Origin of the sequence: Kribbella sp. NPDC051137, from assembly GCF_040682535.1 — a bacterium.
Taxonomy (GTDB): Bacteria; Actinomycetota; Actinomycetes; order Propionibacteriales; family Kribbellaceae; genus Kribbella; species Kribbella karoonensis.
The window spans coordinates 228027-282997 of record NZ_JBFBBI010000002.1 but is presented as its reverse complement, the minus strand read 5'-3'; the positions used below and the strand labels follow the sequence as shown (position 1 = coordinate 282997).

Annotated in this window: 61 protein-coding genes and 1 pseudogene (2 of these 62 cut by a window edge); 28 read left to right on the top strand and 34 right to left on the bottom strand. The window is 69.7% G+C overall.

What is annotated here, in order from left to right:
* On the top strand, positions 1–717 hold the 3' portion of the coding sequence (locus AB0M51_RS08755) for an AraC family transcriptional regulator (RefSeq protein WP_344188359.1). The gene continues 18 nt to the left of window position 1, outside the view; 717 of the gene's 735 nt are visible here — the last part of the coding sequence; its start codon lies off the left edge, out of view; it ends in the stop codon at positions 715–717.
* Here AB0M51_RS08755 and AB0M51_RS08750 read toward each other — a convergent pair.
* Entirely contained in the window at positions 698–1228 is a 531-nt protein-coding gene (locus tag AB0M51_RS08750) for a GNAT family N-acetyltransferase (protein ID WP_344188360.1), read from the bottom strand. The genes AB0M51_RS08755 and AB0M51_RS08750 overlap by 20 nt on opposite strands.
* A gap of 33 nt (positions 1229–1261) precedes the next feature.
* Here AB0M51_RS08750 and AB0M51_RS08745 point away from each other — a divergent pair, with 33 nt between their 5' ends.
* Complete coding sequence (locus tag AB0M51_RS08745) at positions 1262–2029, top strand: thioesterase family protein (RefSeq protein WP_344188361.1); 768 nt, start codon at positions 1262–1264, stop codon at positions 2027–2029.
* On the opposite strand, the gene AB0M51_RS08740 is transcribed toward AB0M51_RS08745, so the two are convergent.
* The 10 genes from AB0M51_RS08740 to AB0M51_RS08695 form a co-directional block, all read right to left on the bottom strand.
* Positions 2019–2768: a ChbG/HpnK family deacetylase gene (locus AB0M51_RS08740; protein WP_344188362.1), complete on the bottom strand. Its 750-nt coding sequence runs from the start codon at positions 2766–2768 to the stop codon at positions 2019–2021. The two genes, AB0M51_RS08745 and AB0M51_RS08740, sit on opposite strands and share 11 nt — an antisense overlap.
* On the bottom strand, positions 2765–3511 hold the full coding sequence (locus AB0M51_RS08735; RefSeq protein WP_344188363.1) for a PIG-L family deacetylase: 747 nt from the start codon (positions 3509–3511) through the stop codon (positions 2765–2767). Before AB0M51_RS08735 ends, AB0M51_RS08740 begins: the two co-directional genes overlap by 4 nt.
* Before the next feature lie 10 nt (positions 3512–3521).
* A complete protein-coding gene (locus AB0M51_RS08730; RefSeq protein WP_344188364.1) occupies positions 3522–4400 on the bottom strand; it encodes a carbohydrate ABC transporter permease in 879 nt (292 codons plus the stop codon).
* The gene (locus AB0M51_RS08725) at positions 4397–5335 is read right to left on the bottom strand and encodes a sugar ABC transporter permease (RefSeq protein ID WP_344188366.1); all 939 of its coding nucleotides are present in this window, start codon (positions 5333–5335) and stop codon (positions 4397–4399) included. The genes AB0M51_RS08730 and AB0M51_RS08725 overlap by 4 nt, the downstream gene beginning before the upstream one ends.
* Positions 5332–6612, bottom strand: a complete 1281-nt coding sequence (locus AB0M51_RS08720; protein WP_344188367.1) for an extracellular solute-binding protein — start codon at positions 6610–6612, stop codon at positions 5332–5334. The genes AB0M51_RS08725 and AB0M51_RS08720 overlap by 4 nt, the downstream gene beginning before the upstream one ends.
* Positions 6613–6614: 2 nt before the next feature.
* Positions 6615–7598, bottom strand: a complete 984-nt coding sequence (locus AB0M51_RS08715; protein WP_344188368.1) for a GNAT family N-acetyltransferase — start codon at positions 7596–7598, stop codon at positions 6615–6617.
* Positions 7595–8701, bottom strand: coding sequence for a DUF1343 domain-containing protein (locus tag AB0M51_RS08710; protein WP_363749470.1), 1107 nt, complete (start codon positions 8699–8701; stop codon positions 7595–7597). Before AB0M51_RS08710 ends, AB0M51_RS08715 begins: the two co-directional genes overlap by 4 nt.
* Positions 8702–8794: 93 nt before the next feature.
* Positions 8795–9559, bottom strand: a complete 765-nt coding sequence (locus AB0M51_RS08705) for an alpha/beta fold hydrolase (protein WP_344188369.1) — start codon at positions 9557–9559, stop codon at positions 8795–8797.
* A gap of 13 nt (positions 9560–9572) precedes the next feature.
* Entirely contained in the window at positions 9573–9866 is a 294-nt protein-coding gene (locus tag AB0M51_RS08700; RefSeq protein ID WP_344188370.1) for a hypothetical protein, read from the bottom strand.
* Between the two features lie 30 nt (positions 9867–9896).
* Positions 9897–10901 (bottom strand): acyl-CoA desaturase, encoded by a 1005-nt coding sequence (locus AB0M51_RS08695; RefSeq protein ID WP_363748676.1) that lies wholly within the window; start codon positions 10899–10901, stop codon positions 9897–9899.
* Between the two features lie 205 nt (positions 10902–11106).
* Here AB0M51_RS08695 and AB0M51_RS08690 point away from each other — a divergent pair, with 205 nt between their 5' ends.
* Together AB0M51_RS08690 and AB0M51_RS08685 are read left to right on the top strand one after the other, a co-directional pair.
* Positions 11107–12405, top strand: a complete 1299-nt coding sequence (locus tag AB0M51_RS08690) for a sensor histidine kinase (RefSeq protein ID WP_344188372.1) — start codon at positions 11107–11109, stop codon at positions 12403–12405.
* A complete protein-coding gene (locus AB0M51_RS08685; RefSeq protein ID WP_344188373.1) occupies positions 12357–13004 on the top strand; it encodes a response regulator transcription factor in 648 nt (215 codons plus the stop codon). Before AB0M51_RS08690 ends, AB0M51_RS08685 begins: the two co-directional genes overlap by 49 nt.
* Here the strand turns inward: AB0M51_RS08685 and AB0M51_RS08680 are convergent.
* The 4 genes from AB0M51_RS08680 to AB0M51_RS08665 are packed head-to-tail and all read right to left on the bottom strand — an operon-like array spanning position 12982 to position 16229.
* Positions 12982–13725 (bottom strand): amino acid ABC transporter ATP-binding protein, encoded by a 744-nt coding sequence (locus tag AB0M51_RS08680; protein WP_363748673.1) that lies wholly within the window; start codon positions 13723–13725, stop codon positions 12982–12984. The genes AB0M51_RS08685 and AB0M51_RS08680 overlap by 23 nt on opposite strands.
* On the bottom strand, positions 13722–14573 hold the full coding sequence (locus tag AB0M51_RS08675) for an amino acid ABC transporter permease (RefSeq protein WP_363748671.1): 852 nt from the start codon (positions 14571–14573) through the stop codon (positions 13722–13724). Before AB0M51_RS08675 ends, AB0M51_RS08680 begins: the two co-directional genes overlap by 4 nt.
* A complete protein-coding gene (locus tag AB0M51_RS08670; RefSeq protein ID WP_363748669.1) occupies positions 14570–15421 on the bottom strand; it encodes an ABC transporter substrate-binding protein in 852 nt (283 codons plus the stop codon). Before AB0M51_RS08670 ends, AB0M51_RS08675 begins: the two co-directional genes overlap by 4 nt.
* 10 nt (positions 15422–15431) lie before the next feature.
* Positions 15432–16229, bottom strand: a complete 798-nt coding sequence (locus AB0M51_RS08665) for a helix-turn-helix domain-containing protein (RefSeq protein WP_363748667.1) — start codon at positions 16227–16229, stop codon at positions 15432–15434.
* Between the two features lie 170 nt (positions 16230–16399).
* On the opposite strand from AB0M51_RS08665, the gene AB0M51_RS08660 reads away from it, so the two are divergent.
* Entirely contained in the window at positions 16400–17182 is a 783-nt protein-coding gene (locus AB0M51_RS08660) for a phytanoyl-CoA dioxygenase family protein (protein ID WP_344188379.1), read from the top strand.
* On the opposite strand, the gene AB0M51_RS08655 is transcribed toward AB0M51_RS08660, so the two are convergent.
* Together AB0M51_RS08655 and AB0M51_RS08650 are read right to left on the bottom strand one after the other, a co-directional pair.
* Positions 17161–17298: a hypothetical protein gene (locus AB0M51_RS08655; RefSeq protein WP_344188380.1), complete on the bottom strand. Its 138-nt coding sequence runs from the start codon at positions 17296–17298 to the stop codon at positions 17161–17163. The two genes, AB0M51_RS08660 and AB0M51_RS08655, sit on opposite strands and share 22 nt — an antisense overlap.
* A gap of 74 nt (positions 17299–17372) precedes the next feature.
* Positions 17373–17444, bottom strand: a pseudogene (locus AB0M51_RS08650) (hypothetical protein); the annotation flags it as partial.
* Between AB0M51_RS08650 and AB0M51_RS08645 the strand changes: the two are divergent.
* The gene (locus AB0M51_RS08645) at positions 17421–17597 is read left to right on the top strand and encodes a hypothetical protein (protein WP_344188381.1); all 177 of its coding nucleotides are present in this window, start codon (positions 17421–17423) and stop codon (positions 17595–17597) included. The pseudogene AB0M51_RS08650 and the gene AB0M51_RS08645 overlap by 24 nt on opposite strands.
* A gap of 173 nt (positions 17598–17770) precedes the next feature.
* On the opposite strand, the gene AB0M51_RS08640 is transcribed toward AB0M51_RS08645, so the two are convergent.
* The 5 genes from AB0M51_RS08640 to AB0M51_RS08620 form a co-directional block, all read right to left on the bottom strand.
* Positions 17771–18817, bottom strand: coding sequence for a zeta toxin family protein (locus AB0M51_RS08640; protein WP_344188382.1), 1047 nt, complete (start codon positions 18815–18817; stop codon positions 17771–17773).
* The gene (locus AB0M51_RS08635) at positions 18814–19119 is read right to left on the bottom strand and encodes a hypothetical protein (protein ID WP_344188383.1); all 306 of its coding nucleotides are present in this window, start codon (positions 19117–19119) and stop codon (positions 18814–18816) included. The genes AB0M51_RS08640 and AB0M51_RS08635 overlap by 4 nt, the downstream gene beginning before the upstream one ends.
* Positions 19120–19145: 26 nt before the next feature.
* Entirely contained in the window at positions 19146–20924 is a 1779-nt protein-coding gene (locus AB0M51_RS08630) for a 3-hydroxybutyryl-CoA dehydrogenase (protein WP_344188384.1), read from the bottom strand.
* Positions 20925–20988: 64 nt separating this feature from the next.
* On the bottom strand, positions 20989–21438 hold the full coding sequence (locus AB0M51_RS08625) for an NUDIX domain-containing protein (RefSeq protein WP_344188480.1): 450 nt from the start codon (positions 21436–21438) through the stop codon (positions 20989–20991).
* On the bottom strand, positions 21438–22319 hold the full coding sequence (locus tag AB0M51_RS08620; RefSeq protein WP_344188385.1) for a methyltransferase domain-containing protein: 882 nt from the start codon (positions 22317–22319) through the stop codon (positions 21438–21440). Before AB0M51_RS08620 ends, AB0M51_RS08625 begins: the two co-directional genes overlap by 1 nt.
* Before the next feature lie 81 nt (positions 22320–22400).
* Here AB0M51_RS08620 and nucS point away from each other — a divergent pair, with 81 nt between their 5' ends.
* The 3 genes from nucS (at position 22401) to glmS (ending at position 25283) form a co-directional block, all read left to right on the top strand.
* On the top strand, positions 22401–23060 hold the full coding sequence (gene nucS, locus AB0M51_RS08615; RefSeq protein WP_344188386.1) for an endonuclease NucS: 660 nt from the start codon (positions 22401–22403) through the stop codon (positions 23058–23060).
* 84 nt (positions 23061–23144) lie between these two features.
* Entirely contained in the window at positions 23145–23423 is a 279-nt protein-coding gene (locus tag AB0M51_RS08610) for a hypothetical protein (protein WP_344188481.1), read from the top strand.
* A 39-nt stretch (positions 23424–23462) separates the two neighbouring features.
* The gene (gene glmS, locus AB0M51_RS08605) at positions 23463–25283 is read left to right on the top strand and encodes a glutamine--fructose-6-phosphate transaminase (isomerizing) (RefSeq protein WP_344188387.1); all 1821 of its coding nucleotides are present in this window, start codon (positions 23463–23465) and stop codon (positions 25281–25283) included.
* 97 nt (positions 25284–25380) lie between these two features.
* Here the strand turns inward: glmS and glsA are convergent, their stop codons facing one another.
* The gene (glsA, locus tag AB0M51_RS08600) at positions 25381–26769 is read right to left on the bottom strand and encodes a glutaminase A (RefSeq protein WP_344188388.1); all 1389 of its coding nucleotides are present in this window, start codon (positions 26767–26769) and stop codon (positions 25381–25383) included.
* A 105-nt stretch (positions 26770–26874) separates the two neighbouring features.
* On the opposite strand from glsA, the gene AB0M51_RS08595 reads away from it, so the two are divergent.
* Both AB0M51_RS08595 and AB0M51_RS08590 read left to right on the top strand, forming a co-directional pair.
* On the top strand, positions 26875–27990 hold the full coding sequence (locus AB0M51_RS08595; protein WP_344188389.1) for a mandelate racemase/muconate lactonizing enzyme family protein: 1116 nt from the start codon (positions 26875–26877) through the stop codon (positions 27988–27990).
* The gene (locus AB0M51_RS08590; RefSeq protein WP_344188390.1) at positions 27987–28673 is read left to right on the top strand and encodes a FadR/GntR family transcriptional regulator; all 687 of its coding nucleotides are present in this window, start codon (positions 27987–27989) and stop codon (positions 28671–28673) included. The genes AB0M51_RS08595 and AB0M51_RS08590 overlap by 4 nt, the downstream gene beginning before the upstream one ends.
* On the opposite strand, the gene AB0M51_RS08585 is transcribed toward AB0M51_RS08590, so the two are convergent.
* Genes AB0M51_RS08585 through AB0M51_RS08570 form a run of 4 tightly spaced genes read right to left on the bottom strand, consistent with a single transcriptional unit; the run spans position 28648 to position 32865 of the window.
* Positions 28648–29895, bottom strand: coding sequence for a glucarate dehydratase family protein (locus AB0M51_RS08585; protein ID WP_344188391.1), 1248 nt, complete (start codon positions 29893–29895; stop codon positions 28648–28650). The genes AB0M51_RS08590 and AB0M51_RS08585 overlap by 26 nt on opposite strands.
* Positions 29892–31373: a tripartite tricarboxylate transporter permease gene (locus tag AB0M51_RS08580; RefSeq protein ID WP_344188392.1), complete on the bottom strand. Its 1482-nt coding sequence runs from the start codon at positions 31371–31373 to the stop codon at positions 29892–29894. The genes AB0M51_RS08585 and AB0M51_RS08580 overlap by 4 nt, the downstream gene beginning before the upstream one ends.
* Positions 31373–31855, bottom strand: a complete 483-nt coding sequence (locus AB0M51_RS08575) for a tripartite tricarboxylate transporter TctB family protein (protein ID WP_344188393.1) — start codon at positions 31853–31855, stop codon at positions 31373–31375. The genes AB0M51_RS08580 and AB0M51_RS08575 overlap by 1 nt, the downstream gene beginning before the upstream one ends.
* Complete coding sequence (locus tag AB0M51_RS08570; RefSeq protein WP_344188394.1) at positions 31852–32865, bottom strand: tripartite tricarboxylate transporter substrate binding protein; 1014 nt, start codon at positions 32863–32865, stop codon at positions 31852–31854. Before AB0M51_RS08570 ends, AB0M51_RS08575 begins: the two co-directional genes overlap by 4 nt.
* A gap of 114 nt (positions 32866–32979) precedes the next feature.
* Between AB0M51_RS08570 and AB0M51_RS08565 the strand changes: the two genes are divergently transcribed.
* Genes AB0M51_RS08565 through mmuM form a run of 7 tightly spaced genes read left to right on the top strand, consistent with a single transcriptional unit; the run spans position 32980 to position 39931 of the window.
* Complete coding sequence (locus AB0M51_RS08565; RefSeq protein ID WP_344188395.1) at positions 32980–33858, top strand: LysR substrate-binding domain-containing protein; 879 nt, start codon at positions 32980–32982, stop codon at positions 33856–33858.
* A 52-nt stretch (positions 33859–33910) separates the two neighbouring features.
* Entirely contained in the window at positions 33911–34825 is a 915-nt protein-coding gene (gene kdgD, locus AB0M51_RS08560) for a 5-dehydro-4-deoxyglucarate dehydratase (RefSeq protein WP_344188396.1), read from the top strand.
* Positions 34822–36135 (top strand): enolase C-terminal domain-like protein, encoded by a 1314-nt coding sequence (locus AB0M51_RS08555; RefSeq protein WP_344188397.1) that lies wholly within the window; start codon positions 34822–34824, stop codon positions 36133–36135. Before kdgD ends, AB0M51_RS08555 begins: the two co-directional genes overlap by 4 nt.
* Positions 36135–36959, top strand: coding sequence for a M55 family metallopeptidase (locus AB0M51_RS08550; RefSeq protein WP_344188398.1), 825 nt, complete (start codon positions 36135–36137; stop codon positions 36957–36959). The genes AB0M51_RS08555 and AB0M51_RS08550 overlap by 1 nt, the downstream gene beginning before the upstream one ends.
* A 34-nt stretch (positions 36960–36993) precedes the next feature.
* On the top strand, positions 36994–38076 hold the full coding sequence (locus AB0M51_RS08545; protein ID WP_344188399.1) for an esterase-like activity of phytase family protein: 1083 nt from the start codon (positions 36994–36996) through the stop codon (positions 38074–38076).
* A 42-nt stretch (positions 38077–38118) separates the two neighbouring features.
* Positions 38119–39045, top strand: a complete 927-nt coding sequence (locus AB0M51_RS08540; protein ID WP_344188400.1) for an FAD-dependent oxidoreductase — start codon at positions 38119–38121, stop codon at positions 39043–39045.
* Entirely contained in the window at positions 39029–39931 is a 903-nt protein-coding gene (gene mmuM / locus AB0M51_RS08535; protein WP_344188401.1) for a homocysteine S-methyltransferase, read from the top strand. Before AB0M51_RS08540 ends, mmuM begins: the two co-directional genes overlap by 17 nt.
* Positions 39932–39943: 12 nt before the next feature.
* Here the strand turns inward: mmuM and AB0M51_RS08530 are convergent, their stop codons facing one another.
* From AB0M51_RS08530 to AB0M51_RS08520, 3 genes are read right to left on the bottom strand one after another with little or no spacing between them, the layout of a single operon-like run.
* A complete protein-coding gene (locus AB0M51_RS08530; RefSeq protein ID WP_344188402.1) occupies positions 39944–41311 on the bottom strand; it encodes a PLP-dependent aminotransferase family protein in 1368 nt (455 codons plus the stop codon).
* A 20-nt stretch (positions 41312–41331) separates the two neighbouring features.
* A complete protein-coding gene (locus AB0M51_RS08525) occupies positions 41332–42648 on the bottom strand; it encodes an MFS transporter (protein WP_344188403.1) in 1317 nt (438 codons plus the stop codon).
* 2 nt (positions 42649–42650) lie between these two features.
* Positions 42651–43718, bottom strand: coding sequence for an alkene reductase (locus AB0M51_RS08520; RefSeq protein ID WP_344188405.1), 1068 nt, complete (start codon positions 43716–43718; stop codon positions 42651–42653).
* Positions 43719–43831: 113 nt separating this feature from the next.
* On the opposite strand from AB0M51_RS08520, the gene AB0M51_RS08515 reads away from it, so the two are divergent.
* Genes AB0M51_RS08515 through AB0M51_RS08505 form a run of 3 tightly spaced genes read left to right on the top strand, consistent with a single transcriptional unit; the run spans position 43832 to position 45478 of the window.
* Positions 43832–44269 carry a MarR family transcriptional regulator gene (locus AB0M51_RS08515; RefSeq protein WP_344188406.1) on the top strand — a complete coding sequence of 146 codons (438 nt, stop codon included), beginning with the start codon at positions 43832–43834 and terminating at the stop codon, positions 44267–44269.
* A gap of 43 nt (positions 44270–44312) precedes the next feature.
* A complete protein-coding gene (locus AB0M51_RS08510; protein ID WP_344188407.1) occupies positions 44313–44777 on the top strand; it encodes a carboxymuconolactone decarboxylase family protein in 465 nt (154 codons plus the stop codon).
* Positions 44774–45478 (top strand): isocitrate lyase/phosphoenolpyruvate mutase family protein, encoded by a 705-nt coding sequence (locus tag AB0M51_RS08505; RefSeq protein WP_344188408.1) that lies wholly within the window; start codon positions 44774–44776, stop codon positions 45476–45478. Before AB0M51_RS08510 ends, AB0M51_RS08505 begins: the two co-directional genes overlap by 4 nt.
* Here the strand turns inward: AB0M51_RS08505 and AB0M51_RS08500 are convergent.
* Positions 45461–46456 (bottom strand): sigma-70 family RNA polymerase sigma factor, encoded by a 996-nt coding sequence (locus AB0M51_RS08500; protein ID WP_344188409.1) that lies wholly within the window; start codon positions 46454–46456, stop codon positions 45461–45463. The genes AB0M51_RS08505 and AB0M51_RS08500 overlap by 18 nt on opposite strands.
* 145 nt (positions 46457–46601) lie before the next feature.
* Here AB0M51_RS08500 and AB0M51_RS08495 point away from each other — a divergent pair, with 145 nt between their 5' ends.
* On the top strand, positions 46602–47300 hold the full coding sequence (locus AB0M51_RS08495; protein WP_344188410.1) for an SDR family NAD(P)-dependent oxidoreductase: 699 nt from the start codon (positions 46602–46604) through the stop codon (positions 47298–47300).
* Here AB0M51_RS08495 and AB0M51_RS08490 read toward each other — a convergent pair.
* Positions 47273–49138 carry a hypothetical protein gene (locus AB0M51_RS08490; RefSeq protein WP_344188411.1) on the bottom strand — a complete coding sequence of 622 codons (1866 nt, stop codon included), beginning with the start codon at positions 49136–49138 and terminating at the stop codon, positions 47273–47275. The two genes, AB0M51_RS08495 and AB0M51_RS08490, sit on opposite strands and share 28 nt — an antisense overlap.
* 83 nt (positions 49139–49221) lie before the next feature.
* Between AB0M51_RS08490 and AB0M51_RS08485 the strand changes: the two genes are divergently transcribed.
* Positions 49222–49710, top strand: a complete 489-nt coding sequence (locus tag AB0M51_RS08485; protein WP_344188412.1) for a pyridoxamine 5'-phosphate oxidase family protein — start codon at positions 49222–49224, stop codon at positions 49708–49710.
* Here the strand turns inward: AB0M51_RS08485 and AB0M51_RS08480 are convergent.
* Both AB0M51_RS08480 and AB0M51_RS08475 read right to left on the bottom strand, forming a co-directional pair.
* Positions 49707–50261 (bottom strand): rod shape-determining protein, encoded by a 555-nt coding sequence (locus tag AB0M51_RS08480; protein WP_344188413.1) that lies wholly within the window; start codon positions 50259–50261, stop codon positions 49707–49709. The genes AB0M51_RS08485 and AB0M51_RS08480 overlap by 4 nt on opposite strands.
* A gap of 179 nt (positions 50262–50440) precedes the next feature.
* Positions 50441–50752 carry a TraR/DksA family transcriptional regulator gene (locus AB0M51_RS08475; protein ID WP_344188414.1) on the bottom strand — a complete coding sequence of 104 codons (312 nt, stop codon included), beginning with the start codon at positions 50750–50752 and terminating at the stop codon, positions 50441–50443.
* A gap of 123 nt (positions 50753–50875) precedes the next feature.
* Between AB0M51_RS08475 and AB0M51_RS08470 the strand changes: the two genes are divergently transcribed.
* The 5 genes in view from AB0M51_RS08470 to AB0M51_RS08450 are tightly spaced (at most 57 nt apart) and all read left to right on the top strand, a layout consistent with a single transcriptional unit that may run on beyond the window.
* Positions 50876–51844, top strand: coding sequence for a HAMP domain-containing sensor histidine kinase (locus AB0M51_RS08470; RefSeq protein ID WP_344188415.1), 969 nt, complete (start codon positions 50876–50878; stop codon positions 51842–51844).
* Positions 51841–52488 (top strand): response regulator transcription factor, encoded by a 648-nt coding sequence (locus AB0M51_RS08465; RefSeq protein ID WP_344188416.1) that lies wholly within the window; start codon positions 51841–51843, stop codon positions 52486–52488. Before AB0M51_RS08470 ends, AB0M51_RS08465 begins: the two co-directional genes overlap by 4 nt.
* Positions 52489–52545: 57 nt before the next feature.
* Positions 52546–53181: a GntR family transcriptional regulator gene (locus AB0M51_RS08460; RefSeq protein ID WP_344188417.1), complete on the top strand. Its 636-nt coding sequence runs from the start codon at positions 52546–52548 to the stop codon at positions 53179–53181.
* 35 nt (positions 53182–53216) lie between these two features.
* Positions 53217–54404, top strand: coding sequence for an amidohydrolase (locus tag AB0M51_RS08455; protein ID WP_344188418.1), 1188 nt, complete (start codon positions 53217–53219; stop codon positions 54402–54404).
* On the top strand, positions 54401–54971 hold the start of the coding sequence (locus AB0M51_RS08450; protein ID WP_344188419.1) for an MFS transporter. The gene runs 683 nt beyond the window's last position; the window shows 571 of its 1254 coding nt (coding positions 1–571); it begins with the start codon at positions 54401–54403; its stop codon lies beyond the right edge, outside the window. Before AB0M51_RS08455 ends, AB0M51_RS08450 begins: the two co-directional genes overlap by 4 nt.

The window sequence follows — 54971 nt, the reverse complement described above, 5'->3', positions numbered from 1 at the left end:
CTCCTCGGCGCCGGTGTTCACACCGCCGGCCCGGGCAAGGACTACCCGGCGCACGCCCACACCTCCTGGGAGCTCGTGTACTACGTCCGCGGCCGCATCACCTGTCCCGTCGGCGACGCGACGTACGCCGCCACACCCGGCACCGTCCTGCTCACCCCGCCGAACACCTGGCACGCCGAACAGAGCCGCACTGGGTACGCGAACCGCTACCTGCAGGTCGACGCCGCGGCCGGCCATCCGTGGCCGCGGCTGTGCTACGACGACGCCGACCACACGCTGCGCCGGGTCTTCGACGCGCTGGTTCGCGAGCCCGACACCGAGCTCCGGACGATCCTGCTGGCCGAGCTGGACCTGCGCCTGCGCCGGGCTGCCGCCCCGCCGCCGACGCCCGCGGAACAACTGGTTGCCCAGGCAGAGCAGCTGTTCGAGGAAGGTTTCGCCACCGGCCTGCGGATCGCCGACGTCGCCGCAGAGCTCGGCAGCTCCACGTCAGGTCTGCGCGCCGCGTTCGCCCGCCTGCGCGACACCAGCCCCCAGGCGGCGCTGCAAGCCGTTCGCCTTCGCCACGCCCTCGCCCACATCCGCAACTCGACGCTCCCACTGCAGGCCGTCGCCGAGCTGACCGGCTACCACTCCGTCAGCCATCTCTCCCGCCACGTCAAGGCAACAACCGGCTCCGCCCCCGGCGCCCTTCGTACTACGAAACCTCGTCCCTGAGCAGCGACCCGACCCACGCGTCGACCCGCTCCCCACGATGGACGAGCCGCTTTCGCAACTGCCCTTCGAGAACGAACCCCGCCTTCTCCGCCACCCGCCGCGACGCGACGTTGCCGACCTCCGCGCGCCACTCGATCAGCTCCAGCCCCCGCTCCGCGAACGCCCACCGGCAGACCGCCCGAACCGCCGCGGGTGCGACGCCCCGGCCGCGGGCCGCCGGCGCCGTCCAGTACCCGACTTCCGCCGTACCGTCCCCGCGCATCCCGAGCCCGACCCGCGCGAGCCGCTCCCCCGTCGTCGCGTCCTCCACCACAAACTCCACCCGCTCACCCCGCGCCTCCAACTCGATGGCCAGGTGCTCGACGAAGTGCCGCGCATGCTCCATCAGGTACGGCGACGGCACCTGGACGAACTGCTGCAGCGCGGGGTCCTGCGACACGTCGTACACCCACTCCACGTCGGCGACCGTGAACGGCCGCAGCACCAACCACCCCGCCGGGATCCTGTCCATCAGCCGATGATGTCAGACGGTAGCGTTGCGCGGGTGGCGTACTTCGAACGGGTCGACGACGGCGCCTACCGGGCGACCAAAGAGGTCGGTGGGGCGTGGGACACCGGGACGCAGCACATTGCGCCCGCGCTCGGGTTGCTGACGCACGTGGTCGAGCGGGATCGGGACGCGCGGCGCGCGGACGGGCTCGTGGTCGGGCGGTTGTCGTACGACATCCTCGGGACGATCCCGATCGAGGTGATGCATGCGCGGGTGCGAGTTCTCCGGCCGGGGCGCAGCGTGGAGCTGGTCGAGGCGGCGCTCAGTCACGACGGGCGGGACGCGGTGCTGCTGCGGGCGTGGTTGATGCGCCCCGGGGACACGGCGGCCTTGCGAGGTACGGCGTACCCGCGGATCACGCCGGTGGACGAGATGGCGCCGTGGGATCCGTCGTCGGTGTGGCCGGGCGGCTTCATCGAGTCGGCGGAGGTACGGCGGGAGCAGGTGGAGCCGGGGCGGGCCGCGTTCTGGGTGCGTACGGCGGTGCGCCTGATCGACGACGAGGACGTCAGCCCGCTCGCCCGCGTCGCGGGCCTGTTCGACATCGCGAACGGGATGACCGTACGGGCGGATCCGCGGAAGGTGGCGTTCCCGAACGTCGACCTGACGGCGCACCTGTTCGCGGAGCCCCGCGGCGAGTGGATCGGCTTCGACACCACGGTCACGTTCGGCGCCACCGGCATCGGCCTGACGAGCAGCGTCCTGCACGACGCCGACGGCCCGATCGGAACGCTGGCCCAGATCCTGACCCTCAGGCCCTGAACGCCTCGCGGACCGTGGTCAGCTCGATCGACAGGTCGTCGATCGCCTGCCGGATCTCGGGATCGGTCACCACGGCCTGGTCCGACAGGCGGTACTCCTCGGCCCACCGGTAGGTGTCCGATCCGGGCCGGTGGATCGCGCCGAGCTCGGGATGAGCTGCCGCGCAGTGGGTGATCAGTAGATGTACGCCGGGCGTCAACGCATGCAGGTACTCGAGCAACCACGCCTTCTTGTCCGCGGCGTCCCGATTGCTCAACGTCTCCGCCGACGCGAACATCTCCTCCGCGCCGATGAACGGCGCACCCACCGCCGCGGCGACCTCGCCGTACGCCGCAGGCGCCGCAAGGCCCATGTGTACGTCGAGATACTCGACGTCCAGCCCCGCCGCCGACAGCTTGCCCGCCTGCGCCGACAACTCCCGCACGACCTCCGCGTGCGACACCGCCGCCTTCGCGTCCGCCACGGTGCGCCGGAACGTCCCGTCCTCCCCCACCAGCGAAGGGCCGTCCGTCAACGGCCGCCAGCGCAGGAAGTCCCATTCGCAGGTCAGCGTCTGATGCACCCCGACCGGAATCGCGAACTCCCGCGCCAGCACCGACGCCTCCTCGAACCAAGGACACGCCGCCATCACCGACACCTGCGTGACGATGCCGTTCCGGAACGCCTCGACCGTCCCGGCGTTCACCGCGTGGCACATCCCGAAGTCGTCGCCGCGGACTACCAGCTGGACGCCGGTCACGGGCCGGCCAGCTTGCTGACCTCGGGAGTGGGGCTGGTGTGAAAGGCGCAGGCGCGGGGATAGCCGGCCAGGCAGCCTCGGGTCGTCATCAGGGCAGTGTAGTAGTCGATGTAGCGGAAGCCGTAGGTCTCGCCGCGGGCGAAGGCCTGGTGACGGATGGCGGAAACCCAGCGGTAGAAGGCCTCGTCGGGGATCGGCACGTACCGCGTCGGCGTGAAGCCCTCCATGTCCTCCCAGTTCTCGGCGTGCATGAAGGTCCGTACGCCGTGCCGCGGGAGCTCGGCCACCCGCGCGGCCAGTTCGGCGTACGGCGTGAGCGTCTTGAAGTCCTCGTCCGACTCGATCGGGAGGCCGGCCAGGAAGCGGGCCCGTTCGGCGACCTGGGCGGTGTGCTCGTGGTCGCTGTGGATCGAGTGCTTCCAGTGCGTGATGATCGTGTCCGGCTGCTTCTCCCGGATGATCCGGGCCAGCTCCAGCGCCACGTCGTCGGTGGCCGGCAGGAACCCGTCGCTGTGGTCGAGCACCCGGAAGTCCGCGCCGATCGCCTCCGCGAACGCCGTACCCTCGGCGATCTTCTGCACCTTGTAGTCGGCCGGCGTCATCCGCGGGTGTCCGCGCTCGCCCGGGGTGAGCGCAACGATCGTCGCCGACGCACCCTCCAGGACGAGCTTGGCGAGCGTCGGCCCGGCGGTCAGGTCCATGTCGCCGATGTGTCCGCCGATGGCGAGCACGCTGTTGGTCATAAGAGGCTCCTCATTTCAGGCCGCTGAGTACGACACCACGCACGTAGTACTTCTGGAACAGCAGGAACACGACCAGCACGGGCAGCGTGCTGATCACCAGCCCGGCCATCACGATCGGCATCGTGCGATCCGGGTCGAGGAAGCTCTGCAGCAGCTGGATGCCGACCGGGAGCGTCTGCAGATCGGGGTCGGAGGACGAGATCAGCAGCGTCCAGATGTACTCGTTCCAGGTGCCGATGAACGTGATCAGGCCGAGCGTGATCGCGACCGGCTTGGTCTGCGGGAGCACGATCAGCCGCCAGGTCTGCCACTGGTTCGCACCGTCGATCTTGGCCGCCTCGAGCATCTCGTCCGGCAGCGACACCATGAACTGCCGCATCAGGAAGATCCCGAAACCACTGACCGTGAACGGCAGGATCAGCGCCACCAGGCTGGTGGTCAGGCCACCGTCGCCGCCGCGGCCGAGGATGTCGTTGCCGCCGGCCAACGGCCAGTTCAGCATGATCAGGAACGTCGGGATCAGCAGCAGGAACGGCGGCAGCATCATCGTCGCGAGGATGAACCGGAAGATCACCGCCCGCCCGCGGAAGCGCAGCTTGGCCAGGGCGTACCCTGCCATCGACGAGGTGACCAGCACCGACACCGTGACGGACACCGTGACGATCACACTGTTCTTGAACAGGTGCAGCAGCTGCAACTGCGAGAACGCCTCGCGGTAGTTGTCCAGGTTGAACGACTCGGGCAGCAGCTTGTACGGGATCACGCCGTACTCCCCCGCGCCCTTGAACGAGCTCATCACCATGTCCAGGAACGGCATCACCATCGCGACCGCGCCGATGACCACGACCAGGTACGCGACCCACGGGAACTTGCCGCCACGTCGTCTCACGAGGTCTCCTCCCCGCGCCGCCGGGCGATCCACAGCTGCAGCAGCGTGATCGCCAGGATGATCACGAACAGCACCATCGCCATCGCGCTCGCCGTACCCCAGGCGCCGTACTTGAACGCGCGCTGGTACATCTCGAAGGCGGCCACGTTGGTCGCGTTCACCGGGCCGCCGTCGCCGGTCATCACGATGATCAGCGCGAACGACTGCAGCCCGCCGATGAACTGCGTGATCAGCACGAACAGCAACGCCGGCCGCAGCAGCGGCAGCGTGATCGACCAGAACATGTGCCACGAGTTCGCACCGTCCACCTCGGCGGCCTCGTAGTACATCTCCGGGATCGCCTTCAGCCCGGCGGTCAGGATCAGTACGGCGCCGCCGATCGAGGCCCAGGCCTGGACGACGGTCACCGACGGCAGCGCGTACGACGCGTCGGACAGGAAGCCGATGCTGTTCACGCCGAGCTTGTTCAGTACGCCGTTGATCAGCCCGGCCGGCTGGTACATCATCTTCCACACGTTGCCGATGGCCACCACGGTGGCGACCACCGGGAGGAAGTACAGCACCCGCCAGAAGCCCTGGAACGCCAGCCGGTCGATGCAGTAGGCAACCAGCACCGAGCCGAAGGTTGCCAGGAACACCGAACCGAAGGCGAACAGCAAGGTGTTCACCAGGATCGGCTTCACGAACGTGCCGTCGAAGTTCAGCACGTCGCCGAAGTTCTTGAAACCCGCCCATTTCAGCGTGCCCAGGTCGAAGCCGCCCCAGTCCGAGAACGCCAGCACGATCGCGAAGATGAAGGGCAGGATCAGGAACACGCAGAAGAACAGCAGTGCGGGCGACAGGAACAGGTACGCCGCCCGCCCTTCGCGGTGCAGCTTGCCGAGCCGCCGGGCCGGCGCTGCGACAGCGCCGACCCGGGAGACCGCGGTCGTCATTGCGGCTTGACCGCCTTCGCCGCCTGCGCCAGCGCTTCGTCGGAGTTCTTGCCGTCGGCAAGCACCCCCATGATCGCGTTGTGCAGCGCCGTCTTCGCCTCGTAGGCGCCGGGCTGGTTCGGCTCCGCCATCGCGTACGTCGCCGCGTCGTAGATCGGCGCCAGGTTCGGGTCGGACAGCGACTTCTTGTACTCGGCCTGGTCGGCGGTCCGCGGCGGGATCAGGCCCTGGTCGGCCAGCCACTTGCCGGTCTCGGTGACCTTGCCGTCGGCGGTCTTGTGCTCGTTCATCCAGGTGAGGAACTTCCACGCCTCGTCGGCGTGCTTGCTGCGCTGGTTCACGCCCATGAAGAACCCGTACGCGAGCGAACCCTTGCTACCCGGCGTCGGACCGGGGATCGCGGCCACGCCGACGTCGGAGTACTTGTCCTTCATCTGGTTCTTCAGGCTGCCGATCCACCAGCCGGCCTGGATCGCCATCGCGACGCCGCCGCTGCGGAACTGCTTGGTCGGCATGATCGACGGGTTGGTCGCCTTGGCGGCCGCCAGGTCGGACTCGAACTTCAGCGCCGCCTTGCCGGCCGCGTCGTCGAACTGCGCGGTCCCGTCCGGCGCCAGGAACTTCCCGCCGGCGGAGTCGAGCAGCGACAGGAACGGGTGCACCGACTTGTTGTCACCGTCCTGGATCAGGCTCAGGCCCTCGACCTGGATGTTGCCCTTGGCATCACGCTTCACGGTCTTCTTGGCCGCGTCCGCGAGCTCGGCCCAGGTCGACGGCGGCTTGGTGATCCCGGCCGCGGCGAGGATCTTCTTGTTGTAGAACAGCACGTAGGTGTTCAGCTCGGTCGGGTATCCGAGCAGCGTGCCGCCGGTGGTGACCGCGCCGAGCGCCGCGGGGCTGTACTCCGCCTTGATCTTGGTCGCGATGTCGTCCGGCACCTTCGCGACGACGTTCGCCTTCATCAGCTGGCCGCCCCACAGGCCGTACGCGCTGACGATGTCCGCGCCGCGGCCGCCGGTCTGCCGGACCGTCATCGTGGTGAGCAGGTCGTCGAACTTGACCACCTGCGACTTCACCTGGATCTTCGGGTTCTCCTTGTTCCACTCCTGGATCATCTTGTCCAGGCCTTCCTTGGACGGGCCGTCGCTGTAGTGGCTGAGCAGCGTCAGCTCGACCTTGCCGCCGCTCCCGGAGCCGCTGCCCCCGCCGCACGCGGCGGCGCCGGTGGCCAGCAGGCCCAGCGCGACGGCCAGCCGCAAACTCTTGGCAATCCTCATGATCATTCCTTCTCGCCGGCCGGGTGCAACGGCGCCCGGAGAATGGTGAACGTGCGCGTGATGTCGAACCCCGTCTTCAGATACAGCTGACCGGCGGCGGACTTCTCGCCGGTCCACAGGAACCAGGCGCTGTGCGCGCCGGCGGCGACCATCCGCTCCAGCGTGAGGTGCAGCAGCACCTTGCCGAGCCCGGTGCCGCGGGACGCCGGCAGTACGCCGAACGGCCCGAAGCGGTCGATCACGCCTTCGTAGGTCCCGTGCATCGCCCAGCCGAGGATCTCCCGGCCCGGGTCGCGCGCCACCACGATCCGATCGAGTGGCAGTCCGGACCCGACGCCCTCGCGGATCGCGCGCGCCCAGTCCGGGTTGAACTCGGCGCCGGCGATCGCGATCAGCGCGGTCAACTCGTCGCCGGACGGCGTTCCGAAGCTGTAGCCCTCCGCCGTCAGCGCGTCGATCCGCTTCCGGACCTCCTCCGGTACGCCGTACCCGACGAGGCTGCGGTCCATCGCGACCGCGTCGTACCCGCGCCGGAACCCCAGCGCGTCCAGCAGCCGGGCCGCCTCCGGGTAGCGGGCGGAGTCCAGGCCGGGGAGGAAGTAGTTGGGCGTGTACGACGAGAAGAAGACCTCCGTGCGCCCGTGCGACCGCAGCCAGTCGGTTGCCGCGGTCAACAGCTTGCGGCCGATGCCCTGGCCACGGTGGTCCGGGTGCACGAAGAAGAACGGGATCCAGCCGGACGCCGGTTCCAGGTCGTCGGCATCGACCGCGATCAGCCGCCGGACGGCGTACGCGGCGCCGACGATCTGATCATTGATCACGGCCACCTGGAGACCGGGCGCGTCGAAGTTGCGGTCGAGCAGGAACAGGTCGCGGAGTCGCTGGTACGAGATCGGGTCAGCCGGCGCCGCGGCCGTCCAGGCGGCGGCGATCGCCGGCCCGTCCCCGACCTCGAACGAACGGATCGTCACGTCGGCGCCGGTCATCGGGTTGTCCCTTCGTAGAGCAAGACGTCGGACCGCGTCCACGCGGCCGGTGTGGTGGCCGCGGGCAACAGCTCGACCGGATCGTCGCCGGCCTCGAGCGCCTTGCGCAGCGAGTCCGAACCCCAGAGCTTGTCGAGCGACGGCAGCAGCGCGAAGTCGTCGGGGTACAGCTCGTTCAGCACCCGGAGCATCTCGAGTGCGGTCCGCACCGGCTCGAACGCCTCCCGGTCGACGAGATGCAGCTGTACGCCGGACACGGCCTGGCCGGCGTACTTGCTGAACACCGGCTCGAACCACGTCCGCCGGAACGCCACCCCCGGCAGGCCCAGCGAGCGCAGGGCCGGCACGAACCGGTCGTCGACGTACGGCGCCCCGATCGTCTCGAAGGGGCGCGTCGTACCGCGGCCCTCGCTGAGGTTCGTCCCTTCGAAGAGGCCGGTGCCCGGGTACACCAGTGCGGTGTCCGGGGTCGGCATGTTCGGCGACGGCGGCACCCACGGCAGACCGGTCCCGGACGACGAGCGTGTCCAGCCCTCCAGCTCGACCACCGTCGCCGCGCCAAGTTGCCGGGCCAGCTCGCCGACGGTCAGGCCGTGCCGGAGCGGGATCGGCGCCCGCCCGACGAAACTCTCGAACCCCGGCTGCAGCATCGGCCCCTCGACGCGGACGCCGCCGAGCGGGTTCGGCCGGTCCAGGACGACGAACGGCTTCCCGAGCCGCGCGGCCGCCTGCTGGCAGTCGTACATCGTCCAGACGTAGGTGTAGAACCGCGTCCCGATGTCCTGGATGTCGAACAGCAGTACGTCGACGCCGGAGAACAGGTCGTCGAGCTCGCGCCCCTTCCGCCGGTACGTGTCGAAGACGGGGAGCCCGGTGTCCGGGTCGACGCCTTCACCTTCGCTGGCGCCCGCTTGCGCCGTACCCCGGAGTCCGTGCTCGGGACCGAACAACGCCGTCAACGGCAACCCGGCCGCACGCAACCCGACCGACGTCGGCGTGAGGTCCGGCAGCACGCCGGTGAAGTTCGTGATCAGTCCCAGGCGCCCGTCGGGCACCAACCCCGGGTCCTCGGCCAGACGCTGCGCGCCGGTCCGGACCACCATCGCCACCACCAACCCAGATCGTGGATCCTGCAGGAACTGGGTTGAAAACTTACCGACGACCTCAGCCGAAGGTCAATGGATTACGGACACCGTTTACCTGAGAAACGGACTCAGTGTCGCCAGGAAGTCGTCGAGGCGCTCGGCGTGGACCCAGTGGCCGGCCTCCGGGACCTCGGCGTACCGGACGTGCGGGAAGTACGCCGCGATCGCCGCGCGGTGGTCCTGCTGGACGTAGTCGGACTTGCCGCCGTAGATGAACAGGGTCGGGCCGTCGTAGTGCAGGCCTTCGACAGCCGGCCAGCCGGAGATCTGCGGGAGGGCGCCCTCGATCACCGGGAGGTTCGGGCGCCAGCGCGCGCCGTCGGCGTCGAGGATCAGGTTCTGCAACAGGAACGCCCGCGTCCCGGGGGTGGGTACGGCGTCGGCCAGTTGAGCGTCCACCTCGGCGCGGCGGCTCACCGACGACAGGTCGGCGTTCCGCATCGCGCGGGCGTATTCGACGAAGGCCGGCGGGTACGCGACCGGCGCCGCGTCGACGACCACCAGCCGCTCGACGACGGACGGGTACTGGAGCGCGGTCAGCATCGCGGTCTTGCCGCCCATCGAGTGCCCGACCAGTGCGACCGGCCCGAGCCCGAGCGACTCGATCGTCTCGCGGACGTCGTCGGCCATCTCCGGGTAGCTCATCGTGTCCACGTGCGGCGAGCTGCCGTGGTTGCGCAGGTCGAACGCGAACACCCGGTGCCGGTCCGCGAGCCGCCGAGCCGCGGTCATCCAGTTCCGCCCCGAGCCGAACAGCCCGTGCATCACCACGACCGGCGAACCCGTCTCGCCGTACGACGTGACCGGAAGCTTCATGTCCGACAACCTTTCACCGACTACGCTGCCAGCAGGCCGTGTGCCAGTGGCGCCGCTCGTCCAGGGACTGCGCACCACCCAGCGCACCGAGCAGGCTGGGGTTGTCCGGCCACACCACCACATGCGGCGTGGCCGGCGGGATCTGCTGGTCGCACCCCGGGCAGCGGTAGGACTTCGCCGACGCGGACCCGGAGACCCGGCGGACGTTCCACTCCCCGTCGGCCTTCACCTCACGGGACTGGGTACCACCGAGCAGCGGCCGGTCGCTGACCGGCCGCTGCCACTTGGAAGGCTTTCTGCGCGACATAGCTACTCAAGGCTAGTCGTATGACCTAGCTCACTTGCGGAGTTCCTCGCCGACCGCGTGCATGTGGCGCAACCCCATTCGGTACGAATCGATCAGACCCGTTGAAACGTAGGGCATTCCGATGCTCTCGCAGTACTCGCGGACGATCGGCTGGGCGAACCGGAGGTTGGCCCGCGGCATGCTCGGGAACAGGTGGTGCTCGATCTGGTAGTTGAGCCCGCCCATCATCCAGTCGACGACCAGGCCGCCGTTGACGTTGCGCGACGTCAGCACCTGCTTCTCCAGGTGGCCCCAGTTGCTGTCCTCGTCGGGCATCTCCATGCCCTTGTGGTTCGGCGCGAACACGCTGCCGAGGTGCAGCCCGAAGACCATGTGGTGGACGAGCGCGAACACCAGCGCCTGACCCGGCGACATGATCAGGAACAGCGCGCTGAAGTACAGCACCAGGTGCACAGCCATCAGGCCCAGCTCGAGCTTCTCGGTCCGCCGGCGCGCGAGCAGGAAGCGGATGCTCGAAACCTTGAGGTTGAAGCCTTCCAGCGTGAGCAGCGGGAAGAAGACGCGCGCCTGGTTCCGGGTCAGCCAGCCCTCGAGGCCCTTGCGGCCCTCCGCCTGCTGCAGCGTCCAGACGAAGACACCCTCGCCGACGTCCGGGTCCTTGTCGGTGTGGTTCGGGTTCGCGTGGTGGCGGTTGTGCTTGTCGTTCCACCAGGCGTAGCTCATGCCGAGCACGAGGTTGCCGTGCAGCATCCCGATCCAGTCGTGCAGCTTGCGCGAACTGCCGATCTGCTGGTGCCCCGCATCGTGGCCGAAGAACGCGGCCCGGGTGGTCAGGATCCCGAGCGGTACGGCGAGCAGCACCGCCCACCAGGAGGAGCCGATCACCGCGATCCCCGCCCAGGTGAGACCCATCAGCACGACGTTGATCCCGATCGCCATCGCGTACGCCGCCGTACGCCGCTCCAGCAGGCCGGCGGACTTGATCTCGCGTAACAGCGGGGAGAAGTCACTGCCGCGGGTAGGGGGAGCTAACACGGTTGGCTGAGCCATCAGGTCCTCGTCTCGGGTGCGGGGGGAGGCCTAGGCGTACAGCCGCGGCCAGCGTACGGCATCAACCCTCTGCGCCCTAACCGCTGAAAACATGAGAGCTACTACCCAAATAGCTGGGGGTGACAGCCCGCCGGCCAGAGGGGAGTTAACTCCACCGCGCCTGAGCACACGCTGAGTCATGATGGATGTCATGAGCACCGTCGTAGCCACCGATGCACCGCCGCTGCGGTACCCGAAGTTCGCCCAGCCGTGGATCGCGCTGTTCCTCGCGATCCTGGCCGAGCTGGGGATCGCCCTGTTCGTGCTCAGCGTGGTGTCCGTGCCGCTGATCGCGGTCTGGGTGGGCATCCCGCTACTGCTCGTGGTCGTACCGACCGCGCGCTGGTTCGCGAACTGTCACCGGACGATGCTGGCCGGCTTCCTCGGCGAGCGGATCCCACGGCCGTACAAGCAGCCGCCGATTCCCGGCATGCTGATGCGGTTGCGGACCATCCTCACCGACCCGCAGACCTGGCGGGACATCGCCTGGCTGCTGGTGAACGCGGTCTTCGGCTTCACGCTCTGCCTGCTCAGCGCCGTACTGTTCCTGGCCGGGCTGTTCTATCTCGTCTACCCGCTGCTCGTCGGTGTCACGCCGGAGGGCGTCTTCACCGAGCCGTTCGGCGGGCTGTTCCACGTCAACTTCTGGTCCAGCTTCCTGATGATGCCGGTCGCGCTGGTCGCGTTCCTGATCTGGCAGGCGGCCGGCGAGCGGCTGCTGAAGGCGAACGCGTTCATGGCCCGCTCGCTGCTCGGCCCGACCGAGAGCGCCAAGCTGGCGATGCGGGTCCGCGAGCTGTCCGAGTCCCGCGCCGAGACCGTCGACACCCAGGCGGCCGAGCTGCGCCGGATCGAGCGCGACCTGCACGACGGCGCCCAGGCCCGGCTGGCCGCGCTCAGCATGAACCTCGGGATGGCGGAGGAGATGGTGGCCCGCGACCCGGCCCAGGCGGCCGCGCTGCTCACCGAGGCCCGGGAGTCCGCGAGTACGGCGCTGTCCGAGCTCCGCGACCTGGTCCGCGGCATCCACCCGCCGGTGCTCGCCGACCGCGGCCTCGAAGGTGCGGTGAAGGCGCTCGCCCTGACGTGCCCGTTCAAGGTCGACGTCACGTTCGACGTCCCCGGCCGCCCGGCCGCTCCGGTCGAGTCCGCGGCGTACTTCGCGGTCGCCGAATGCCTGGCGAACGCGGTCAAGTACTCGGCCGCCACCAACGCCTGGATCCAGATCACCCATGAGGACGAGAAGCTGCACATGATCGTCGGCGACGACGGCGTGGGAGGCGCTACCGTCAAGCCCGGCGGCGGTCTGTACGGTATCGAGCGGCGGCTGGCCGCCTTCGACGGTACGTTGACCGTGGTGAGCCCGAACGCCGGGCCGACCACCGTGATCATGGAGCTGCCTTGCGAGTCCTCATCGCTGAAGACCACGCCCTCCTCCGGGACGGCCTGATCCGCCTGCTGGAGGCGCACGACTTCGAGGTCGTGGAAGCGGTCGACAACGGACCCCGGCTGGTGCCCGCACTCGTGGAGCACCGGCCGGACGTCGCGGTGGTCGACGTACGGCTGCCGCCGACGTTCACCGACGAGGGCCTGAAGGCCGCGATCGACGCCCGTACCCAGGTTCCCGGCCTGCCGATCCTGGTGCTCTCGCAGTACGTCGAGCAGCTGTACGCCCGCGAGCTGCTCACCGGCGGCGGAGGCGGTGTCGGGTACCTGCTCAAGGACCGGGTGTCGAACGTCGCCGAGTTCCTGGACGCGGTCCGCCGGGTCGCGGGCGGCGGTACGGCGATGGACCCGGACGTGATCGGTCAGCTGCTGGCCCGCAGCACCAAGGACTCCCCGGTCAGCCGGCTCACGCCCCGCGAGTCCGAGGTCCTCGGCCTGATGGCCGAGGGCCGCTCGAACGCCGCCATCGCGAGCGCGCTGTTCGTCACCGAGAAGGCGGTCAGCAAGCACACCAACAACATCTTCGCCAAGCTCGACCTGCCGCCGTCCGAGGACGACAACCGCCGGGTGATGGCGGTCCTCACCTACCTGTCGTCGCGCTGATCCGGCCGAGGAACTCGCGGGTCCGGGTCTCCCGCGGGTCCTCCAGGACCTGGGCGGGCGGTCCGACCTCGAGCGGGCGGCCCTGGTGGAGGAAGCAGACCTGGTCGGCGACCTCGCGAGCGAAGGCCATCTCGTGGGTCGAGACGATCATCGTCATGCCGTCGGACTTGAGCTCGCGGAGCAGGTCGAGGACCTCCCCGACCAGCTCCGGGTCGAGCGCGGAGGTGACCTCGTCGAGCAGCATCAGCTGCGGGGAGTTCACCATCGCGCGGGCGATCGCGGCCCGTTGCTGCTGACCGCCGGACAGCTCGTCCGGTCTGGCCGCCGCCTTGTCCGCCAGGCCGACCCGGTCCAGCATCTGCACTGCCCGGGCGCGGGCCGTGTCGCGCGGCACCCGGTGCACGCGGATCGGGGCCAAGGTGATGTTGTCCAGCACGCTCAGGTGTGGGAACAGGTTGTACGACTGGAACACGATCCCGATCCCGGACCGCACCTTGTCCGCGTCCACCCGCGGATCCGTGATGTCCTCGCCGGCCAGCTCGATCACACCGTCGTCGACGGTCTCCAGCAGGTTCACACACCGCAGCAGCGTGGACTTCCCGGAGCCGGACGCCCCGATCAGTACGACGCATTCCCCCGCCGCGACGTCCAGGTCGAACCCGTCCAGCACGACGTTGTCGCCGTACGCCTTCCGTACCCCACGCATCGTCAGCAGGCTCATACCGGTCCTCCTCCCCCGCCGTACCAGCCCTGTCTGCGGGCGACGTAGTCGGTCAGCCGGGTCAGCGGGATCGTCAGCGCGACGAACAGCAGCCCGGCCACGACGTACGGCGTGAAGTTGAAGTCCTCGGCCGTCTCCAGCTGGGCGGCCCGGATCGCGTCGATCACTCCGAGGACGGCGATCAGCCCGGAGTCCTTCTGCAGGCTGACGAAGTCGTTCAGCAACGGCGGCAGCACCCGGCGTACCGCTTGCGGGAGTACGACGAACCGCAGCGTCTGGCGGTACGTCAGCCCGAGTGACCGCGCCGCCGCCCGCTGCGACGGATGCACCGACTCGATCCCGGCGCGGAACACCTCGGCGACGTACGACGAATAGGTCAGCACCAGCGCGGCGCCGCCCCAGATCACCGCCTGGTTGGGCAGCCCGCGCAACTGCAGCGCCGGTACGCCGAAGCCGAGCAGGAAGATCACCAGCAGCAGCGGCAGGCCGCGGAACACGTCCGTGTACGCCGCCGCGAACACGCGCAGCGGGAAGAAGATCGGGCCGCGCAACGTGCGCATGATCGCCAGCGTCATCCCGAGCACGACGATCAGGACCGCGCAGACGAGCATCACCCGGACGTTCAGCCAGAGGCCCTGGGCAACGATCGGCAACGCCTGCCAGCCGCGGTGGACGTCGAAGAACGTCGCCCGGACCCGCGGCCAGCCCGGCGTCGAACCAATGCCCACGACAACCAACGCGAGCAGGACCACCGAGCTGACCGCGGCGATCAGCGTCGACCGCCGCGCCCGCCTGCGCCGGTACGCGATCCTCTCCTGCTGGAGCTGGGACGGCTGCCAGGTAGTCACGAGAGCTCGGGCGCGCCCGACTCGGTGAGGTACTGCTTCTGCAGGTTGGCCAGCGTGCCGTCCGCCTTCAGCGCGTCGACCGCCTGGGTGACACAGCCGGTCAGCTTCGAGCCCTTCGCGAGCACGAACCCGAACTGCTCGGCCTTACCGCCCGCGGGCAGCTGGCCGACGATCTTGCCGTTGTCGAGCTGCGCCGACGTCATGTAGAACGCGGTCGGCAGGTCCACCACGATGCCGTCGATCTGCTTGTTCTTCAACGCCTGCACGGCCAGGTCGTTCGTGTCGAACACGGCCGGCGTCTGCTTCGGCTTCACGACGTCGCGCAGCTCGGTGTAACTCGTCGTACCGACCTGAGCACCGAGCTTCGCGTCGGCCAGCTCGGCCAGCGACTTCGCGTTCGCGATCTTGCTGCCCGCGGTCGTGATCACGGTCTGCCGGACGTCGTAGTACCCGGAGGAGAAGTCGACGGCCTTGCGGCGCTCCTCGGAGATCGACACCTGGTTGACGTCCAGGTCGAACGCCTTCGGGCCGGGCGCGAACGCGGTGTTGAACTGCACCGTCTGCCACTTCACCTCGGCCTGCTCGAAACCGAGCTTCTTCGCCACCGCGTAGGTGACCGCCGACTCGTACCCCTTGCCGTTGCCCGGGTCGTTGTCGCTGAACCACGGCTCGTACGCCGGCTTGTCGGTGCCGACCGTCAACGTGCCCGCGGTCTTCACCGCCAGCTTGTCCTTCGCGCACGCGTCCGCGCCCGCCGGCGTCGACGTACCGGACGCGCTGTTGTCCTCCGGCGCACACGCTGCAAGCCCCACGACAGCCAGCACGGCCAGCCCCACCACAATTCTCATGCGCAGAACTCTAAGACCTCTTCCGGTACGCCGTGGGACTCGATCCGGTGTGCAGACGGAAGCGGGTCGCGAAGTAGAGGGGGTCGGCGTACCCGACCTGGGCGGCGACCGAGGCGACCGGGCGGCTGGTGAGTTCGAGGAGGCGGGCGGCGGCGTCCAGGCGGCGGTGCTCGACGAACTGCTGCGGGGTGACGCCGAGCTGCGCGCGGAACAGATGCGCGAAGCGTGAGACGCTGAGGCTCACCGCTCTCGCCAGTCGCGGTACGTCGAGGTTCGCGGTCAGGTCCTGGTCGATCAGCTCGATCGCGCGGAGCAGGCGGTCGTCGATCTGGACGGCCTTCGGGTTCTGGGTGTCGCACCAGAGCAGGGCGGCCTCGAGCGAGTTCGCGCTGAGCTGCTCGGCCTGCGGCAGGACGCTGTGCTGATGCCGTACGGCGTCTCGCAGGTGGTCGGCGATCCGGTCGAAGGTCGGCTCCGCCGGGTGCAGCTGGACGATGCCGGGGGCAACTTCCGGCCAGTCGAGCAACGGCAACCAGTCGGGCTTCGGGTGCATGTGCGTGTACAGGAAGTGCCAGCGGTCGCCGACCGTCGCGTAGTCGTGTTCGGTGCCTGGTCTGACCAGTGTCACGCTGCCCGGGGCGGCCGCGACCTGACCGAATCGTCCCTGTCCGTCGAGGGTCTGCACCAGCAGCCAGTCGGTCGTCCCGCGGCGGCGGTAGGTCGCGTACTCAGGCCCTTCGTCGAACTCACCAACCACCAGCCGGCGCACCGTCGGATGCGGCGCCTCAGCAGGATATCGAAGGTTCACAGCTCGATAGACTATCGCTGGATCCTGGTCGTCCGCCGGATCCTTGGTGGTATGACAGTGCTCATGCCACGCCTCCGGCGCGGCGGGTCATCGGGCTTCGACTCCCGGTCTTCCCTCGTCGCTCCGGTCGCTACGCTCCCTCCGCTCCTCAGTCCAGACCGGGAGGCCCGATGACCATCGCCGACGTTTACCAGCGGGACGGCATCGTCCAGGTTCCGCAGTTGCTCGAACCCGCCGAGGTCGAGCGGATCAGGAAGGTCTACATGGAGCAGGTCGAGGCCGACCTCTCCCTCGCCCACGACGACGGGGTCCCCGACGACGACCCGCTGAAGAAGTACCCGCGGTTCGTGCACCCGCACCGGCGGACCGACACCGAGGCCGGCGCGATCGCGCTCGAGCTGATGCTCGACAGCCGGATCCTCGATGTCGTCCAGGCTCTGATCGGCCCGCCGCTGGGCGCCCAGTCGATGTTCTACTTCAAGCCGCCGGGGGCCCGCGGCCAGGCGCTGCACCAGGACAATACGTTCCTCCGCGCCGACCCCGAGACCTGCCTCGCGGCGTGGATCGCGATCGACGACGTCGACTCCGCGAACGGCGGGCTCCAGGTCGTCCCCGGCTCGCACCGGACCGACCTCCTCTGCCCCGAACCGGCCGACCTCTCCGAGTCCTTCAGCAACGCCCAGGTCGCCGTACCCGAAGGAATGTCAAAGGTCCAGACCAAGATGACCGCCGGCGACGTGCTGTTCTTCCACGGCAGCGTCGTCCACGGCTCCCGCCCGAACACCACCGCGGACCGCTTCCGCCGCGCCCTGATCTTCCACTACGTCCCCGAGGACAGCGTGGAGATCGCCTCCTTCTACAACCCGCTCATCCGCCCCGACCACCGCGAAACTGTCCTCCCCGAAGCCCTCGGCGGCGGCCCCTGCGGCGACTACGCCGAGATGGAGCCGTAACGGTGCAGTAGGCCCAGATAGGCGGCCGACTTGTACTCGGCCGCACACCGCGACAGTTGTACGTCGAGCCCGCCGACGCCGGCCTGCACTGCAGCAACAACCGCGGGATCAAACACCGGGCGACGAGCTCCTGATCAGGCCCGGCCAGCGGATCCGGCAACGCGTGCCCACCGATCTGCGCATCCAGGCAGCCCCGGCGGCCACATCCGCCGCAGGTCTTGTCCCCGAACGACGTCAGGTGCCCGAACTCGATCGGCACCACCTCACCGTCACGCACCCCGACGGCGCCGACGCCGGTACCGATGCCGACGTACAAAGTCGTACCCGAGAGCTTTCCGCGTCGTTCATCGAGAGGACGGGCGGCGACGCCATCCCGAGCTCCTGGCTGATGCGTACATCCGCCCAGCCGAGGTGATGAGCGCCGCGAACGCGGTCGCCCTCCACCAACCCCGGTGCCGCGACCAGCCACGGCAGGTGAGTGTGGTTCTGCAGGCTTACCTCGTGGTTGTTCAGGAGGGCCTGGGTCGAGGATCCGCCGACCTCGACGGTGAGTAAGGCCGCCTCGTGCATGGAGGCAGGGTAGCCGGGTCAGCGGTCGAGGGTTTGGTTCGGGCCGGAGCGGGGTGGGCCTGCGCGGCGGGAGCTGTCGTCGCGGGACGGTGCGGCGCTGCCCTGTGCAGGTGCGACGCCGCTGGAGGCGACGCGGTGGGTGTTGGCGAGGCGGGCGTCGATGCGGTTCTCCGGAACCACCGGGCGGCCGTGGTCCGCCGGAGCGGCACGTGCCACCTGGCGTTGCATCGCCTCGCTGACCACGTCGCGGACCGGTTCGGCCAGCTCGGGGTCGTGCCGGAGCAGGCCGACCGCGGTACGCCGGAAGTGGTCGATCTCGGCCGGGGTCGGCGGGCGCTCTCGCTCGTCGAGGATCGCCTGCCGGGCGCCGGGTTCGCGCTCCATCGTGCCGTCCGGCAGCCGATGGTTCTCGAACAACACGTTGCCGTCGCGGTCGACCACGTAGATGTCGTCGACGTACGCCTGCGACTCCAGTGCATGCGCCGCATCCGGCGCACCCCGATACGCCTGATCGTGCAACCGCGGATCGACCCACCGCCCGATGCCGTTGTCGTCGACGGCTTGCTGGTACCGGTCCGCCACGCTGAGCAGGCTGTTCGCGTCGTTCGTCGCAACGTAGACCACGGCGACCCGGTAGCGCTCGTTCGCGAAGCCGTCGACCCACTGCTTCGCGCCCTGCTCCCACGACATCGGCGCACTCGCCACCACGTCGTACTGCGACTCGCCCCGAGTCAGGTGGTCCATGCACCGCTTGTGCAGGTCCGGCGGCAGGCTCTCGTGCACGTCCCGATGCGCGTCGAGCTTGCCCTTGCTCAGGATCGCGCGGTACCGCGGATGCGCTTTGGCGTTGTCGTCGAAGTCGTACGTCGCCGTGGTCTCGGCGCCGAGAGCGCGCTGGACGAGTTCCTGGGTGGTCGACTTGCCGGCGCCGGGCTGGCCGGCGACCAGGACGGCCAGCGCGCGGATCCCGGGCAGCCGCAACGGCCGCGACGGCGGTGTGATCTGCTCGATCCGCCGGGCGGTGACGGCGTCGCCCTCGGCCGGGGTCAGCGCGAGATCGTTCATTCGCCGAGTTCGGTGCGCAATTGCGAGAGGAGGGCCGGATAGGTGCGCAGTACTTCCTGCCGCTCCTCAGGCGTCATCGAACCCCGGCGCCGGAACTCCTCGTCGTAGTGCGCGCGCTTCGCGAGCAGCTCATCGCGGCGGGCGTCGTCGGTCTCCAGATGGACCAACGAGTTGTAACAGGTCGCTACACCCTCGATCAGGTTGCGGACACGTTCGCGTTCCTTGCGTTCCTCGTGGGTCATCGGAGGGATGTACTGACCGCCGAGTGCCTCGGTGATGTGTTTGTTGTGCTCATCGGGCATGTACGCAGCGTAGCGCTGCGGTTGGATCAGTTGGAGTAGTCGCGGAAGCCGCGGCCGGTTTTGCGGCCCAGGTAGCCGGCGGTGACGAGGTGTTCGAGGAGGGGGGCAGGGGCGAAGCCGGGTTCGCGGAATTCGAGGTAGAGGGTGCGCTGGATGGCGAGGGAGACGTCCAGGCCGACCACGTCGAGGAGGGCGAACGGGCCCATCGGGAGGCGGCAGCCGAGCTTCATCGCGGCGTCGATGTCGTCGACGCCGGCGTAGTGCGCCTCGAGCATCCGGACGGCGTCGTTCAGGTACGGGAACAGCAGCGCGTTCACGATGAAGCCGGCCCGGTCACCGCAGCGGACCGGATGCTTGCCGGCGGCAACGGCTACCGCCGCGACCGTGTCGGCGACGTCCTGGGCGGTGCTGACCGTGCTGACCACCTCGACCAGCTGCATCACCGGCGCGGGGTTGAAGAAGTGCAGGCCGACGACGTCGGACGGGCGCTTGGTCGCCATCGCCAGGTCGATGACCGGCAGCGACGAGGTCGTGGTGGCCAGGATCGCGCCCGGCTTGCAGATCTCGTCGAACGACTCGAACAGCGCCTGCTTGACGCTCAGCTCCTCCACCACGGCCTCGATCACGAGATCCACGGACGCGAGGTCGTCGAGCTTCGCCGTACCGGTCACCCGGCGCAGCGCCGCGTCCCGCTCCTCCGAGGAGAGCTTGCCGCGCTGGACGCCCTTCTCCAGCGAGCGTTCCAGCACGCCGCGGACCCGGTCCACCTTCTCGGTGCCGCGGGCGACGTACAGCACGTCGTACCCGGCTTTCGCGAGCACCTCGACGATGCCGACCGCCATCGTCCCGGAGCCGACCACGCCGACCCGCCGCACCGGCCGTACGGCGATGTCGTCCCCGGCCGGCGACGGCGTGTTCTCGTCGTCGACCACGACCGGCGAATCGGCCGCCTCGTAGGTGTAGAACCCGCGCCCGGTCTTCCGGCCGAGCAGCCCGGCGGTGACCATCTGCTTGAGGATCGGAGCCGGCGCGTGCAGCCGGTTCCGGCCCTGCTTGTACATGGTGTCGAGGATCTCGTACGCCGTGTCCAGCCCGATCAGGTCGAGCAGGGCCAGCGGACCCATCGGGTACCCGCAGCCGAGCCGCATCGCCGCGTCCACGTCCTCGCGGGTCGCGTACCGGGACTCCACCATCGACACCGCGTGGTTCAGGTAGCCGAACAGCAGCGCGTTCGCGATGAACCCGGCCCGGTCCGCGGCCACCACCGGGACCTTGTCGAGCCGCCGGGCCAGCGCCAGTACGTCGTCCACCACGTCCGGCTCGGTGACGACGGTCTTGATCACCTCGACGAACTCCTGCACCGGCGCCGGGTTGAAGAAGTGCATGCCGACCACGCGCCGCGGCCGCTGGGTGGCGACCGAGATCTCGGTGACCGACAACGACGACGTGTTGGTGGCGAGGATCGCGTCCTCGCGGACGATCTTGTCCAGCGCGGCGAAGATCTCGCGCTTCAGCTCGAGCCGCTCGACGACCGCCTCGATCACCAGGTCGCAGTCCGCCAGCGCCTCCATCGTGGTCGCGAACGTGACCCGGTCGAACAGCGCCTGCTGGTCCTCGACCGACAGCTTGCCGCGCTTCACGGCCCGGTCGGTCGAGTGCTGGATGTGCCCGCGGCCGCGGTCGGCCGCCTCCTCGTCCCGCTCGACGCCGACCACGGTCAGCCCGTGGCGCGCGAACACCTCGGCGATCCCGGCGCCCATCGTGCCGAGACCCACCACACCCACTGTCGTCAATTCCCGAGCCATGCTGTGCACTATGCCAGTCCCGGTACTGGTCCGCCCATGAGTTGCGTCACCGGGGAGGTCAACCTCACACGGGCTCGTCGATCACCACCGGGGTCACGGACCAGCCGTCGAGCAGCCACCACGGGTCCGGCGCGCCCTGGAGCGCCGCGGCGATCGGGCGGGGTCTCAGATCCTGCTGAGTGAGCCCGGACAACGGCAGCCAGACGGGGCGGTAGGTCCCACGGTCCGTCGTACCGGAAGAGAACTCCGGCCCGTCGCCGGTCCCGAACTCGCCGCCGATCACGTCCGCCGTGAAGTAGTGCTGCGTGCTGTCCCCGAAGTGCACGACGGCGACCGCGTCGCGGATCTTCACCAGCAGCCCGAGCTCCTCGTACGTCTCCCGCCGCGCCGCCTCCGCCGGGCTCTCGCCGTCCTCCACCTGACCGCCCGGCAGCACGTGGTACGTCCGCCCGTCCCGGACCCGTTCGATCGCCGCGAGCCCGTCGGCGGTCAGCAGTACGACGCCCGCCCGCATCACCCGCGCCTCGCCAGGACCTGGAACCAGGTGCCGATCTTGGACTCCGTCCGTTCGAGCTGCTCGACCGTCCACCCGGTCGCGGTCAGCAGGTCGCGCAGCGGGCCTTCCGGCCAGAGCACGAAGTGTCGCGGGAGGTCGAGGTGGCGGCTCGACCACTCCTCCCCCTTGCCCTCACGGGTCGCGAAGGCCAGGACGGGCGCGCAGCGGGCCGCCTTCCGCAGTACGGCGGTCAGCTCGGGTCTGGTGAAGTGCAGGAACACCGCGCTCGCGTAGACCGCGTCGTACGGGCCGCCGTACTCGTCGGTGAGCGCATTCAGGTCGTCGGCGGCGTACCCGTCGGCCCGCATCATCTCGACGAACGCCCGGGTCGCGTCGGTACGGCGTACCGCGAAGCCGCGACGCTCGAGCTCGATCGCGTCCCGGCCGGTGCCGCTGCCGAGTTCGAGCACCCTGCCGCCCGCGGGGATGCCGGCGGCGAGCAGGTCGATCAGCGCATGGTTGGGGTCCTTCGGGATCGTGTCGCGGAACTTGTCCGGTGCCTGTTCGTAGGCGGCCAGCGTGAGCTCGTTGTCGGAGGCGATCCGGGTCCAGCCGTCGCCGGTGTGCTCGACGACGGCGGGAAGCTTCAGGCCGAGGTCCAGCCCGAGGACGACGACGGCCTCGCCGCGGTGCAGGTCGGCGATCGCCTGCAGTTCGGCGTCCGGGTGCTGGGTCAGCTCGGGTACGACGGTCAGCCGGACGCCGAGGTGCTCCGCCAGCCGGGAGCCGGCCGACGCCTCGAACGGGCCGGCGTACACCTGGACGACCCGCTCACCGACCTCCGGGTCCTGGCCGTCGGCGGGCAGCAGCAGGATCCGCGCGGGACACATGAGATTCATCGGTTTCACCCAGACCCGGATCGGACGTTCGTGCTCACCACCTTCCCACTTCGGAGTGTCTGTGCACTACGGTGCTTTGTCGTGCGCTTGGTGATTGCTACGTGTTCTGTGGACTATTCGGGGCGGCTGACGGCTCATCTGCCGATGGCGCCGCGGTTGCTGATGGTGAAGGCGGACGGATCGGTGCTGATCCACGCCGACGGCGGGTCGTACAAACCGCTGAACTGGATGTCCCCGCCGTGCAAGCTGGTCGAGGGGGACAACGTCTGGAGCGTCACCAACAAGGCCGGTGAAGAGCTCCGGATCACGCTCGAGGAGGTGCACAGCGACACCGCGTACGAGCTCGGGCAGGACCCGGGGCTGATCAAGGACGGTGTCGAGGCGCACCTGCAGGAGCTGCTCGCCGAGCACGTCCACACGTTCGGCGACGGTTGGACGCTGGTACGGCGGGAGTACCCGACCGCGATCGGCCCGGTCGACCTGCTGCTGCGCGACGCCGACGGCAAGCACGTCGCGGTCGAGATCAAGCGCCGCGGCGAGATCGACGGCGTCGAGCAGCTCACCCGGTACGTCGAGCTGCTGAACCGGGACCCGCTCCTCGCCCCGGTGCGCGGCATCTTCGCGGCCCAGCTGATCAAGCCGCAGGCGCAGTTCCTGGCCACGGACCGCGGCCTCGAGTGCCTGACCGTCGACTACGACGCCCTCCGCGGCATGGAGTCCGACGTACTCCGATTGTTCTAGATCCTCCTGACAAAGCAGGAAATTTGCCCGATTTCGGGCAGAGTCTTTGCCATGGCCCCGAAAACACTGCATGGTTGACGAGTGATCAGTGAGGCGGCTGTGGAGCCGGTGGACGAGTTGGCCGATCAGGTCAGCCGGACGACCGGGCTGCCGGCGGAGGTCGCGCGACGCGTGGTCGCCGACGTGCTGGCCTATTTCACCGAGACGACCGAGGAGTACGTCCGGCGCCGGCACCGTGAGCTGCAGACCTACGGTGCCCGCAACGACGAGATCTTCGCCCGGCTCGGCACCGAGCTCCGGCACTGGCCGGTCCGCTCGCCCGATCTCTCCGCCCGCCAGCTGCGACGGATCGTCTACGGCTGACGGGCGCGCTCAACCGAACCTACGAAGGGGCACCACTACATGTGCGGAATCGTCGGGTACGTCGGCACCAAGCCGGCCGCGCCCATCCTGGTGGACGGCCTGGCCAGGCTCGAGTACCGGGGGTACGACTCGGCCGGCATCGCCGTCGTCGGGTCCAGCGAGCTCAAGGTGCACAAGGACGCCGGCCGGGTCCGTGAGCTGGAGGCCTCGCTGCCGAAGCGGTTCGGCGGCAAGCTCGGCATCGGCCACACCCGGTGGGCGACGCACGGCGGCCCGAGCAAGGACAACGCACACCCGCACGCCAGCGGCAACGAGCGGATCGCGGTCGTGCACAACGGCATCTTCGACAACGCCGCCGCGATCCGCGCCCAGCTGGAGGACGCGGGCGTCAAGCTCCGCTCGGAGACCGACACCGAGGTGCTCGCGCACCTGATCGAGCAGTCCGACGGCGCCACCCTCGAGGAGAAGGTGCTGGCGGCGCTGCACCGGATCGAGGGCACGTACGGCATCGCGGTCGTCGACCTCGACTTCCCGGACCGGATCGTGGTCGCCCGCAACGGCAGCCCGCTGATCCTCGGCATCGGCGACGGTGAGATGCACATCGCCTCGGACGCGGCCGCGCTGATCCGCTACACCCGCCAGGTCGTCTACCTGGACGACGGCGAGCTGGCCACCGTGCGCGCCGACGGGTACCGGACCTTCACCCAGGACGCGTCGCCGACCACGAAGACCGCGAAGACCGTGGAGTGGGAGGCCGAGGAGTTCGAGCGCGGCCTGCACGAGCACTTCATGATGAAGGAGATCCACGAGCAGCCGGACGCGGTCGGCCGGGTCACCCGGGGCCGGCTGGACGAGCGCTTCCACACCGTGCACCTCGGCGGCCTGAACATGGACGCCCGCGAGGCGCGGGAGATCAAGCGGGTCAAGATCCTCGGCTGCGGGTCGGCGTACTACGCGGGCCAGATGGGCGCGCAGTTCATCGAGGAGGTCGCGCGGATCCCCGCCGACGCGGAGCCGGCCTCGGAGTTCCGGTACCGGAACCCGGTGGTCGAGCGGGACACGCTGTACGTCGCGGTGTCGCAGTCGGGCGAGACCCTGGACACGCTGGTCGCCGTCCAGGAGCTGAAGCGCAAGGGCGGCCGGGTGATCGGCCTGGTGAACGCGGTCGGGTCGAGCATCGCGCGCGAGGTCGACGGCGGTGTGTACCTGCACGCCGGGCCCGAGGTGTCGGTGGCGTCGACGAAGGCGCTGACCAACATGGCGGTCGGGTTCGCGATGCTCGGCATCCACCTCGGCCGGATCCGGGACGTCTCCCCCGCCGACGGCCGGCGGCTGATCGAGGGCCTGAAGAAGCTGCCCGAGGACATCGCCGCGATCGTCGCGCAGGAGGAGGAGCTGGCCAAGATCGCCGGCCGGCTCGCGCAGCACGAGTCGCTGTTCTTCGTCGGCCGGACCCGCGGGTACCCGGTGGCGCGGGAGGGTGCGCAGAAGCTCAAGGAGATCTCGTACCGGCACGCTGAGGCGTATCAGACGTCGGAGCTGAAGCACGGTCCGCTGGCGCTGATCTCGCCGGACGTGCCGAGCGTCGCGATCGTCCCCGACGACGAGCTGGTCGACCGCAACATCGGCGCGTTGCACGAGATCGGCGCCCGGTCCGGCCCGCTGTACGTCGTCACGCACCCCGGCGTCGACATCCCGGACGGCGTCGCGGCGAAGATCGTGGTCCCGAAGAACGAGCCCGAGCTGGACCCGATCCTGCTGACCATCCCGCTGCAGATCATCGCGTACTACGCGGCCGTCGCCCTCGGCCACGACGTCGACAAGCCCCGCAATCTGGCAAAGTCGGTCACCGTCGAGTAGTCCCGGATCGCCAGGCCATCACAATCGCAACACCACGGCCCTCGCCACGCTCAGCGCGGCGAGGGCCGTTGGATTGTGATGGCCTGGGTATCCGCCCTTACAACTGTTGCCCCGGCGACGGCGTCCTCCGGCTGACTGCGGTGCGCTCGGTCGGGGTGCTGGGGGTGGTGGAGCCGGGGCGGGGGAGGCCGCTGAGGGCGTGGTCGGCGGCGCTGGCGGCTTCGGCTCGGCGGTCGGCCTGGTTGAGGGTGCGGGTGGGACCGAGGGCTTGGTAGGGGTGGAGGTTGAAGGCGGTCACCAGGCGTTTGCAGACCTCTACTCCCCGGACGGAGTTGCCGGCCGCGTCCAGCCGGGGTGAGAACGTGACCACGGCCAGGCGCTTCGACGGGACGACCAGCAGCACGTTCCCGGAGACGCCGCTCTTCGCGGGCAGGCCCACCTGGCCGGAGAACTTGCCGGAGTCGTTGTACATCCCGCTGTGCCCCATCACCGACAGCACCCGCCCGGCGGTCTCCTGGGAGAACACCCGCTCCCCCGAGTACGGCGCCACGCCGCCGTTCGCCAACGTCGCACCAGCAGCCGCGAGCCGCTGCGCGTCGACCTCCAGCGAGCACACCTGGAAGTAGAAGTCCGCCGTCAGCGCCGCGCCGTCCGCACCCGACGCCTTCAACATGTCCGCGGCCTTCATCAGGCTCGCCAGCCCGCGGTTCCCGTCCCCGGTCGCCTTCTCCGCCAGGTACGTCTCCTGGTCGAACCCCGGCGCCTCCCCCATCATCCGCGCCCACGTCCCGCGCACCGTCCGGAACCGGTCGCTCGTCTCCTTGCCGTGATCAACCAACGCCAACGTCGCCATCGCCCCCGCGTTGATCATCGGATTGTGTGGCCGCCGCCCGTCCCCCAGCGACAACCGGTAGTCGTTGAACGTCCCGCCGCTCTGCTCCTGACCGACCCACCGATGCACCTCGGCCGACCCGAGCTGCTCCAACGCCATCGCGTAACTGAACGGCTTGGACGTCGACTGCACACTGAAACCGACCGCCGCATCCCCGACCGAGTACGTCTGCCCGTCCGCACTGCAGATCGCAATCCCGAACCGCTCCGGATCCGCGTCCCGCAACGTCGGAATGTAGTCCGCGTTGGCCCCGTCCCGATTCGGCAGTACGTCGGCGTAGATCTCGTCCACGCCTCGCGCCAACTCCCGGAACTCCTGCACGGGCACCGCCAGCTCGTCGTTCAACGCCCGGTACACGAGCCCGTCCCCGTACTGCGCGATCGCGGCGAACTGCCGCAGATCCAGCTGCACCGGCTGAGTGTCCACCCCGATCGGCTCCGGTACGCCGGCCAGCGCCGCGCGCACCCGCTGATCACCGGGCTGGATCCCGGCGCGGCCGAGCGCGCTGAGCAGCTCCCACGCCCAGATCCGCCCGTCGTCGTCCTTGTCGATCGCCTCGAACGCGCTGAACAGCCGCGGCGGAGATACGTCCATGGCCGCAGCCTGTCGCCAGCGCATTTCCGGTTCGGTCACCTGACGTTACGGCTACGTCAAACGACATCTTGTTGGACAAGTGGGCAACTTGTACGATCACCTGTCATGGATCGGATTCGGCAGGTGCGGTTGTCGTCGGTCGTGTTGCCGCTCGAGCAGGCGATCAGCGACGCGAAGGTGCTGACCGGGCGGCAGCGGCCGATGACCGAGGTGGTGTTCCTGTTCGCGGAGATCGCCACCGAGCAGGACCAGCACGGGATCGGCTTCAGCTACTCCAAACGGGCCGGCGGTCCGGCGCAGTACGCGCACGCGAAGGAGATCGCGGGCAACCTGATCGGCGAGGACCCGTCGGACATCGGCAAGGTGTACGACAAGCTGCTCTGGGCCGGCGCGTCCGTCGGGCGCTCTGGTGTCGCGACGCAGGCGATCGCGGCGATCGACATCGCGCTCTGGGACCTGAAGGCGAAGCGCGCCGGTCTCCCACTGGCCAAGTTGCTCGGCGCGCACCGGGACTCGGTGCGCGCCTACAACACCTCCGGCGGGTTCCTGCACGCCCCGATCGACGAGGTACTGGAGAACGCCACCAAGTCGCTCGCCGACGGCATCGGCGGCATCAAGATCAAGGTCGGCCAGCCCGACACCCGGATCGACCTCGAGCGCGTCCGCGCGGTCCGCGAGCACCTCGGCGACGACGTACCGCTGATGGTGGACGCCAACCAGCAGTGGGACCGGCCGACGGCGCTGCGCGTCGGCCGGACCCTGGAGCAGTTCGGGCTGGTGTGGATCGAGGAGCCGCTGGACGCGTACGACGCGGTCGGCCACGCGGAGCTGGCGGACCGGCTGGACACGCCGATCGCGACCGGCGAGATGCTGTCGAGCGTCGGCGAGCACGTCCGGCTGATCGAGGCCCGGGCGGCCGACGTCATCCAGCCGGACGCGCCGCGGATCGGTGGCATCACGCCGTTCCTGAAGCTGGCGACGCTTGCCGACCACAACGGTCTGCAGCTCGCGCCGCACTTCGCGATGGAGATCCACCTGCACCTGGCCGCGGCGTACCCGCGGGAGCCCTGGGTGGAGCACTTCGAGTGGCTGAATCCCTTGTTCAACGAGCGTCTGGAGACGGTCGACGGCCGGATGCTTGTCCCGGACCGCCCCGGCCTCGGCTTCACCACCAGCGAGCAGTACGCGCGCTGGACGGTCGACAGCTGCGAGTTCACGTGACGGGGCTCGCGTACCAGCTCGTCGAGGACCTGAAGCAGCGGATCCTCAACGGTGAGATCGCGCCCGGCGAGAAGTTGCCCGGCGAGAACAGCCTGGTCGAGGAGTTCGGGGTCAGCCGGACCGTCGTCCGGGAGGCGGTGTCGCGGCTGCAGGCGGCCGGGCTGGTGGAGACGTTCCAGGGCCGCGGCTCGTTCGTCCTCGAGGTTCCGGACCGTACGCCGGGACTGCGCGCGGTCCGCTCGCACCGCGACGTGCTGGACCTGATGGACTTCCGGATCGGCGTCGAGAGCGAAGCGGCCGGGCTGGCCGCGGCCCGGCGTACCGCCCATCAGTTGCAGGGGATCGAGCGCGCACTGGACGACTTCCGGCGCGTGGGCGACGACCCGGGCCGATCGGTGCAGGCCGACTTCGCGTTCCACCTGAAGGTTGCCGTTGCTTCCGGCAACCGGTTCTACGGCGACCTGATCGGTGAGCTCGGCCCGATGATGATCATGCTGCCGAGGACCCGGCTGGACCCGGCGTACGAGATGGACGACCCGGACCACCTGACCCGCGTCGTCCACGAACACGAGAACATCCACGCCGCGATCGCCCGGTCCGATCCCGAGGCGGCCCGGGCGGCGGCGCGGGTGCACCTGGCGAACACCCGCGAGCGCCTCACCAGCGGGCGGTATTCGGGCTGAACCCCGGGACGACGGTCCGCATGTACGTCGTGTCGTCGCGCTTGCGGATCCCGCAGTCGAGGTACTGCTGGTGCAACGTGCCGAGCGCGTCCTCGTCGAGTTCGACCCCGAGGCCCGGGCCGCGCGGGACCTGGACGCTGCCGTCCTCGAAGGCGAGGACGCCGGGTTTGATCACGTCCTCCGTCTTCCACGGGTAGTGGGTGTCGCACGCGTAAGTGAGGTTCGGGGTGGCGGCGGCCAGATGGGTCATCGCGGCGAGGCTGATGCCGAGGTGTGAGTTCGAGTGCATCGACAGGCCCAGGCCGAACGTGTCGCAGATCCCGGCCAGCAGCTGTGAACGCCGCAGACCGCCCCAGTAGTGGTGGTCCGAGAGGACGACCTGGACGGCGTCGGTGAGGACGGCGGGCTTGAGGTGGTCGAAGGCGATCACGCACATGTTGGTCGCCAGCGGGATGTCCGTCTGCCGCGCGACTGCCGCCATCCCCTCGATCGTCGGCGTCGGATCCTCGAGGTACTCGATCACACCTTCCAGCTCACGCGAGACCTTGACCGACGTGTCGACGGTCCACGCACAGTTCGGATCGATCCGCAGCTTGTGCCCGGGGAACGCGGCCGCCAACGCACGCACGGCTTCCACCTCATCGGCCGGTGGGAACACACCGCCCTTCAACTTGATCGCCGAGAACCCGTACTCCTCGATCATCTTCCGGGCCTGCCGCACGATCCCGTCCGGGTCGAGAGCTTCGCCCCACTCATCGGCATCACCGCCCGGATGAGCAGCCCACTTGTAGAACAAGTACGCGCTGAACGGCACCGTCTCACGGACCGCACCGCCGAGCAGATCCACCACCGGCCGACCCAGAGCCTTGCCCTGGATGTCGAGCAGCGCGACCTCGTACGGCGACAACACCACGTCGGCCGGATCCTGCAGATTGAGCATGCCGCCCACCTGCGCACCACCAGCTGTCAGTACGTCGCGCACACGTCGGCGTAATCCGTTGAGATCGAACACATCCAGCCCGGGCAGGACGTCGGCGACCGCCTTCAACCGCTCCAGATGATCGTCCGCCGCATACGTCTCGCCCAGGCCGACCAGGCCGTCATCCGTGTGCAGCTGGACGATCGTGCGGAGGGCGTACGGCTCGTGGACGCCGACGACGTTCAGCAATGGCGGGTCCGCGAACGCGACCGGAGTGAGCTCGACCCGGGAGATACGCGTCATACCAGTTCCTTCCGCTTCGTCAGCCGCCGTAGGCCGGGAAGGGCGAGGACGACGACGAGGACCGCGAGTACGGTGCCGGAGATCGGGCGGGTGAAGAAGCCGGCCGGGTTGCCGCCGAAGATCAGCAGGGACTGCCGGACGGCGGTCTCCATCACGCTGCCGAGCACGAATGCCAGCACCAGCGGCCCGGGCTCGAACCCGAACTTCTTCATCAGGTACCCGAGCACGCCGAAGACGATCACGAGGAAGATGTCGAACACCTGGTTCGCCACCGTGTACACGCCGAGCAGCGTGATCAGCACCGTGATCGGTGCCAGGACGGCGGGCCGGACCTTGAGGATCTTCACGAACAACCCGACCAGCGGGATGCTCATGATCAGCAGCAGGATGTTGCCGATGTACATCGAGTTGATCACGCCCCAGAACAGGTCCGGGTGCTCGGACACCAGCTGCGGCCCGGGCGGGATGCCCTGGATCAGCAGGGCGCCGAACATCAGCGCCATCGTCGCGTTCGCCGGGATGCCGAGCGTCAGCAGCGGGATGAACGACGAGGTCGCGGCCGCGTTGTTCGCGGTCTCGGGCGCCGCGACACCCTCGACCGCGCCGCGTCCGAACCGCTCCGGATGCTTGGCCCGCCGCTTCTCGACGGCGTACGCGACCAGCGACGACAGCGTCGCGCCGCCGCCGGGCAGCACTCCGAGCACGAAGCCGATCACCGAGCCGCGCCCGATCGCACCGCGGGCTTGCCGCAGGTCGGACCGCGACGGCCAGGCGTTCGCGACCGCGACCGGCTGCTGCTGCTTGTGGTGCCGCTCCTCCAGGTTGTAGAGGATCTCGCCGAGCCCGAACAACCCCATCGCGATCGGCACGAAGTCGATGCCGTCGGCAAGGTTCAGGCTGTCGAACGTGAACCGGCTCGCCCCGGTGAACGTGTCCCGCCCGACCGTTGCCAGCAGCAACCCGAGCCCGGCCGCGATCACCGCCTTCAGCCGGCCGCCGTTCCCGACCGTCGCCACCAGCAGTACACCGAACAGCGACAACGCGGCGTACTCCGGCGGACCGAAGTCCAGCGCGACCTTGGCGACCACCGGCGCGAGCAGGGTCAGCCCGACGATCGACACCGTGCCGCCGATGAACGAGCCGATCGCCGCGACGCCCAGCGCCGTACCGGCTCGTCCTTGTCTGGCCAGCGCGAACCCGTCGAAGACCGTCACCACCGAGGACGCCTCGCCGGGCAGCCGGAGCAGGACGGACGTGATCGTGCCGCCGTACTGCGCGCCGTAGAAGATGCCGGCCAGCATGATGATCGCGGACACCGGCTCGACGCCGTACGTGATCGGGAGCAGGATCGCGATCGTCGCGGCCGGGCCGAGGCCGGGCAGGACGCCGATCAGCATGCCGATGACGACACCGATCAGGCAGTACAGCAGGTTCGCCGGCTCCAGTACGACGCCGAAACCGTGGATGAAGCCGCCCATCAGATCAACCTGGGCAACGGGATCTGCAGCAGCAGGACGAACAGGACGTAGAACGCCGCGACCGTGCCGACCGTGATCGCGATCGACGACACCCACGACTCCTTGCCGAGGAAGCGCAGCCACACGAACGTCAGCAACAGCGACGGGATCTCGAAGCCGATCACCGGCAACAACGCCGCGAAGACGACCAGCGACAGCACGGCGACCGCGGTCAGCACGCTCGCCCGCGTGAACTTCTCGGTGTCGGTACCGTGCCGCCCTACCAGCGCCAGCGCCACTGCCAGCACGGTCACCACCACACTGATCACGAAGGGCCACAGCCCTGGCCCGGGGTGGGTCAGCCGGCCGAGGCCGAGGGCGAGCGATCCGATCAGCCCGCCTACTCCGACGACACCCGCCGCGATCGCCGCTCCCAGCTGGGACCACGGCCCGGCGTGCGGCGGCCGATCCTCGGCCAGCTCCTCCAGCAGCGCGTCGCTCACTTCTTCGCCGCCAGCGAGATGCCGTACTGGTCCAGCTGCGCCTTGTACTTCGTCGTGTACTGGTCGAGGATCTTCCGCACCTCGTCCGGCGACACCTCGATCGGCGTCAGGCAGTGCGCGTCGTTGAACTTCTTGTAGGCGTCGGTCGCGTACGTCTTCTTCGCCGCGTCGAGGATCTTCGCCTTGACGTCGTCCGGCGTACCCTTCGGCGCGGTCAGGAACCGGTACTGCGAGACCACGACGTCGTACCCCTGCTCCTTGGCCGTCGGAACGTCGGGCAGGAACTTGATCCGCTCGGCGGAGAACACCGCGAGCGGCACCACCTTGTGCGCCTTGATCTGCTCGATCCCGTCGCCGACCTGGATCGTTGCCACGTCGACCTGACTGCCGAGCAGCGCCGTCAGCGCGGGCGCACCGCCGTCGAACGGTACGTCGGTCGCCGGGATGGCGGCCTGCTTGAACGTCAGCGCGGACGCGAGCTGCGCGCCGGTCCCGACACCGGTCGTGCCGTACTTGATGTTCTTGCCGGCCTCCTTCAGGTCCGCGATCGACTTGTAGCCGGAGCCGACCGGCGCGATCAGCACGTAGTCGTCCTGCGAGATCCCGCCGAGCAGGTCGAAGTCGTCGAGCTTCACGACCTCGTTCGGGGACACGGCCAGCGGCGTGATCGTGAACAGCGACGCGTTCTGGACGGCGATCTTGTAGCCGTCGGGCTTGGCTGCCTGCAGCTCCTTCGCGTTCAGCGCGCCGTTCGCACCGGGTTTGTTGATCACCGGCACCGAGACGCCGAGGTCCTTGCCGATGCCCTCGGCCAGCGCCCGGGTGATCAGGTCGGTGCTCCCGCCGGGGGACGCGCCGACGCTCATCTGGATGTTGCCGGTCGGGAAGTCACCTTTGCCGCCGGTGGAGGTCGTCTTGACCCCACCGCAGCCTGCCAGCAACCCTGCCAGCAACACGGAAGCACTGACCGCCGTCACCAGGATGCGGCGGTTGAACTTGTTGGACACCATCGGTTCGTCCTCCTCTTCTGCGCTGCGACAGGGCGCGGATTTGCGTGAGCGTAGGGAGGGCTGTTCATGCGTGTCCAAGCCCGATGTGGCATCGAGTGATACCTTTCCGGCATCATGTTTTCGCTCGACCAGTTGAGTGCGTTCGTCGCGGTCGCCGAGGAGTTGCACTTCGGCCGGGCCGCCGAGCGGCTCAGCATGACGCAGCCGCCGTTGAGCCGGCAGGTGCAGAAACTCGAGCGAGCGGTCGGCGCCCGGCTACTCGAACGCGACAACCGGAAGGTCGAGCTGACCGAGGCCGGACAGGCCTTCCTGGTCGAGGCGCGCCGGCTGCTGGCGCTGGTGGAGACGGCGGGCGACCTGGCCCGCCGGGTCGACCAGGGCGCGGCCGGGACACTGCGGCTCGGGTTCACCGCGACGTCCGCGATCCGTACGCTCGGGCCGTTGCTGCGCCGGTTGTCCGAGGAGTTGCCGGACGTGGACGTGATCCTGCATGAGCGGGTCACCCCGGCCCAGGTCGCCGGGCTGCTGCGCGGCGAGCTGGATCTCGGACTCGGGCGGCCGCCGTTCGACCTCGACGTACTGGACACCCGGATCGTGTTCCGGGAGCCGCTGTGTGCCGTTGTCCCCGGCAACCATCGGCTCGGGTCGCTCGGCCGGCCGCTGACCGCCGCGGATTTCGCCGGCGAACAGGTGATCAGCTACTCGCCGACCCAGGCCCGGTACTTCCACGAGCTGACCGTCCGGTTCCTCGCCGACTCGCATCCGCGGATCGAGCAGCGGGTGCAGCAGATCCTCACCGTGATCCTGCTGGTCGCGGCCGGGCGAGGCGTCGCGCTGGTCCCGGCGTCGGCGCGGCACCTCGGCGTCGAGGGTGTCACGTACTGCGACCTGGACGGCCCCGGCGACCTCGTCGAACTGCACGCGATCTGGCGGCGGGACGCGACCAGCCCGGTACTGCAGCGCGTCCTCTCGATGCTCTCAGAGCATCACTAGATCCAAAAACGATCTTGGACAGGTATCCACCGGCGTTCCTACGCTGACCTGCGTGACCCACTACTCCCCCGCCGAGCTGGCGACCCAGCTGAAGACCGGGCTGCTCTCGTTCCCCGTCACCGCCTTCCAGGACGACCTCAGCTTCCACGAGGCGGCGTACCGCGAACATCTGGCCTGGTTGAGCCAGTACGACGTCGCGGGACTGTTCGCGGCCGGCGGTACCGGCGAGGGGTTCTCGCTGACACCGGGCGAGATCGACACCGTCGTACGGACGGCCGTCTCGGAGATCGGCGGACGGGTGCCGGTGATCGCGCCCGCGACCGGCGGGACCGCGGCGGCGATCGAGGGCGCGCGGGCGGCGGAGGCGGCGGGCGCGGACGGGATCCTGTTGTTCCCGCCGTACCTGACGGAGGCCGGGCAGCGTGGTTTGATCGAGCACGTGTCGGCGGTGTGTCGCAGTACCGGACTCGGGGTCACGGTCTACAGCCGGGCGAACGCGATCCTCACCGACGTGACGGTCGCCGAGCTCGCGGACCGGAACCCGAACCTGGTCTGTCTCAAGGACGGTGTCGGGAACGTCGAGCAGATGACCCGCACCTACGCGCTGGTGGGCGAGCGGCTCACGTACGTCGGCGGGCTGCCGACCGCGGAGACGTTCGCGCTGCCGCTGCTGCAACTCGGGTACAGCACGTACTCGTCGGCGATCTTCAACTTCGTGCCGGAGTTCGCGCTCGGGTTCTACGCGGACGTGCTGGCACAGGACCGCGACGCGGTGTACCGGAAGCTGCGGGAGTTCGTGCTGCCGTACCTCGACATCCGCGATCGGACCAAGGGGTACGCCGTGTCGATCGTGAAGGCCGGGGTGAACGCGATCGGGCGGAACGCGGGACCGGTCCGGCCGCCGCTGCAGGACCTCACCGCGGACGAGGTCGCGTCGCTGACCGCGCTGATCGAGAAGGTGAAATGACGCCGACCGTGGTGTCCGTCGAGGTCGTGCCGGTGGCCGGGCACGACAGCATGCTGCTGAATCTGAGTGGCGCGCACGGCCCGTTCTTCACCCGCAATGTCGTGATCGTGACGGACAGCTCGGGCAACACCGGCCTCGGCGAGGTCCCGGGCGGCGAGAAGATCGCGGGCACGATCCGCGCCGCCGCAGACCAGCTGATCGGCCGCTCCCTGGCTGGGTACCGCGGCTTGCTCCACACCATTTCCAAGACGTTCGAAGGCCTCGACAGCGGTGGGCGCGGAGTACAGACCTTCGACCTCCGCACGACAGTTCATGCGGTGACCGGGTTGGAGTCGGCGCTGCTCGATCTCCTGGGGCAGCACCTCGACGTACCAGTTGCCGAATTGCTCGGTGAAGGACAGCAACGCACCGCGGTCCCAGTACTCGGTTACTTGTTCTACGTGGGGGATGCTGCGCGGACGGATCTGCCCTACCAGGCCGGCGGGGACGGTTGGGACGGCGTGCGGCGGCGGCCGGTGCTGACGGCCGACGCGGTGGTGGAGCTGGCGGTGGCGGCGCAGGAGCGGTACGGATTCGCCGACTTCAAGTTGAAGGGCGGCGTGTTCGACCCGCACGTGGAGATCGACGCCGTACGGGCGTTGCACGAGCGGTTCCCGGACGCCCGGATCACCGTGGACCCGAACGGGGCGTGGCTGTTGCGGGAGGCAGTCGCGGTGTGTTCGGGGCTCGGCGACGTGCTCGCGTACGTCGAGGATCCGTGCGGCGCCGAGGACAGGTTCTCCGGCCGCGAGACGATGGCCGAGTTCAGACGACGGACCGGCCTCCGGACAGCGACCAACATGATCGCCACCGACTGGCGGGAGCTCGCGCACGCGATCCGCACCGACGCCGTCGACATCCCGCTGGCCGACCCGCACTTCTGGACGATGGCCGGATCGGTGCGCGTCGCCCAGCTGTGCAACGACTTCGGGCTGACCTGGGGCTCGCACTCCAACAACCACTTCGACATCTCACTGGCCATGTTCACGCACGTCGGCGCGGCGGCGCCGGGTGAGATCACCGCGCTGGACACGCACTGGATCTGGCAGGACGGCCAGGCGCTGACCAAGCAGCCGTTGCGGATCGCCGGCGGCGAGATCGCCGTACCGACGGCTCCCGGCCTCGGCGTCGAGCTCGACCGGGACGCCCTCGCCGCGGCGCACGAGCTGTACCTGGAGCACGGCCTCGGCGCGCGGAACGACGCGATCGCGATGCAGTACCTGATCGAGGACTGGGAGTTCGACCCGAAGCGGCCTTGTATGGTGCGGTGATGAAGGTCTACTTGTCCACCGACATGGAAGGTACGGCGGGCGTCGTCGACTGGAGTCAGGCGCGCGGGCCGGCCACCGAGTACGAGTACTACCGCGGCCAACTGCAGGCCGAGGTGAACGCCGCGATCGACGGCGCGCGGGCGGCGGGCGGGACCGAGTTCCTGGTCAACGACTCGCACTCGACCATGCAGAACCTCCGCCCGGACGAGCTGCACGGCCGCGCGAGCTACCTGTCCGGCAAGCACAAGCCGCTGTACATGATGCAGGGCCTGGACGACTCGTTCGACGCGATCTTCTTCGTGTCGTACCACGGTTCGGCCGGGTCGACCGGCTCGGTCCTGCACCACACGTACAACCCGCGCGCGATCGCCGAGGTCCGGCTGAACGGCGCTATCACCGGTGAGGCCGGGATCAACGCGCTGGTCGCGCTCGCCCATCAGGTGCCCGTGGTGCTGATCTCCGGCGACCGGACCACGATCGACGAGGCGCAGCCGTTCTGCCCGGACATCGAGTCGGTGGTGGTGAAGGACTCGATCTCGCACAACGCCGCGCTGTCCGTGCATCCGGAGCGGGCGCGGGAGCTGATCCACGACGGGGCGCGGCGCGCGCTCGCCCGGCTGAGCGACATCCGGCCGCCGAGCATCACGCTGCCGGCCGAGCTGACCGTCCGGTTCCACAGCCGCGCGTTCGCCGAGCTGGCCTGCGCGTTGCGCGGCGTGGAGCGCCGCGAAGACAAGGTGGTTGCCCTGCGCAACGATGATCCGCTGGAGCTCTACCGGACGTTCATCGCAACGGTCTTCCTGAGCCGCGGGGTGAGCGAGTAGGTTCATGGTCTCCACCTGAAAGCTAGGAGCCGGAATGCGTTGGCAGAAGCCGCTGGCCGCAGTAGTCGTCCTGACCGCCCTCACCACGAGCCTGACCGCCTCGGCTACCTCCGCGGATGGTGGAGCGTGTTCGCCGGACGCGACGTTCCTCGGGTTCAGCGACGCGCTCGACAAGACGACGTACGACGGGCAGCCGGTCGCGGGGCTGTCGGCCCTGAACCTGACCTCGCCGCACCGCGCCGTCGCGCTGGTCGACAACGTCGGGACCACGCCGGCCCGGGTGTTCGACCTGCGCGTGAACAGCAGGCCGACATCGGTGAGCGTCGACGGGATGACGATCCTACGGCGCCCCGACGGCACGCCGTACAACGGCGGCGACTTCGACGGTGAAGGCCTGGTCGTCGAGCGGGGCGACCGGACGATCCTCGCGACGTCGGAGCGGGAGCCGTCGATCCGGCGGTTCCGGCTGTCGGACGGCAAGCAGCTCGCTTCGTTGCCGGTGCCGGCCAGGTTCCAGGTCGCACCGGCCGGCGAGGCGCCGAACAACGCGACGTTCGAGTCGCTCGCGGTCAGCCGCGACGGCCTCTCGCTGTACGCCGGGATGGAAGGACCGCTCGCCTCCGACGGGACCGACGCCGACGGCAGCACGCGGAACCGGATCATCCGGTACGCCGGCCTGCCGGGGCACGCGTACCGGCCGGTCGCGCAGTACGCGTACAAGCCGGATCCGGGGCTCGCGCTCGACGACATGGGCTGGGTCGGCCCGACCGAGCTGATCACGATGGAGCGCACGTACACGCCTGGGGTCGGAAACACGATCCGGGTCTTCACGGTGTCGCTGCGGCGGGCGACCGACGTGACCGCGCAGGCTTCGTTGGCCGATGCACCCTCGTCGGTCTTCCTGCAGAAGAAGCTGCTGTTCGACCTGGGCAAGTGCCCGCCGTCCGGCGCCGTCGCCAAGCAGCCGCAGCCGAACCCGCTGCTCGACAACGTCGAGGCCCTCGCCCTCGGTGGCTACCTGCCCGGCGGCCGCCGCCAGCTGTACCTGCTCTCGGACGACAACAACGGCGCCACCCAGATCACCCGCTTCTACTCGCTGGCCGTGAACCTCGGCTGAGGCGCGGTGGCGTGATGGCCGCAGACGCGTAACACTGTGTGAATGCGCGTGATCGTGGTGGGTGCGGGCGTGATCGGGTTGAGCTGTGCCATCCGGCTCGCCGAGGGCGGGTACGACGTGGCCGTGTTCGCCCGGGATCTGCCCCTGGAGACGACCTCGTCGGTGGCGGCCGCGATCTGGTACCCGTACCTGTCGGCGCCGGCCGACCGGGTGGCCGGCTGGTCGCGGGCGACGTACGAGGAGTTCGCCAAGCTCGCGGAGAGCGAGCCGTCCGTGGAGCTGAGGCACGGGCGGGAGTTCCTGGTGCGGCCGATGCCGGATCCGCCGTGGGCCGACGTACTGCCGGATGTCACCCGGGTCGCGTCGCCGCCGGCCGGGTTCGTGGACGGCTGGGCGTTCACGGTGCCGGTGATCGACATGCCGGCGTACCTGCCCTCGCTGGTGAAACGGCTCGAGGCCGCGGGTGGGACGCTCACCCGCGCGGCCCTGTCCGCGTTGCCGACCGGCGCCGACCTGGTGGTGAACTGCACCGGCCTCGGCGGCCGGCTGACCGCGAGCGACCCGACCGTGACACCGGTCCGCGGCCAGGTCCTGACCGTCGAGCCGTGCGGCCTGACCGAATGGCTGCTCGCGGACCGGTCCCAGGACGAGCTGACGTACGTCGTCCCGCGCCGGAACGACGTCGTTGTCGGCGGCACCAGTCAGCCCGGCGACTGGAACCTCGCCGTCGACCCGCAAACCACCAAGGACATCCTCGACCGGGCCGCTGAACTGGTCCCCCAGCTCCGGAACGCGAAGATCATCCGGCAACGCGTCGGCCTCCGCCCTGCTCGGCCCGCGATCCGTTGCGAGCTCGTTCGCACCCGCGCGGGCGAGCCGGTCGTGCACTGCTACGGACACGGCGGCTCCGGGGTGACGCTCTCGTGGGGCTGCGCCGACGAGGTCCTGGAACTTGTCCGCAGCATCTGACCACCTGGTCATCCTCGACGGCGGCCTGTCGAACGCCCTGGAGGACCGCGGCCACGACCTGTCCGACGCGCTGTGGTCCGCCCGGTTGCTGCGCGACGCCCCCGCGGAGATCGCCGCGGTCCATCGCGCGTACTACGAGGCCGGTGCGACGGTCGCCACCACGGCCAGCTACCAGGCCAGCGTCACGGGCTTCGAACGCGCGGGCGTCCCACGCGCCGAGGCCGAACGGCTGATCACGAGCAGCGTCCGAATCGCACGGGACGTCCGCGACGAGTTCGACGACCGGCCCGCCGCCGCACCCGGCACGCGGCGGCTGGTGGCCGCGTCCGTCGGCCCGTACGGCGCGATGCTCGCGGACGGATCCGAGTATCGCGGGAGGTACGGCGTGAGCAGACAGGTGCTCCGCAACTTCCACGGCCCACGTCTCGACCTGCTGGTCAGCGCCCAGCCCGATCTGCTCGCGATCGAAACCATCCCCGACACCCAGGAAGCCGAGGTCCTGGTCGAGCTGCTCGCCGAGATCGACTTCCCCGCGTGGTTCTGCTACTCGATCGACGGCCTGCGCACCCGAGCCGGCCAACCACTCACCGACGCCTTCGCCATCCCCACCATCGACCAGGTGATTGCTGTCGGCATCAACTGCTGCAAGCCTGCCGACGTTCAAGCCGCCGTCGAGACCGCCGTGGCGATCACCGGCAAACCGGCCGTCGCATACCCCAACCACGGCGAAACCTGGGATGCGGTCGCACGGCGCTGGGCCGGAACCGGCGCCGCCCCCGCGGCCTTCGCGCCCGGCTGGATCGAGGCGGGCGCGTCGTACGTGGGCGGCTGCTGCCGCGTCGGCCCTGACGACATCCGGCAGCTGTCACATCTTTGCGGAACATAATTGCCTCATGTGTCAAATGCCGATCACTTGGCAGAGGAGGTCCAGGGCGCCGGGGTAGGCGTGGTCGGGCGGGGTGCCGTAGCCGACGATCACTGCTTGGCGGGTGGTGGGGGTGGGGTTGACGTGGTACGTCGCGAGGCTGGCGAGGCCGAGGCCCTGGCGGGCGGCTCGGGTGACGATGTCCTCGGCGTCGCCCGGCACGTCGAGCAGTACGTGCAGGCCGGCGGAGATGCCGGCGACCTCGACGCCGGGGGCGCGGACGGCGAGTAGTTCGACGAGGCGGTCGCGGCGGCGGCGGTAGTGCAGGCGGGACCGGCGGACGTGGCGGTCGTAGTGGCCGGAGGCAATGAATTCGGCCAGGACCAGTTGATCGAGGGTCGCGGTCTGGTAGTCGGCGGTCCGTTTAACGGCGACCACCGGCTCGATCAGCCGCTGCGGCAACACCATCCACGCGAGCCGCAGCCCGGGCGCGAGGCTCTTACTGGCCGTACCCGTGTAGACGACCCGCTCCGGATCCAGCGCCTGCAACGCGCCGACCGACTGCCGGTCGTACCGGAACTCGCCGTCGTAGTCGTCCTCGAGCAGCACCGCCCCGGACTCCCGCGCCCATTCGACCGCCGCCGTACGGCGTTCCGGCGCGAGCGGCACGCCGGTCGGCATCTGGTGCGCCGGCGTCAACAGCACCCCCTGCCCGGTCAACGCGGACGTCTGCGCCCCCAGCGCATCCACCGGTACGCCGGCCACCGACAGCCCGCGCGCCCGGATCACGTCCCGGTGCAGCCCGTACCCGAACTCCTCGACCGCGATCGTGCTCCCGCCGAGGTTCTTGATCGCCTCGCTCAGCAGGCTCAGCGCCTGCACGTACCCGGAGCAGATCAGGATCCGCTCGGGGTCGGCCCGGACGCCGCGTGCCCTGGCGAGGTAGTCGGCGAGTACCCGCCGCAGCTCGATCCGGCCGCGCGGGTCGCCCAGCCCGAACGCCTCGTTCGGCGCCGCGGTCAGCGCCTTCCGGGCCGCGGTCAGCCATTCGGCTCGCGGGAACGTCGCCACGTCCGGAGCGCCGGGTGTCAGGTCGTACCGGAAGATACGGGCCTCCGGCAACGACACCGACGGCGCCGGCGGTACCGCGGCCCGGTTCGCGACGACCGTCCCGGACCCCTGCCGTGCGGTCAGCCAGCCCTCCGCGACCAGCTGCCCGTAGGCGTCCGCGACCGTGTTCCGGGCGATCCCGAGGTCCTTCGCGAGCGACCGCGACGACGGCAACCGCGTCCCGGCCGCCAGCCGCCCGCTCCGGATCGAGTCGTGCAACGCCCGTACCAGGTCTCCGCGCCCGCGTGCGGCGGTCAGCTCCAGATGCAGGTCGGCCCCCGAATCCTCCATGGCACGGGACCCTACAACGGTCAGTCGCGGCGCGGCAGCAGCGCACTGACCAGCGCAATCCCCGGTCCCAGCGCGGCCGCGACCAGGAACACCCGGTCGTACCCGCCGGCCCCGACCGTGGTCAGGACCGCCAGCCCGACCGAGCTGCCGACCTGACTCGCGGTGTTGGCCAGTCCACCGACGATGCCCGCGTCGGCCGGGTCCACGCCGGTCGTCACGGTCGCCATCAGTGTCGGGAACATCAGCCCGATCCCGGCCGCGACCAGCAGCATCGGCGGCAGTACGCCGCCGAGGTACCCGCCGGCCTGCGACAACCACCCGAACCCGGCCAGGAAGAGTACGGCGCCGCCGCCGATCAACGCCCGTACGCCGACCCGCGGCAACAGCGCCGATGCCACCCGAGCGACCAGCACGAACGCGACCGCTGCCGGCGTCTGCCCGAGCCCCGCGCGGAGCGCGCTGTACCCGAGCACGTTCTGCAGATACAGGGACGTGAAGTACCACATCGCGATCGCGATCCCGCCGAAGAGCAGCAACATCGCCGTACCGACCGCCACCCGCCGGCTGCGGAACAACCGCAACGGCAGCATCGGCTGTACGGCGACCCGCGCCTCGACCACGACGAAGAGGACCAGCACCACGACGCCCGCGGTCACCGGCAGGGCCACCCGCGCCGAGGTCCAGGCGTGGCCCCCGCTCTGCATGACACCGTAGATCGCCGCCGCCAACCCGCCGGTCGCTGCCAGAGCACCGGCAAGGTCCAGCGACTCACGCCGTACCAGCCGGACGACGGGCAACGACACCAGAGCGGCGGTGATCAGTGCGAGGCCGATCGGCACGTTGATCAGGAAGACCCAGCGCCAGGACAACCCGGTCGTGATCGCCCCGCCCGCCAACGCACCTGCCATCCCTCCGACACCGCCTGCAGCGGACCAGGCACCGAAAGCACGGGCCCGTTCGTGCGGTTCGGTGAAGGTCGTGTTGAGTACGGCGAGGGTCGCGGGGGCGAGCAGCGACGCTCCGACGCCCTGCACGATCCGCGCCGTGACCAGCACCGTCGGCGTACCGGCGAGCCCGGCCGCGAGGCTCGCCGCGGAGAACAGGACGAGCCCCGCTACCAGCATCGGGCGACGGCCGAGGAGGTCGGCGGCGCGGCCGCCGAGGAGCAGGAACCCGGCGAACGTCAGCAGATATCCGTTCACGACCCAGGCCGGGCCGGTGCCGGTGAACCCGAGGTCGCGCCGGATCGACGGCAGCGCGACGTTCACGATCGAGGCGTCCAGGATCACCATGAACTGGCTGACGCAGATCAGCGCCAGCACCAGGCGACGCGCCATGGTCAGGCCCCCAGGGCCGGGTAGTCGATGTAGCCGCGGTGGTCGCCGCCGAAGAAGGTGGCGCGATCCGGAGCGTTGTACGGGCCGCCGGCGGCGAGGCGCGCCGGGAGGTCCGGATTGGCCAGGAACAGCGCGCCGAAGGCGATCAAGTCCGCCGTACCGTCCTCGATCAGGCCGAGCGCTGCCGGACCGGTCGGCTCCGGAGACGTGTGCGGGTTGAGGATCAGCGTGCCGTCCCACTCCTTGCGGAGCCGGTGCGTGAGGTCGCGGCCGCCCGCGGCCTCCATCACGTGCACGTAGCTCATCCCGAGCGGTGCGAGCCCCGCCAGCAGGGCGACGTACGTGTCCTCCGGGTCGTCCTCGGCCATGTCGTTGACCGGGCTGCCCGGCGAGATCCGGAACCCGAGCTTCCCGGGCCCGACGACGTCCGCCACCGCGGTCGCCACCTCGACGCCGAAGCGGGCCCGGGCCTCGGGCGATCCGCCCCAGGCGTCCGTACGGCGGTTCGTGTTCGGGGCGAGGAACTGGTGGATGAGATACCCGTTCGCGCCGTGCAGTTCGACGCCGTCGAAACCGGCCGTCAGCGCGTTCCGGGCGGCGTCGGCGAAGTCGCCGACGGTCTGCCGGACGCCGTCGTCGCTCAGGGCGCGAGGCGTGACGAAGTCCTTCGGGCCGTCGTGGGTGAAGACCTGTCCGGCGGCGCGCGTCGCCGACGGGGCGACCGGGTGCAGGCCGGCGGGCAACAGGCTCGGGTGCCCGATCCGCCCGGTGTGCAGGAGCTGCGCGTAGATCACGCCACCGGCCTTGTGTACGGCGTCGGTCACCTGACGCCAGGCGGCAACCTGTTCGGCCGAGTGCAGGCCGGGCGTGTCCGGGTAGCCCTGGCCGACCGGCGATGGCTGGGTCCCTTCGGTGACGATCAGGCCGGCCGTCGCGCGTTGCGCGTAGTACTCGGCGGCGAGCGGCGACGGAACCGTGTCGCGGGCGCGACTGCGGGTCATCGGGGACATCACGATGCGGTTGGTCAGCCGTGCCCGGCCGAGCTGATAAGGGTCGAACGCCGTAGGCATGGGGGGTCCTGTTCTGTCGGATCAGCATTACCTGTTCGAACAGGTAAATACGCTAGATCATTCCCAGTGCCGTTTGATAGCCTTTAACTGTTCGAGCAGCGAAAGAGGTGGAGATGGCCGAGCCGTTGACCGATGCGATCGTCCGGGTGGCGAGGTTGCAGCGGATGCTCGCGCTGCAGCTGCTGCGCGGCGTCGGCCTGCATCTGGGCCAGGAACTGGTGATGATGCAGCTCTGGGAGCATGGCCCAAGGACCCAGACCGAGCTGGTCCGCGCGCTCGACTCCGACTCGGCGACGATGACCCGGACGGTGCGCCGCCTCGAGGACGCCGGCTTCGTCCGCCGTCGGCCGAGCCCGAGCGACAAGCGCGCCACGATCATCGAGGCGACGCCGGCCGGCCACGGCGTACGGCGCGAGGTCGAGCGGATCTGGGCTCGGCTGGAGTCGAGCGCGGTCGGCGACCTGACCCCGGCGCAGCAGTCCGAGGCGATCGAGGTACTGCGTCTCCTGGAGGCCAATCTGCGGGAAAGTGGCCCATCGACTAACACCTGAAGTGGACCGGGTGTCCGGGCCGGTGCGCGCCTAGATTGAAGGCATGAGCACAACGACAACGCGGCGGGTCAAGCTCGCCAACCTGGTACCGGACTTCTACAAGGCGCTGATCGAGGTCGACAAGGTGTCCGACACCGGACTCGACCCGAAGCTGGCACACCTGGTGCGGATCCGGGCCTCGCAGATCAACGGGTGCGCGTACTGCACCGACATGCACTCCCTCGACCTCCTGGAGTTCGGCGAGGAGCAGCGGCAGCGGATCATCCTGCTGCCGGTGTGGCGGGAGTCGCAGAAGTTCTACACCGAGCAGGAGAAGGCTGCGCTGCAGCTGACCGAGGCGATCACGCTGATCAGCGTCGACCACGTCCCGGACGACGTGTACGAGGTCGCGGCGCAGGCGTTCGACGAGCAGGACCTGGCCCAGTTGATCGCGCTGATCATCACGATCAACATGTGGACCCGCGTCGGCGTCACCGGGCGCATGGAGCCCGGCCACTACAAGCCATGAGTGCCGAGCTCTTCCGCGCCCTGCACCACGGCGGTACGCCGCTCGTACTCCCGAACGCCTGGGACCCGGTGAGTGCCCGGATCGTCGCCGACGCCGGCTTCCCCGCTGTTGCCACCAGCAGCGGGGCGGTCGCCCGGGTGCTCGGGTACGACGACGGGCAGCTGACGCCGCCGGAGGCGATGTTCGCCGCGGTGGCGCAGATCGCCCGCGCGGTCGACGTACCCGTGACGGCCGACATGGAGGCCGGGTACGGGCTGCCGCCGAAGGAGTTCGCGGAGCGGCTGCTGGAGACCGGGGCGGTCGGCTGCAACCTCGAGGACTCGGCGGGCGGTGCGCTGGTCGACGTCGCGCGGCAGGCCGATTACCTGGCCGAAGTACGCGCGGCCGCAGGTGCCGAGCTGGTGATCAACGCCCGCGTCGACACGTTCGTACTGCGGCTCGACGACGCGGTCACCGAGGCGGTACGGCGGGGACGCGAGTACCGCCGCGCGGGGGCCGACTGCGTGTACCCGATCCTCGCGCCGCTCGAGCAGCTGAAGCAGGTGGCCGAAGGTGTCGGTGGTCCGATCAACGGACACGCGGCCCCGAGCGGACCCACCCAGGCCGAACTGGCCGCGGCGGGCGCCACCCGGATCTCGTACGGGACGAGCCTGCACAACTACGCGATGGACTCCTTGCGGGAGCTACTTCCCCGCTTGTGAGAGCGTCCGCGGGAGCCCGAAGTACGGCGCGACCGTGGTCTCGAAGTGCACGATCTCGTGGACCCGGTCACCGGTGAGGCCGATCACCAGCACCCCGATCAGGTGCAGGCCGCCGGTGACCGGGTCCCGGATGTACTCGCCCCAGGCCGGCTGCCCGTTCGCGCGCACCGGCACCATCGCCGCGATCTCCCGGCGGTGCGAGCCCAGCGCGGTGAAGAATCGCCGCGCCGCCTCGGTGCCCTGGTACTCGAAGGGCAACGGCGGCATCCGCACCCACGCGTCACTGGTCATCAACGCGATCAGCGCGTCGACGTCCTGCGCGGTGAACGCCGCCACGAACCGCTCGGTCAACGCCTGTTCGTCCTCCGTCGGCACCGGACTGGCAACGGCTTTCTCGTCCACAGTCGCCCGAGCCCGAGCAAGCGCACTGTTGACCGCGGCCTCGGTCAGCCCGAGTAACTCAGCCGTCTCGCTGGCCCGATAGCCGAGTACGTCGCGCAGCAACAGCACCGCGCGCTGCTTCGGCGGCAGTAGTTGCACCGCGGTCACGAACGCCAGCGAGATCGCCTCGCGCGACTCGTACCGCGCTTCCGGCCCCGGCAGCCGGTCCGGCAGCCCTTCGAGCAGGTCGTCCGGGTACGGCTGCAGCCACAGCACCTCCCCCGACCGGGACGGCTTGGGTGCCGGCACGGGCAGTGGTACGGCGGGAAGCGGCCGGCGGGACGTCGACCGCAGCATGTTCAGGCACCGGTTGGTGGTGATCCGGTACAGCCAGGTCCGCACCGACGACCGGCCCTCGAACCCGCTCAGCCCGATCCATGCCGAGAGCAACGTCTCCTGCAGCGCGTCCTCCGCGTCCTGCAACGACCCGAGCATCCGGTAGCAGTGCAGTTGCAGCTCCGCACGATACGGCTCGACCAGCGCCGCGAACGCGTCCCGGTCGCCTTCACGCGCCCGCTGCAGCAGTTCGTCCGGCATCAGACAACCTCCGTCCCCATTCTTCTCACACCGTTGCTGACACCGGCACCCGCCCGAACTGATCGGTCCCGGCGCGACCAGTTCCCGCCGGACCCGCGGTCTGTCCTCTGTACAAGCACTGTGACAGCCGAACGGAGAACCAACCATGCACACAGTCCTGATCACCGGGACCAACCGCGGCATCGGGCATGCATTAGTCGAGGAAGCCCTGCGTCAGGGCGCCGAGCACGTGTACGCCGGGACGCGGGTCCCGCTCACGCACAAAGACCGGCGGGTGACGTACCTCGAGCTGGACGTGACCGACCAGACGCAGATCGAGGCGGCCGCGAAGACCATCGAGTCGTTGGACGTCCTGGTCAACAACGCGGGCTTCGCGGCGTACGACGACCTCGGCGACCGGGCACTGCTCGAACGGCACCTGGCCGTGAACCTGTTCGGGCCGCACGCTCTCACGACGGCATTCCTGCCGCAGCTCGTCGAGGCACGCGGGGCGATCGTCAACGTCCTGTCCGTGGCGGCGCTGGCGTCACTGCCGATGATCCCGGCGTACTCGATCTCGAAGGCGGCCGCATTCTCGCTCACCCAGGCGCAGCGGGCGCTGCTCGCACCGCAGGGCGTCCGCGTCCACGCCGTACTGACGGGTCCGACGGACACCGAGATGTCGCGCGATCTCGACGTACCGAAGGCGTCGCCGGAGTCGGTGGCGCGGGCGATCTTCGACGGTGTGTCGGCCGGGGACGAGGAGATCTTCCCGGACCCGTTGTCGGCGCAGCTGGCTCCTGGTTGGGCGACCGGCGCCGTCAAGCAGCTCGAGCGTCAGAACGCCGCGCTTCTGAGTGCGTAGACCAGCGCCCAGTCCTGGTCGTTCGCGAGTGGGTCGGCGACGTGGGCGGGCTGGCCGTTCACGCAGCTCGGATACACGAACGCACACGTCGCCGACCCGTCCGGCGCGAAGCTGACCAGGTTCGCCCGCAGGATCGCCTCCTCGGCACGGTCGAGCCAGGCGGCCTGTTCGGGCGTCACCAGGTCTCGCGGCCAGGCGGCGTACACGACGGCACTCAGCGCGGACCAGTAGTGCGGGAAGACGTCGCCCCACAGCCGCAGGCGGCCGAACCAGTACCCGTCCCAGTGCCGGATCGGGATGTGCCGCAGACGTACGTCGGGCTGGTCGGCAGCGAACGCGGTCAGCCACGGCAGACGCCGGGTCAGCTCGGCACCGTCGATCTTGCCTGTCGTGTAGGCAGCCGCCAGGAGTTCGAGAAGTGGCGCGACCATCGACTGCTCGTAGTTGACCTCGTGCGGCGGCAGCTCGTCGCCGTACCCGATGAAGGTCTGCGCGTGCCGGACGAGATGTTCCTCCAGGCCGAGCTCGGTCAGCAGCGGGCCGAGGTCGAAGGCGAGGAAGTGGTCGCCGCCGAGCTCGTAGTACCGGTGGAGGATCCGGGTCGCGCCGTCGCGGTCGCCCTGCCCGAGCAGGAAGCGCGCGAACCACGGGAAGTTGTAGAGGCGTACGGCGTTCTGGTGGATGCTGTCGTCCTGGATCGTGCCCTCGGCGTCCAGCAGATACTCGCGGACGAACTCCTCGTACCCGTTCAGCGCCTCGTCCAGCTCGGCGCGATCGCCCCAGCCGCGGTCGCGGACCTCCTGCAGCAGGAGGGCCATGCCGACACGCTCGCGGGCGTCGGACCAGTCGCGCCACGCGCTCGCCGGCACGGTCAGGCCGCTGTCGTTGTCGTACGGCACGAACGCGTATCGGCGGTTCCCGGCCAGCTCGGGCCGCCGCTGGTGGTCGAGGATGAACCGCACACGACGCTCGGCGATCACCTGCAGCGGCTCGTGGAAGAGCACCGCGACACGGGATCGGCCGTCGGCCGACGAGACGTGATGGACGCCCGGGACGTCGCTGGTCAGCGGGTCGGCCCCGGTGAACTCGAGGGTCTCCCCCACCTCGGCCACGAGACGGTCGGCCGCGATCAGCGGTGAACGATCCGCGTGGAAGGCCGGCAGGTCGTCGTACCAGCCCAGCTGCCACGTCCAGCGGTACGTCGCGCCCGGCGCGAGCGTGATCGCCGGCTGTCCGCCCATCGCGTGCGGCGCACGGGCCTGGTCGGTGACGTGCAGGTAGATGTGCCCGCGGATGTTGCTGCTGGTGCCGGGCTCGCGGGACTCCATGGAGTACGCCCAGAGCTCGCCCTCGGTCAGCTGCAGCCCGAGGCCCGGACCGCTGCCGTCCATCGGCGCCGCCCAGACCCACGCGTCCGCGCCGCCCGTCCACACATGCGCGTGCACCGAGCCGGTCAGACTCTCCCGGCTGGAGGCGTAGACGTCGCGGTACGGCGTACTGATCGCCACCGAGCCCAGCTCGATCGGGCCGGTGCCGGTGTTGCGCAGTTCGTACGTCTCGGTCCAGCGGTCGCCGAAGCGCCGGCCGACCCGCAGTTCGAGGTCGCCGAACTGGTACAGCAGGTCGATCCCGCTGCTCCGCCAGCGAGTGTGCGCCGGGTTGTCGAACCGGTACGAACCACGGTCGGTGATCACGAAGCCCTTGCCCCACGCGTGCAGGCTGTCGTGCACCGCTCCCTCGTCGAGGAGAAGGCGGCGGCCGCCGGGGTGCAGGACCTGTGCGACCGCTCCGTCGTCGGCGACCTGGACAGTCCCGCGACCGAAGTCAAAACTTTCCACGATTCGCCAACCTATCGATGTCGAGAACCCGTCGGCGGCTCCGTCCCCCTGATGAGAAGCCACTCCGAGAGACAGGAAGAGCCATGGACAAGCAGCAGATCGCCGAGATCCTCGCCAAGCCGTACGCCCAGCAGCTCCTGAACGGCCCCGAGCCTGCCCGGTTCGCGTACGACGGCCTGGACGGGGACCCGCGGGTGATCCCGATCGGGTTCTGGGTCGAGGACGACCAGATCGTGATCGCGACCGTGCCGAAGTCCGCCAAGGTCGCCGCGCTGCGGAAGAACCCGAAGGTCGCGCTCACCATCGACACCGGCGCGTTCCCGCCCAAGGTGCTGCTGCTCCGCGGCACCGCCGAGCTGGAGCTGGTGCCCGGCGTACCCGAGGGATACCTGATCGCGGGGCACAAGGTGATGACCGACGAGCAGTACCCCGGCTGGGTCGAGGGCGTGAAGGGGCTGTACGACGAGATGATGGTCATCCGGGTCACGCTGACCTGGGCGAAACTGCTCGACTTCGAGACCACGATCCCGAAGGCCGTCGAGGACCTGATCCAGGAGAAGGCCGCCGGCTAGGTGGGCCGGATCCGGCAGGCGGTCGGATGGCGGTTGGTGGCCTGGAGGGCGGCGGCCGCGCCGCGCACGGCGACCGTGTGCGGCGCCGGGGCCGGGCAGACCCGGGCGCCGAGGCGCCGGCCGAGCTTGTACGTGATCTCCGGCCGGAGCGCACCGCCGCCGGTCAGCAGCACGCCCCGGTCGAGCGCGTCCACCACCTGAGCACCGCGGTCACCGCGCAGCAGTTCGAGCAGCGCCTCGCCCGCCACCTCGACGATCGGGAACACCGTCCGTACGTCGTCCAGCCCCAGCGCCGTACGCCGTGCCTCGACGACCATCCCGCCCACGACCAGCGCGACCTCGGTCAGCTGGGCACCGAGGTCGACGACAAGAAGCGGCTGCGTCAGATCCACCCCGGCCCCGAAAGCCGCCGCCTTCACACTGTCGATCAACACGACGGACGCGACGCCCAGCTCAGCCAGCACGGCACGAACGTTCTCCCGATGCGCGTCGTCGCACAGCACAGGTGTGGTCACCACCGCAGTCGGCCGCTCCCGCCGCCCATCCGTCACCACAGCACCTACCAGCGCAGCCACCCCCGCAAGATCCTCGAAACATCCCCGGGCCACCATCCGCCGCCCTCGCCGGACCGTCGGCGCATCCAGAACCAGTCCGTGCCCAGAACTCCAGACCCGAGCCCGAGCACTCCCAACATCCAAAGCCACCCCGCGAGTGCGGTTCACATGTCTCCTCAGAGCGCCTGTTGCTGACAGCGGACGCAGTACCGGACATACGGCAGGATCTCCAGCCGGCCAACCGGGATCCGGGCGTCACAGCCGCCGCACACGCCGTACGTGCCGTCCGACACGCGCTCCACCGCGGCGTCGATCTCCTTGAGGACCACCCGGATCGCGGTGGTCTGGGCGGTCACCAGGTCCTCGTTGGAGTTCGGCTTGTCGGCCTCCATCGCGTTCAGTTGCGCGAGCCGGGTGTTCCGCTCGTGCTGCAGCCGCTGCAGGGTCTCGTGCACCCTGTGATCAGGTGCGGTCTTCGGCGTGTTCATGCCCACACCATGGCCGCTGCCGCGCGGGTTGCCTATCGGGACCAACACCCATCTTGCGCCGGTGCGAACCGAGCCGGGCTGCCATAGTGGCGGCAATCTCGTTCACGGAAGGAGCGTGTCCCGGTGGCGCTGTTCTGGCGGATCTTCGGTCTCAACGCGGTAGTGCTCGGCGCTGCGACCGCTCTGCTGCTGTGGGCACCGGTGACGGTCTCGGTACCGGTGTTGTTCACCGAGGCGGCCGTACTGATCGGCGGCCTCGCCGTGATGCTGGTCGCGAACGCCATCCTGCTCCGGGTCGGCCTCGCCCCGCTGGCTCGCCTGAACCGGCGGATGTCCACGGTCGACGTACTGCGGCCCGGGCAGCGGCTGCCCGTGCAGGGCCACGGCGGCGTACCGGACGTACTGCGGGCGTTCAACGCGATGCTCGACCGGCTGGAGCGGGAGCGGGCGACCAGTGCGGCGCGGGCGCTGTCCGCGCAGGAGTCGGAGCGCCGGCGAATCGCGCGCGAGCTGCACGACGAGGTCGGGCAGACGCTGACCGCCGTACTGATGGATCTGAAGCGCGCGGCCGATCGCTCGCCGGATCCCGGGCTGCGGAACGAGTTGGCGCAGGCGCAGGAGACGACCCGCGCGAGTCTGGACGAGGTACGGCGGCTCGCGCACCGGCTGCGGCCCGGCGTACTGGAGGATCTCGGGCTGACCAGCGCACTGACCGCGCTCGCCACCGAGGTGTCGGACCACACCGGGCTGGAGATCCACCGGCGGTTCGAGAGCGGGCCGGAGCTGGACGAGCAGACGGAGCTCGTGCTGTACCGGGTGGCACAGGAGAGCCTGACGAACGTGGCGCGGCACGCGGGCGCGTCGCGGATCGAACTGTCGCTGGTGCGGGCGGACTCGGCCGTCGTGCTGCGGATCGAGGACGACGGACGCGGTACCGGCCTGGCGCACGAGGGCGCCGGGATCCGCGGGATGCGCGAGCGCGCGCTGCTGATCGGTGCGACGCTGGAGGTCGGCGACGGACCGCGCGGAGGCACGCGGGTCAGCCTGACAGCGCCCCTCGCCGGGCCCCCGACCGCTGGGAAGACCTCGTGACGACGAAGATCCTGCTGGCCGACGACCACGCGCTGGTACGGCGCGGCGTACGGCTGATCCTCGACGGCGAACCGGATCTCCAGGTGGTCGCGGAGGCGTCCGACGGGAGCGAGGCGGTCGCGGTCTGCCGCCGGCAGCCGGTGGACCTGGCGATCCTCGACATCGCGATGCCGCGGATGACCGGACTGCAGGCGGCCCGCGAGCTGTCCGCGGTCGCGCCGGACGTGCGGGTTCTGATGCTCACCATGTACGACAACGAGCAGTACTTCTTCCAGGCGCTGAAGGCCGGCGCGTCCGGGTACGTGCTGAAGTCGGTGCTCGACCGCGACCTGGTCGAGGCGTGCCGGGCGACGATGCGCGGCGAGCCGTTCCTGTACCCGGGCGCGATGACGCGGCTGGTGCGCAGCTACCTGGACCGGGTCCGGCAGGGCGCCGACCTGCCGCGGCAGATCCTCACCGCGCGCGAGGAGGAGATCCTCAAACTGGTTGCGGAGGGCAACTCGTCGAAGGAGATCGCCGCACTGCTCACGATCAGCGTGAAGACGGTCGAGCGGCACCGGTCGAACATCCTGCAGAAGCTGGGGCTCCGGGACCGGCTGGACCTGACCCGCTACGCGATCCGTGCCGGGCTGCTCGAACCCTGACGGCCGAGAAGGGATAATGGTATGCCAAATCCGGCGGACGGATCGAGGGTGGCGAGGATGCAGGGTCGGGAGTCCGAGACCGAGCGGGTGACGCGGCGGTTGCGCGAGGAGATCCTCGACGGCGTCCGCGCGCCCGGTGAACGGCTGGTCGAGCGTGAACTGGCGACCGCCCTGGAGGTCAGCCGGGTGCCGGTGCGGGAGGCACTGAAGGCGCTGGTCGGCGAGGGGCTGGTGACGCTGCGACCGCGGTCGTGGGCGGTGGTGCGGACGTTCACCGACTCCGACATCGCGGACCTGCTCGAGGTCCGGACGGCGTTCGAGCCGCTGACGTTCCGGCTGGCAGCGGAACGGCGCACCCGCGAGGGGCTGGATCGCTTGCAGGCAACGCTCGACGAGCATCTGGAGGCCGCGAAGGCCGGGAATGCCGTCCTCGCCCGGCGGAAGGCGGCGGACTTCCACGAACAGGTCACCGAGCTGGCCTCGAACGAACTGCTCATCGAGATCGAACGACCACTCCGCAGCCGGATGCGCTGGCTGCTCGCGCAGCACGACGACCTGCTGGGCGTCGCCCAGCAACACCGCGAACTGTGCACCGCGATCACCAACCGGGACGCGGCCCTCGCCGAACAACTCGCCGGCGAACACCTGGCCCGGTCCCACCAGCTCCTGCGCAGCCTCCGCAGTCCCCACTGACCGAACTCTCCGCATTTTGGTATACCATTCGCGGCATGACCTCTTTGCTGCTCGCCGATGTGCGCCCGTGGGGCGGTGCTGCGGTCGACGTCACGGTTGTCGACGGCGTCATCTCGGAGCTCTCCCCCGCCGGGAGCGGCGGCACGGCCGACGAGCGCGTCGAGGGCCGCGGGCTGCTCGCGCTACCCGGATTCGTGAACGCGCACGCGCATGTCGACAAGAGCTGGTGGGGCCTCCCCTGGGTCTCGTACGGCGGGCAGCCCACCACCCAGGGCCGGATCGCCCACGAGCGCGCCGAGCGGGACAAGTACGGCATCCCCAGCGTCAAAGGAGCGACGGCCGTACTCCGTGAGTTCCTCCGGCACGGTACGACGGCCACCCGGACGCATGTCGACGTCGACCTCGGCGTCGGGCTGCGCGGGATCGCCAACGTGGTCGAGGCAGCGGCCGACTTGAACGGTGCGGTCGAGGTCGAGCTGGTCGCGTTCCCGCAGGACGGGGTACTGCGGCGACCCGGCGTGCTCGAACTCCTCGACCGGGCCGCGGCTGAAGGCGCCACCAGCATCGGCGGTCTGGATCCGGCGACGATCGACCGCGACCCGGTCGGCCAGCTGGACGCGCTGTTCGAGATCGCGGTCCGGCGCGGTGTCGGCATCGACGTGCACCTGCACGACCGCGGCGACCTCGGCGCATTCCAGTACGAGCTGATCGCCGAACGCACGATCCAGGCCGGCCTACAGGGCAAGGTGAACGTGTCGCACGGGTTCGCGCTCGGCGAACTGGCCCCGGCGCGGCGCGCGGAGCTGGTCGAGCTGCTCGGCCAGGCCGGGATTTCCTGGACCACGGTCGCGCCGCCGACCTCGGCACCGCTGCCGTTCCGCGAGATGCGCGCCGCGGGCGTGCCGATCGGCCTCGGTACGGACGGCATCCGCGACCTGTGGTCGCCGTACGGCGACGGTGACCTGCTGCAGATCGCCCGCGGGTTCGCACGGCTGCACGGGCTGCGGACGGACGAGGACCTGACGTACGCGGTGCAGCTCGCGACGACGTACGGCGCGCCGTTCGTGCACCGCGACAACCACGGTCTGACCGTCGGTGCCCGCGCGGACATCGTGCTGCTGGACGCGGAGAACGCGCCGGACGTGCTGGTGCGGGCTCCGCGGCGGGAGACGGTGATCGCCGGCGGACAGGTCGTCGTACGCGACGGCCTTCTGCAGGTGTGAGTACCGCGCCAAGTGCCGGGACGGTCGTCGGGCGGACGCTGGGCACGTTGCGGGACAACCGGGCGTTCCGGTTGCTGTGGTTCTCGAACCTGTTCTTCTTCGGCGGGGTGTGGACGCAGACGCTCGTGCTGGGGTGGCTTGCGTACGAGACCACGCACTCGGACTTCCTGGTCGCGGTGTTCACCGCCGTACGGCTCGCGCCGCTGCTGCTCGGGCCGTTCGCGGGAGCGTTCGCGGACCGGCAAAACCGGGTCCGGCTGCTGATCATCGCGGCGTCGTGGGCGCTGGTCGCGGTCAGCACCGTGGCCACGCTCGCGTCCCTCGGCAAGGCGCCGTACTGGGTGCTCGTCGTCGGCGGCCTGGCGATCGGGCTGGCCCAGTCGCCGTCGCAGCCGGCCCGCGCGTCGCTGGTGATGGACCTCGTCGGCCGCAACAACATCAGCAACGCGAACGCGCTCAACTCGATGGCGCTGAACATGACCCAGGTGATCGGCCCCGCGGTCGGCGGGCTGATGATCACCGGCCTGGGTGCGCCGGCCGCGCTCTGGGTATCGACGTTCTGGTACG

Coding starts and splice junctions, on each gene's coding strand:
- AB0M51_RS08750 (WP_344188360.1), bottom strand. CDS start 1,228: ATGGACAGGATCCCGGCGGGGTGGTTGGTGCTGCGGCCGTTCACGGTC.
- AB0M51_RS08735 (WP_344188363.1), bottom strand. CDS start 3,511: ATGACCAACAGCGTGCTCGCCATCGGCGGACACATCGGCGACATGGAC.
- AB0M51_RS08725 (WP_344188366.1), bottom strand. CDS start 5,335: ATGACGACCGCGGTCTCCCGGGTCGGCGCTGTCGCAGCGCCGGCCCGG.
- AB0M51_RS08720 (WP_344188367.1), bottom strand. CDS start 6,612: ATGAGGATTGCCAAGAGTTTGCGGCTGGCCGTCGCGCTGGGCCTGCTG.
- AB0M51_RS08715 (WP_344188368.1), bottom strand. CDS start 7,598: ATGACCGGCGCCGACGTGACGATCCGTTCGTTCGAGGTCGGGGACGGG.
- AB0M51_RS08710 (WP_363749470.1), bottom strand. CDS start 8,701: ATGGTGGTCCGGACCGGCGCGCAGCGTCTGGCCGAGGACCCGGGGTTG.
- AB0M51_RS08705 (WP_344188369.1), bottom strand. CDS start 9,559: ATGAAGCTTCCGGTCACGTCGTACGGCGAGACGGGTTCGCCGGTCGTG.
- AB0M51_RS08700 (WP_344188370.1), bottom strand. CDS start 9,866: ATGTCGCGCAGAAAGCCTTCCAAGTGGCAGCGGCCGGTCAGCGACCGG.
- AB0M51_RS08690 (WP_344188372.1), top strand. CDS start 11,107: ATGAGCACCGTCGTAGCCACCGATGCACCGCCGCTGCGGTACCCGAAG.
- AB0M51_RS08680 (WP_363748673.1), bottom strand. CDS start 13,725: ATGAGCCTGCTGACGATGCGTGGGGTACGGAAGGCGTACGGCGACAAC.
- AB0M51_RS08670 (WP_363748669.1), bottom strand. CDS start 15,421: ATGAGAATTGTGGTGGGGCTGGCCGTGCTGGCTGTCGTGGGGCTTGCA.
- AB0M51_RS08660 (WP_344188379.1), top strand. CDS start 16,400: ATGACCATCGCCGACGTTTACCAGCGGGACGGCATCGTCCAGGTTCCG.
- AB0M51_RS08640 (WP_344188382.1), bottom strand. CDS start 18,817: ATGAACGATCTCGCGCTGACCCCGGCCGAGGGCGACGCCGTCACCGCC.
- AB0M51_RS08635 (WP_344188383.1), bottom strand. CDS start 19,119: ATGCCCGATGAGCACAACAAACACATCACCGAGGCACTCGGCGGTCAG.
- AB0M51_RS08630 (WP_344188384.1), bottom strand. CDS start 20,924: ATGGCTCGGGAATTGACGACAGTGGGTGTGGTGGGTCTCGGCACGATG.
- AB0M51_RS08625 (WP_344188480.1), bottom strand. CDS start 21,438: ATGCGGGCGGGCGTCGTACTGCTGACCGCCGACGGGCTCGCGGCGATC.
- AB0M51_RS08620 (WP_344188385.1), bottom strand. CDS start 22,319: ATGAATCTCATGTGTCCCGCGCGGATCCTGCTGCTGCCCGCCGACGGC.
- glmS (WP_344188387.1), top strand. CDS start 23,463: ATGTGCGGAATCGTCGGGTACGTCGGCACCAAGCCGGCCGCGCCCATC.
- glsA (WP_344188388.1), bottom strand. CDS start 26,769: ATGGACGTATCTCCGCCGCGGCTGTTCAGCGCGTTCGAGGCGATCGAC.
- AB0M51_RS08595 (WP_344188389.1), top strand. CDS start 26,875: ATGGATCGGATTCGGCAGGTGCGGTTGTCGTCGGTCGTGTTGCCGCTC.
- AB0M51_RS08585 (WP_344188391.1), bottom strand. CDS start 29,895: ATGACGCGTATCTCCCGGGTCGAGCTCACTCCGGTCGCGTTCGCGGAC.
- AB0M51_RS08580 (WP_344188392.1), bottom strand. CDS start 31,373: ATGGGCGGCTTCATCCACGGTTTCGGCGTCGTACTGGAGCCGGCGAAC.
- AB0M51_RS08570 (WP_344188394.1), bottom strand. CDS start 32,865: ATGGTGTCCAACAAGTTCAACCGCCGCATCCTGGTGACGGCGGTCAGT.
- AB0M51_RS08565 (WP_344188395.1), top strand. CDS start 32,980: ATGTTTTCGCTCGACCAGTTGAGTGCGTTCGTCGCGGTCGCCGAGGAG.
- AB0M51_RS08555 (WP_344188397.1), top strand. CDS start 34,822: ATGACGCCGACCGTGGTGTCCGTCGAGGTCGTGCCGGTGGCCGGGCAC.
- AB0M51_RS08550 (WP_344188398.1), top strand. CDS start 36,135: ATGAAGGTCTACTTGTCCACCGACATGGAAGGTACGGCGGGCGTCGTC.
- AB0M51_RS08545 (WP_344188399.1), top strand. CDS start 36,994: ATGCGTTGGCAGAAGCCGCTGGCCGCAGTAGTCGTCCTGACCGCCCTC.
- AB0M51_RS08540 (WP_344188400.1), top strand. CDS start 38,119: ATGCGCGTGATCGTGGTGGGTGCGGGCGTGATCGGGTTGAGCTGTGCC.
- AB0M51_RS08530 (WP_344188402.1), bottom strand. CDS start 41,311: ATGGAGGATTCGGGGGCCGACCTGCATCTGGAGCTGACCGCCGCACGC.
- AB0M51_RS08525 (WP_344188403.1), bottom strand. CDS start 42,648: ATGGCGCGTCGCCTGGTGCTGGCGCTGATCTGCGTCAGCCAGTTCATG.
- AB0M51_RS08520 (WP_344188405.1), bottom strand. CDS start 43,718: ATGCCTACGGCGTTCGACCCTTATCAGCTCGGCCGGGCACGGCTGACC.
- AB0M51_RS08515 (WP_344188406.1), top strand. CDS start 43,832: ATGGCCGAGCCGTTGACCGATGCGATCGTCCGGGTGGCGAGGTTGCAG.
- AB0M51_RS08510 (WP_344188407.1), top strand. CDS start 44,313: ATGAGCACAACGACAACGCGGCGGGTCAAGCTCGCCAACCTGGTACCG.
- AB0M51_RS08505 (WP_344188408.1), top strand. CDS start 44,774: ATGAGTGCCGAGCTCTTCCGCGCCCTGCACCACGGCGGTACGCCGCTC.
- AB0M51_RS08500 (WP_344188409.1), bottom strand. CDS start 46,456: ATGCCGGACGAACTGCTGCAGCGGGCGCGTGAAGGCGACCGGGACGCG.
- AB0M51_RS08495 (WP_344188410.1), top strand. CDS start 46,602: ATGCACACAGTCCTGATCACCGGGACCAACCGCGGCATCGGGCATGCA.
- AB0M51_RS08485 (WP_344188412.1), top strand. CDS start 49,222: ATGGACAAGCAGCAGATCGCCGAGATCCTCGCCAAGCCGTACGCCCAG.
- AB0M51_RS08475 (WP_344188414.1), bottom strand. CDS start 50,752: ATGAACACGCCGAAGACCGCACCTGATCACAGGGTGCACGAGACCCTG.
- AB0M51_RS08460 (WP_344188417.1), top strand. CDS start 52,546: ATGCAGGGTCGGGAGTCCGAGACCGAGCGGGTGACGCGGCGGTTGCGC.
- AB0M51_RS08455 (WP_344188418.1), top strand. CDS start 53,217: ATGACCTCTTTGCTGCTCGCCGATGTGCGCCCGTGGGGCGGTGCTGCG.